The organism is Chengkuizengella axinellae, assembly GCF_030730905.1.
Lineage (GTDB): Bacteria > Bacillota > Bacilli > Paenibacillales > KCTC-33759 > Chengkuizengella > Chengkuizengella axinellae.
On record NZ_JAVAMP010000008.1, the window covers coordinates 115343 to 173013 of the forward strand.

A 57671-nucleotide genomic window follows, 5' to 3' on the forward strand; every position below is an offset into this window, starting at 1 on the left:
GATGTTATGATTAATGGAATTGCTGTAATAAGAGGAAGTAGCATAGATTCTTTTCTAATATGCTGCTTCTTCTGTTTTATTATTTCTCTTTCATTAAGAACGTTAGCATCAACCTGATAATTCACCAAACTCTCATCTAACTCTTCCTTTGATGGTTTTTTTCTTCTAATTATAAATTTATAAACGGGTTTAAACCAGCCATTAGAAACAAAAACAACAGCGCTCAAAGATAAACAAAATATTCCAACCATAAATGTTGTATTAATCAGGGTTTGGTATACACTTTTGTCATAAAAAAGAAAACTATATACGCCACATATCAGAAATACGATTGTAGGTGTGAGAATTCTCAGTTTGATTTGTAAGTTCATAACACACCTCCTAGTTGAAATTCATATATGAATTGGAACAGGTGTTTCTTTCAACTAATACAAATGACAAGCTACGAAATGACCTTTCTCTACTTCTTTCAACTGAGGTATCATCGATTCACATTCTTTTTTAGCATGAGCGCATCGTGTTCTAAAATGACAACCACTCGGAGGGTTCATCGGACTTGGTACATCTCCTTGTAAAACAATTCTCTCCCTAGAATGCTCCACTTTAGGGTCAGGGATCGGAATAGCAGATAATAAAGCCTGAGTGTATGGATGTAGTGGATTATCATATAACTCTACACTCTCTGATACTTCAACAAGTTTTCCTAAGTACATCACACCGATGCGATCAGAAATATGCTTTACCATAGATAAATCATGAGCAATAAACAAATAAGTAAGGTTCTCTTCTTCTTGTAAATCTTGAAATAGATTTACAACCTGAGCTTGTATTGATACGTCAAGCGCTGAAATCGGTTCATCAGCAATGATAAACTTCGGTTTCACAGCAAGGGCTCGAGCAATACCAATACGTTGTCGTTGTCCCCCAGAAAACTCATGTGGATATCGATTAGCATGATTTTTCTTTAGTCCAACTTTATTTAATAATTCTAGAACTCTATCATATTTTCCTGATTTATCACCTTTATACATGCCAAGAGCATCCATACCTTCAGAAATAATCTCTGTTACCGTTAATCTAGGATTTAATGAAGCATATGGGTCCTGGAAGATCATTTGCATATCACTATGCAGTGCATACTTCTGTTTCTTATTCATCTTAATAATATTTTCACCATTAAAATAAATCTCTCCTTCAGTAGCATTATACAACTGCAAAATGGTTCTTCCTGTTGTAGACTTGCCACATCCAGACTCTCCTACTAAACCAAAAGTTTCTCCTTCTGATATAGAAAATGAGACATCATTTACAGCTTTTAACGTTCGCCCACCAGAAACTTTAAATTCCTTCGATAAATTTCTTATATCCAGTAGTGTTTTTGCACCCATTATACATGTCCCCCTGACTGTACCGGTCTTTCTACCGTTGGAGCGGCAGGATCCTCTAACCAACAACTCACTTTATGACTGGAAGATAATGTTGTTTCTTCTGGAAACTCCTCAATACACGCCTTCATGGCAAATTCGCATCTTTCCGCAAAAGGACATCCTTTTGGGGGATCAATCAATTGAGGTGGTGTTCCTGGAATAGATGCCAATCTCCCATGCTCCTTAGAATCGAGTCTAGGTACAGATTCCAACAATCCCCAAGTATACGGATGACGGGATTCATAAAATATTTCATTCAACGTTCCCTGCTCAACAATTTTTCCTGCATACATAATAACGACACGCTGCGCTATATTCGCCACCACACCTAAGTCATGCGTAATTAAAATAATTGAGGTATGAAGTTTATCTTGCAAACCTTTCATAAGTTCAATAATTTGAGCCTGAATCGTTACATCTAATGCCGTTGTAGGTTCATCTGCAATAAGCAGCTTTGGATTACATGCTAATGCAATCGCAATCATAACTCTCTGTCTCATACCACCACTAAATTGATGAGGGTAACTGTATATTAATTTATCTGGATTCGGAATTCCAACTAAGCCTAACATTTCAATTGCTCTTTGCTTAGCCTCTGACTTGCTCATGCCTTGGTGTTTAATCAAACTTTCAGTAATTTGTGTACCTATTTTCATAGTAGGGTTTAAAGACGTCATCGGATCTTGAAAAATCATAGATACCTCTGCTCCACGAATTTTCTGAAATTCTTTTTCCGAAATGGAAGTTAAATCTTTATTGTCAAAATTAATAGAGCCCTGCTTATAGCGTCCTGGTGGCATTGGGTTTAATCCAATAATAGCCTGAGAAGTAACACTTTTTCCAGATCCAGATTCGCCTACAAGTGCGACTACTTCCCCTTTATTCACTTCAAAGTTTATACCCCGAATAGCTTCTACTTCACCTTGGAAAGTATCAAAAGAAAAATACAAATCTTTAATTTCCAACAATTTACTCATTATTAAAAAAACCTCCTTTAGCTCTTTTCCATATTCATTTCATTATTTACGTAATTTTGGATCAACCGCATCACGCAATCCGTCTCCAAATATACTGAACGAAGTTACAATTAAAGTAAGGATAGTAGCAGGTATTAATAAAAGAAATGGATAAGTAGTTACAAAGTTTCTAGAGTCACTAATTAAAGATCCTAAAGAAGCATAAGGTACTGGCACGCCCAGTCCAATAAAACTTAAAAAAGCTTCAGTAAAGATGGCAAACGGGATTGTAAAAGAAATATTTACTAACACTGGGCCTACCATGTTAGGTATTAAATGCATACTCATCATTTTTGCTGGCTTTGTTCCAAGAGATCGAGCTGCTAATATAAATTCCCGATTTTTCAAACTAAATACTTGTCCTCGGACTAACCTTGCCATACCTACCCAACCAGTAAGTGCAATTGCAATAATAATAGCAGTTATACCTGGTTCTAAAACTAAAATTAGTAATACAACAATAATAATATTTGGAATACTTACAATAATTTCAATAAAACGCATCATAAGAAAATCAGCTCTGCCTCCGAAATATCCAGCGATGACACCATATACAATTCCAAAAACTACATCAAGCGACGCAGCTATAACACCAATTAACAGTGAGACTCTAGCACCTTCCCACGTTCTAGTCCACATATCTCTACCAAACTCATCTGTTCCAAACCAATTATTATCCGTAAGCGTCGGTGTATGTTTTAAATTTGACTCTCCCTCTGAATTTGTATAAATCTGAGTCATAGCATCATGCTCATTCATCAATGGTGCAAATAATGACATTAGAACAATAAAAATCAAAATAAAAATAGAAATCATTGCAGGTTTATGCTGCTTTAAACGACGCCATACGTCCTGAGAAAAAGAAACGCTTTTATAATCTTTTTCTCCTTCAAACAAAACATTTTTATCTATTTTTTCAAACCTATCTTTTGATATCGTTGGATTCGTATTCATGCGTTAGTCACTTCCTCCCAATACACGTATTCTTGGATCTATCAATGAATATAAGATATCAACTAAAAATAAAGCTACGATATACAACATGGAGTAAAACAACGTTAATCCCATCGTTACAGAATAATCTCTATCTCTTACAGAATCCACTAATTCATTTCCAATTCCTGGAATACCAAAAATCGTTTCTATAACTAGGGAACCCGTTAATGCAAATAAAATAAATACTGGCAAAGAGGTTGCAATCGGGATTAAAGCATTTCTTAAACAATGTCGAAATAAGACTACCCTTTTGGATAACCCTTTCGATTTAGCTGTTTTTATATAATCTTGCCCTAATACCTCCAACATCTCTGAACGCATCATTCTTGTGTAATAAGCGAATCCACCAAATGCTAATGAAAGAGTTGGTAAGATCGTATGCTTAAATTCGCCCCACAAAGCTACAGGTAGAGGGGGTTTGTCTAACAATCCGAACAATGCATGATTACCACCAAATATGTATTGCAATAAAACAGCAACAACAAAGTTTGGAATAGCAAAACCAATAACGGCAAATCCAACAGACATATAGTCTAACATTTTACCCCTTCTTAAAGCAGCTGCCATACCTAACAATACACCAAATGGTATACTAATTGCTGCTGCTTGTAATCCTAGCGTAGCAGAAGGTCCTATTCTTTCAAAAATAATCGTTGTGACTTCCCTTCCTTTTGTAATATAAGAGGTACCAAAGTCACCCTGTATAGCATTTGTTAAATATTGAAAATATTGCTCTGGTATTGACTTATCCAAACCATACTTTTCCAACATTACTTCTCTTACAGATTCCGGAAGTTTATCTTCATTAAAAGGGCTGCCTGGCATTAATTTCATTAAGAAAAAAGTAAGTGTGATAACAACCCAAATCGTCACTAACATAAATATAAAACGATGTAATAAATATTTACCCATCATCTACAGCTCCAATTCTACATTGAAATAGGGTTTCCTTCATTTTGTTATTAAAATTCAAGGTATATGCTTTCACATATACCTTGAATTGAGTATGAAATAATTTTACTTATTAGATCTCATTATTATTTACCATCAATATATGTCCATTTGAAGGAATATGGAGGTCCAGAAGCATGAATTCCAAGATCTTTCACATATTCTTGTTGTAAAGTATAATATCCGTCAAATACAGTTGGAATAAACGCATAGTCGGATAATACGATTCTTTCCATTTCACCATAAATATCAAATCTTTCTTTTCCATCCACTGCTTTAGATTTTTCTTTTAATGCATCGTACTTAGTATTGGAATAACCATTTCTAACCGAATAAAAACCGGTAGTCGTGAAAAGATCTAGATATGTTGTTGGTTCATTGTAATCCGCAAACCAACCAGTGTAAATAATATGATATTCAAATGTTTTTTGTTGTTCTCTTCTTACCTTAGAATCTTGAATCTCAAGAGTGATAGGTATTCCTACTTGTCTTAATTGTTCTTGAATAATTTGCATTTCATTAGCAGTATCACCAGAATATGTACCAACAGATATTTCAGGTACATCAGCACCGATTTCTGCTACAGCTTTTGCAACTAATTCTTTTGCTCTTTCAGGGTCATAACGAAGTAAGTCAGCATTTCCAGAAAATTCTGTACGGAAATCTGCATCTGGAGAAGAACCAACTAATCCAGTAGGAAGAATTCCTGATGCAGGTACTTTCACCCCACCTGTTACTGCTGTTACTACATTTCGATCAATCCCTAAAGACATAGCTTCACGGAAGTCTTTATTATTCAAGAATTTACCTTCAATAGTGTCTTTGTTAACTAAATTCATTAAAAACCAACTAGTTTGTGTTTTAGCATACTGAGTAGCCTCTGGTCTATCTTTATAAAGATCAATGAAGTCAGGTCCAACATTCATAACCAAATCAAATTCTTTATTATCAAATCTTTGCTCTCGAGTACTCACACCAGTCAGTTCAAGAACAACTTTATCTAACTTTACAGCATCTCTATCCCAATATTCTTCATTTGGTGATAGAACAATCTTATCATCATGTGACCAATCTGAAATTACAAAAGGACCATTATATAACAATTTATCTAATTCACTAGCATATCCGTCATCTCCACCAACTGAGTTATAAAATTCTTCATTAATTGGATAGAAAGTAGGGAATGCCATTAGTTCTAAAAATTGTGGTACAATGTCAGTAACTTGAACCTCAAAAGTACTGTCATCTACAGCTTTAAATCCTAAATTATCCAAAGCTGGGCGAATTAGCGCTTCTAATTCTTCTGCTGTAGCTTCTTCAGGCAATTCAACTTCCCCTAATTCTGCATAACCTTCAAGTGCAATCAATTCAAAAATCCAAGAGTACTCCCCTGCATTTCTAGGATCAAGAGCAGTCTTCCATCCAAATTCAAAATCATGCGCAGTAACAGGGTCTCCATTAGACCATTTAGCATTATCTCTAATCTTAAACGTATAAGTGTTTCCGTTTAATTCATAACTTTCTGCAATACCAGGTACGATTGTCTCATCTATCAGCTTTTGCATTAATCCATCAAAGATATTATTCATAATCAACTGATCTTGAGTATAAGAACCATGTACAGGACTTAATGAGGTTGGTTCAGATGTACCCGTAACAAATACTTGTTCACTTCCCTCTGATTCACCACTAGATTCACTAGTTGTTCCTTCTGTAGTAGTTCCTGTATCACTATCTGAAGTGGCAGGTGTTGCTTCGTCTCCCCCACTACAAGCTGCAAGTCCTACAATCACAGCCATAAACAAAGCTAAAATCATCATCACTCTTTTGTTGTTACTCTTCATCAAATTTCTCCTCCTTAATATTTTTACCCTTTCAATTTTGTTTCACTTTACTATCACATTCACATCTACCATTTACAATATTGTTTGATCATGAAATATCCTTTATCAAATCATTAGGATGAACAAAGCAAGGAGGACTTATCTAGGAGTTAAAATTGTTCGTTATCGATCTATCATATAATTTAGAAATTTTACACTGGATGGAAGCGCTTTCTGATTAGATTCAATGTTATCAAATGTGATTAAACTTCCAACTAAATTTCTTTGTTCTATGGATCGATAAACATTAGTGGGTATGTAATAATATAGAAGTGAACAAAACTGAATTGATTTTTTCTCTGTGGCTACAGAGAATTGGGACAAGGGAAAATGCCCGGTAAAACTCCCCCTCAAAATGTCCAAAGGTCTAACCTTTAAATATCTAATGGTCTAACCATTTGATATTTACAATCATATAATATTCTGAAAATTGAGTCAAGATGAAAATGTTTTCATTTTGTAGATTTTGTGTATTTTTTTATCCATTCGTTTTTTTTCGTAAGAAAAATGTATATAATTCTGTTTTTAATAGAAATAACTGGATGGAATATACAATAAGAGGCTTTTTAAAAGGTGATTAATGAGGAGTTGAATTTCAGGTTGTTGCTGAAGACCCAGCCTTGCGGGAACTATAAGGATAATCAGAGAATGCTCCTAAACCGTACTCAAGGATTTTATCGAGGTTTCAATCCTAATACTTAATGTTTAAGCTTAAAGAGATTTGATAAATGAAATTTGAGTGTTTATATTTGAAAACTAAATTTTAATTTAATTGTCGAATACACTCTATATATCATCAATTAGGGATGCATGTGATTTCTTTTTTAATTTTTTGATTTTCTTTTCCGAAGGTAATCTCTATATGATGATCTAAACGTTTCTCAACTTCTACATTTTTAAGTTCTATATTGTCGTTTGCTCTAGCAAAATCACTTTTAAGTTTTTGGAGCAATTGTTTATCATATTTAATGTTGTTCTTTCTTTCAATAGCATCAGCTACAGTCATTTTCATACCAGCTACTTCACAAACCGTTTTAGCATTTGATTCTACAATAGCAGACATAATAAATTTTCTATTATCCATTAAATCTCTTACAGACTGCAATTTAGATCTTACTTTTTCTTCATATTGCTTGTTGTTAGAATATCCTTTCACCACGCCTTTAGTTCCTTTTACAAAAGAAACAAAATTACTATCATTTAATGACTTTATAATTCTATCATTTAATGACTTTAATTCTCTTAAAGCACGGTTGATTGATATTGTTCTCATATGAAGCCCCCAATTATTATACATTAATTAATTTAGCAGTATTAAAATATCGAATTATTATTCTAGCATCCATAAAATGATAAATCAACCCTACGAATAAACGATTTTATTACTTATACCATTTCCTTATCAGATTGATATTCGCTTAATTCTTCTGAAATACCGATTATACCACAATATACCAGAAACTGATCGCTTTTTATATATCCTCGTTAAAATTTGCATGTCTATGTCAAATTAATGCTACAAATCACAAGAATGTAGAGGTAATACAAGAATGTAAGTCATAAATAGCGAATATGAATTTAATGAGAACGATTACATGATTTAAAAACAAAGGAGGAAATGAAATGAAGATATACATGCATAAATCATTATCTCGTAAAAGATTATTCATTATCTTATTGAGCATAGTCACAATACTAAGCCTACTAATCCCTACTTTAGGAAATCCAAGTGTGGTAAATGGAGAGGTCCTAGTTTATCAAGATCCAACTGCAGCTATTCCTGATAGAGTATCAGACCTAGTATCACGAATGAGTTTGAATGAAAAAATTGGCCAAATGACACAGGTTGATCGTAGATACTTAAATAGTGATCAAGATATTGCAACCTATTATTTAGGCTCGTTATTAAGTGGTGGCGGGTCTGCACCTACTCCCAATACGCCAGAAGCTTGGGCAGATATGTATGATCAATATCAATCCATTGCTTTATCTAGCAATCTAGGTATTCCTTTGATTTATGGCATTGATGCTGTACATGGACATAATAATGTATATGGAGCAACAATTTTCCCGCATAACATTGGTTTAGGAGCAACTAGAAATCCCGCTTTATTAAAACAAATAGGTGAAGCTACTGCAAAAGAAGTGGCAGGAACTGGGATAGACTGGACGTTTGCACCAGCTCTCAGTGTAGCTAGAAATGAACGTTGGGGAAGAACCTACGAAAGTTTTGGAGAAGATCCTGAAATTGCAAGTTCATATGCAACAATAATCGAAGGATTGCAAGGTACAAATTTAAACGATCCAGCAACCATTTTAGCAACAGCAAAACATTGGGTGGGAGATGGCGGTACCACTGGAGGAGATGATCAAGGAGACACACAAATTTCTGAACAAGAATTAAGGGACATTCACATAGCTCCGTATCTCAATGCGATTAATAGTGGGGTTGGATCAATAATGATATCTTATAGTAGCTGGAATGGAGAAAAGCTACATGGACATGATTATTTAATTAATGATGTTTTAAAGGGTGAATTAGGGTTTGATGGTTTTATCGTATCTGATTGGGCCGCAATAGATCAATTGCCCGGTGATTACGCTAGTGATGTAAGGGATTCTATTAATGCAGGAATAGATATGATCATGGTACCAGATAATTATGTGAATTTTATAAACACACTTAGAACAGAAGTCAATGAGGGGCGAATTGCTATGACTCGAATTGATGATGCAGTGGAAAGAATCTTAACGAAGAAGTTTGAGCTGGGATTATTCGAAAGCCCTTACACCGATCGAACATACACAGCAACAGTTGGATCACAAGCACATAGAGACATTGCAAGAGATGCAGTAAGACAATCCCTAGTCCTTCTTAAAAATGAAGGAAACATCCTACCCCTTTCTAAAAATTTAAATAAAGTTTTTGTAGCAGGAAAAAATGCCGATAATATAGGATATCAATCAGGTGGCTGGTCTATTAGCTGGCAAGGAAGTGGAGGAGATATCACACCAGGTACTACTATATTAGAAGGAATTCAAAATGCAGTCTCTCCATCTACAACAGTCACATACAATGAAAGAGGGATAGGCATAAAGTCGGATTATGATGTTGCTATCGTTGTTATAGGTGAGAAACCTTATGCTGAAGGAAATGGAGATAAACCAGGTAATTTTGGATTAGAGAGAACAGACCTAGCTGTATTAGACAAAATGAAAAGAGCTGGTGTTCCTATCGTCGTTATCTTAGTATCAGGGAGACCTCTTATTGTTACAGATCAACTAGCTGATTGGAATGCTTTTGTAGAAGCTTGGCTTCCTGGAACTGAAGGTGGCGGAGTTGCTGATGTGTTATTTGGTGATTACAATTTCACTGGCACCTTACCAATGAGCTGGCCACGAACCGGAGATCAAATTCCAATCAATATTGGTGATTCACAATATGATCCATTATTCCCATATGGTTACGGTTTAACTTTTCCTTAGAATTTTTTAGTGGGGGCATTGCCCCCTTATTCATTTACAAACATACTCGCTTAATCAATCCTTCAATTGCTTCATATATAGTAATGCTTCAAATGATTCTTTACACTGTACGATTCAAAAATTCACAAACCTTGTTTTGACTTTCTTTAAGATGAACTGTTCATTTTTTTTTGAACTTTCATTACCTTTTCAGTCATTTTCAATGGTTTATCTCTTCGATCATCAATTCTAATGTTCGTAGCCACTCTATGTGCACCTTTATTGAAGGGTACTTCATGAATCACCTTTATAACTTCAAACAAATCATCCAACTCTCCTTCAATCAGAGTGCTCATAGGAGTAAGTTGAACTTTTACTTTATCTTTAAATTGATCTAGTGTTTTATGGATTTCAGCTACAAAATCACTCACACTAGAACTATTTGTACCTATTGGAATTATGGTTATATCTACAATCGCCATTTTGCAATACTCCTTTCAAATTTCACAAATTTTTTTTAAAAAATCACTTTTATATTACTTCTTTCTAATTCTAAATACTTTACCTGAATTTACTTTAAGCAATTCCCCAGTTTCTATTTTTATTAAGGATTGAGTAGATCCTCCTCCGGTATATATGTAATCTTTTTCCAGTACCTTTAAATCTACTAAAAACAAAGCATTAAATCCAAAGGAAGGAACGCCACCCACAGGAAAACCAGTCCTTCTAAACACTTCTTCTTCAGATGCCAATTTTGGTCTATGATCTAAATTCAAGACCTTATAAACCCTCGAAGTACTTGCACGATCTTCTCCTTTCACAATAGCAACAATTAATCTGTCAGTATCATCTACCATACAAACGTTTTTTACAAATTCATCAACTTTCTCATTTACTGCTGCGGCAGCGTCTGAAACCGAATGACAATTTTTTTTAACCAAAAGGTGATCTGCATTAATTTTATTTTCTTTTAAATAATCGCTGATTTTTATATCATACTGATTCATATATGATACCCACCTCTTTTATTTATTAATTCCTTTAATTAAATTATAAATGTTTAAAACAAAAAAAACACCTATATTCAAATAAGTGATTTATATTATAAACCTATTAATAGTTTTAAGAATAGATACCTCCGACATGATCAATAACTAAAAATGATATCCGTTCATTTTTATTTCTCCCCAACCTAATAAACAACATTTATATATTTATAACAGAGTCGAAGGTACCTTCAGAACACAATGTTAGTTCGTTATAATGAACTAACATTTATATTAATATCTTACTTTATTTTATTATATTTATCAATATAAATTTATTGATTATTTCTGGAACCATAGCAATATCATCTATTTGAGTATCTATTATATAGTAAAAAAACAATACGCTCTGTTCCAAATGGATTAGATCATATTGTTTTTCTAATGACATTCCAGAATTTCTTACGCTATTGTTCCACACTTAAACCCCTTGCAAATACAGGAATCATTGTATCAATAAGTTCTTCTTGAGGTGTAAACGGAATTCCAGGAAATCTTTGTCTTGTCATAAAAGTCCCGATTGTAGATGTTAAAAAAGCAAAAGTTATTGTATCTGAATTAACATCTATCATTTTTCCTTTTTCCTTCATTTTTTCGAAATATAGTACGAATAAATATTTTAACTCCAATAAGCTTTTTTCAGTTATCACAGATTTAATATCTTTTTCTTTAAAAATAATCATTATGATATGGGCATTGTCCAACATTTGATTATAAAATATATGTGCTATATTTTTCAGGTCAGTTTCTAAATCATAGGTTGCTTCTTTTTCAAGATAAGCTCGAATAAGTGGCGCTGCAGAGCTAAAAGTACTCATGATTTCTTCATATATCTTTTCTTTAGTTTCGAAGATTCTGAAAACTGTCATTTCTGTTACTCCAGCTTCCAGAGCAATTTTTTTCAATGTTGCACCCTTATAGCCATTTTCGGAAAAAAGTTTTAGACTAGCTTGTAATATTTTTTCCTTAGTTGTTGTCTGTCTACTATTTTTTTCAGCCATCATTTAACTTCCTTTCATGCTTCAGACTCATCAAATTCTCTCTTTAATTTATCAATTGTTATTCATAATATTATCACATATGTTAAAATCTCACCATATTTACATCCAATTCTCCGACTATCATGTCATTTATTTAGAAATAAGTTCACATGCAAAGTAGGTTATTATCTATAAGGGCATAAACAAAGATTTCTTCTTTAGCTTTTACTGATTCAAATCATAACGCAAATAATTAAAATACTCCGTAGGCAAAACATGAATGATTTCTCCAAATTGATTTTTATACACTTCAAATTCTTGATAAGTTTCAGTAAGTAGGTCTCCTTCTATTGAAGAATCTACTAAAACCTTTTCTAAGGTTACATAGTAGTTGTCACCTTTTTGGATTTGCTGAAGCTCTCCTTCACTCTGAGAAGAAACTGGTGTTTCACTTACTCTTTCTACAATATACGCACTTTCATTTTCCCATAAAATGTTTGCAGTGTTATGATGATCTCTAGGAATTATGATAAGCAAAACAAGTATAACATTTATAATTGCAACAGTCATAATTACGATAGTTGATTGAAAAGATTTCATTTTCATTATGATTCCCCTTTCCAGCAATTAACCTTGTACTCTTATCCTATGCATGTCTCATTAAGAAAAAAACCTCCAAAAGAGATATTCATCTTTAATGGAGGTTGTTCATTATTTCATTTATTTATTTTGTAAATACTTGTTATTTCAAAGCATTTAACTGTTCAGCAGCTCCATCTAATGTTGTTTTTACATCCTCTCCATTCACAACAATTTTCTGAAATACTTCTAAATAAATAGGTTCAGCATCAGCCCAGTAAGGTTCATTTCCTCTTGGTTCAGCGGAGTTCAACGCTTCTTTAATTGCTTCAAAATATGGTTCTTGATAACCTTGTACTAATCCATAAGCATCAGATCTTACTGATGGCCAAGCTAATTCGCTTACTAACAATTCTTGAACATCTTTTGACATTAGAAATTCAGCAAATTGGATCGCTGATTCAACTTTTGTAGAACCTTTGGGAATACCAATAACTTCTCCACCTAATACATGAGATTCTTTCACAGGTCCACTCCAACCACTATATGCTTTAATCTCATCTTTTCCTTGATTATGAAATTCTGGAATATAAAAAGGCCAGTTCGTTCCAAGATATACGCTATCCTTTAATAAATATTCATTCATTGTATCCCATGCTGCTGTCGAACTTTGTTCATTTAAATACGGATATAATTCCTGTAGGAATTCAAATGCTTGAACACTTCCCTCATCATTTAATGTATACGGGTCTCCACCTGCTTGTTTAATAAAATCAAACATGTGTAGGATGTTATCCGCTTGTAGATTTGCTTTTATTGCAACTCTACCTTGACCTGTTAAATCCTTAGTTGCTTTTGCAACGTTTAAAAGTTCTTCCCAAGTTGTAGGTACTTCCAGTCCAAGTTCGTTAAATTTATTTTCATTATAAAAAGCGATTTCCACATTAGGACGATATGGTAAAAATAATCTCTTTCCATCAAACTCCGTCGCTTCCATCATACCCTCGATCACTGCTTCTGGAATTTTCTCGTTATAAGTAGATAAATCCTCAACAAGATCTCTTGTTACTAGTCCAGACAAATTATTAATATCTTGAGCAAACATATCAATTGTTATCTGACCTGATTCTACCTGAGCAGTTAAACTATTAATTAAATCACCCGCTTTTAATTCAACTGCTTCCACTTTAATTCCTGTTTCAGCTTCAAATGCAGGTAAAATTTCATTATTAAACAAATCCCATTCTGTTTCAGCCATACCAAATGCAACACGCAATGTTTCTGAGTCTGTTGATGGTTCAGGTTCAGTTGCTGGATCTTCAGAAGCATTAGGTTGATCATTCTCAGTTGGATTTTCCTGCACATTATCATCTGCTGGTGTACATCCTACAATTAAGGCTCCAAAAACAAATATTACGGCTAAAATAGATAAAAGAAATTTATTGAATTTCATATTATGAATCCCCCTATTTATATTTTATTTAAAAGCAAGTTTCACTTTACCCCGGATTAACAGTTCGTAAATGCTACTTCTTTGATGCAACGTTAACGATCTGTAAATCCCCAATAAGATCTACTAAGCTTTCATTGAATAAAAAACATATTCACCGAATGCAAGTTTCACTTTACTTCACAGCACCGGACAACATTCCTGATTTCAAATATCTTTGCAGATAAAAAGTGATGACTATAATCGGAATCGTAAGTATCGTCGAGTATGCTGCTGCTGTGAAAAAACTACCTGTTGTGATGATTTCAAATGTTTTAATAGGCAAAGTACCTTCAATCGTTGTTAAGTACCTAGCGTACAAAAATTCATTCCAGGAATTTAACCATACAAACATAGCTCCGACCGCAATTCCAGGTGCTGCTATTGGAAATATAATTTTACGAAGAGTTGTAATTCTGCCCGCACCATCAATCATGGCAGATTTTTCTACATCCCTTGGAATGACTTGAAAAGTACCTACTAATATCCATGCTAAAAATGGTAAATTAGGTATTAGATGTGCCAAAATTAATCCAAAAGTAGAATCTGTTAATTGCCAAGAAACAAACCTAGTAGCAATTGGAAGAGCTATCCCTACATCAGGAAACATTCGAGTGAATAACAAACCTAAAATAATCATATATCCTATAGCTTTAGGCATTCTTGATATGACGTAAGCAGCAGGTGCAGCGATCATAATGGCTACAATAGTTGTCAAAGTTGCTACGCTAAAGCTTTTCCAAATCGGCAAATATAACTTCTGAATCGTTTCTTCACCAAAAAATATTTTTTTCGTAATACTCGCATCTCTTACTTTTTGTAGCTCTTCTCTGCTTAATTTATAAGTCTCCCCTTCTAAAAAAGAGAGCTTTCTTGTAACACCATTAATTGTATATTGTTCATCAGGTGTTATAACAACTTCCTCTGCTTCTTCACTTGTCACTTTTAATTCATCAACATTGATTTTATATACAATTTGTCCTGTTTCTGTTTTCTTATCCGTAAGAATAATGTTCTCCCAATGCTCAAGTGTAAAATTATGAACTAAGAACGTAGGGTGATCTGTATTGACTTCTCTAGGATCACTAATAGATACTTTTACTAAAATGTAAACAGGAAATATCATCATAAAAGCAACTATAAAAAGTAAAGGAAACGATATAAATTTGAAAAAACGATCTGAAGTTAGTTTATTCATGTATTAGACCTCGCTTCCTTTCTTTCTACAATAAAGAAATAAAGCAAAATAAAAATAATGATAATCAGTAACAATATAACTGCTGCTGCACCAGACAAACCATATTGATTTCTTTGAAAGGCTTCATAAGCAAAGGTAGATAATACAGGTACATTTTTTCCAGTCATAACAAGTGGCAATTCAAAAATTCTAAAGGAATCAATAGCTCTTAAAATAATAGCCATCGTAATGGATGGTTTAAGTAATGGAAGTGTGATATACCAAAACTTTTTCCAACTTGTCGCTCCATCGATGGAAGAGGCTTCATAAACATCATCCCCTATACTTTCTAATCCAGCCAAAAGAAGAAGAATCGTTAATGGCAACACCTTCCACATGTCCGCGAAAATGATTACGGCTAATGATTCAATCCCCCCACCTAACCAATAGGGTTGTGTAGATAAAATACCTAGTCGGTATAACAATTCATTAAAATATCCTGTTTGCCCAAATACAAATAATAATGTTACACCAGATACTAGAGTTGGAACTCCCATAGGGATCAGCATAATGGTTCTAAAAAAACTACGTCCAAAAAATTTTCTTTTTAAAATTAATGCTATGACTAAAGCGATTACAATTTGAACAGTAAGTCCAATTAGAGTAATAAAGATCGTGTTAAATAATGCACTGTTAAAATCAATATGTGAGAAAAGAGATTCATAATTTTTCAACGATAATTGATGGCTCTTATCATCAATAAAGCTTATTTGTACCGTTTGCAATACAGGTATAAATGTAAAATATATTAAATAAGCAAAAAGCGGTAGAACCATGAATGTCTCTAGCCAGTATTTTTTTACAAATCTCATACTTTAGCTCTCTCCTCCTTCGAAGATTTGCCATCTATTTAAATGATTAATAATTACAGCATCCCTCCTTCTATTTATCTCTTATCCAGTGTTAAATATTCAGTTAAATGCTTCTAAATAATTGTTTCATGCTTCATTTTTGAAAAGCTTTTCAAGATTACGATTTCATTTTAACCGATTACAAAAAACTCGTCAATATCAAAAGTTAGTAAAAAGTAATGTATTTATAATTAATTAAAAAAAAACCTTTAAAAACCATAGTTCAGAGCAAATGATTTTCAAAAAACAAATACCTGTATCACTAGTTTAAGATAAACATAAATATAAAAACCTTTTCAAATATTTATAAAAGTATGTATATAAACTACATTGAAAAGAAGATCGTCGTTCAAACTAAATGATGTGGTTCTCAAACTTTCCCCACAAAAGAGATAATAACTACAAAAATATTTGCCCGTTACTGAAAGATCTGTGTCAGCCACATGGGAGTGATGTCCGATTTAACAGTCTTTTACTTTCGCGGGAAGTTTAAGGTTTAGTTTAGTTTTTATTAAATACAGTATGCCTTATTTTTAATTCATGATCTAAATATAAGCTTTCAGGAGCTTGTTTTTGCTCAATATATTGAAATAATAAAGAAGCTGATTTTTTTCCAATTTCATATATAGGTTGGGAAACGGTAGTTAGTCCTGGTGAAACCATACGAGAAAAATCAATATTGTCAAAACCAATCATTGAAATATGTTTAGGTATTTGAATCTCTCTTTTTTGTAAGAATGACATCGCACCTAAAGCCATTAAATCTGAAGCCGCAAACACCGCAGTAATCTCAGGCATTTGAGCATATAACTTACCCATCGCTTCATAACCACTATCAAAATCCAAATTTCCAAAGGTAACGGATTGAGCAGAAATAGGAAGGTTTGCTTCTTTAAGTGCTTCATAAAAACCATCATACCTAGGTTTACCAGCTATAGGGTCACTTAACGAACCACTGATCATCCCAATAGAAGTGTGACCGTTTCTAATTAAAAAATTAGTTGCATCATAACTAGCTTGCCAATCATTTATTTTAACAAAAGGTAAATTGTGATCTTCACTTCTTGTTGCTGCTAGTACAGCAGGCTTTTTTAATTCCTGAAAAGACTGATATACATAATCACTAATCGTAGCACTTGTGAAAATAACCCCGTCTATTTTTTTCTTTTTAAAATAAAGCATATATTCACGAAAACGTTCATCATCCTGCTCTGTATTACAAATAATCACATTATTTTTTTTCTTTCTTGCAACATCCTCAATCCCTCGCAGTAAAGAGGAAAAAAAGGGATTGGAAATATCAGGAATGATCGCAGCTATAGTCATAGTACGATTATCACGCAATCCTGACGCAAAAGGATTAGGTTCATAACCCAATTCCTTTATCGCTTGCAGTACTCTTTCTCGTTTTTCTACTCTAACTGCATTAGGATTATTCACCACCCTAGAAACAGTAGATATAGAGACATTTGCTCGATTAGCAACGTCATGTATTGTAGCTGTCAATGGTTGAACCTCCTATCCTAAATTTAAATGAACAAGGACAAAAATTCCTTTTTATAAAAATAAATCTTGTTTTCAGTGGAGTTTTTATATCTCCCGCTGAAAGTTAGATGACCTTATCAGGTGAAATTATGGCTGTTATTTCCCCTTGAAAGTCTTAAAGCATGAGAACTTGAAAAATCAAGTTTTAAAAATTTTCGAATAATTATCCTTTACAAGTATACGAAAAAAGTGTAATAATTAAAATGTTTCTAATTCATTTTAACTTTTTTTGAAAAGCTTTTCAAATTATTCATCATACACTTTCTAAAATAACTGGAGGAAACACATGAAAAAAACTTGGTGGAAGGAATCTGTAGTTTATCAAGTTTATTGGAGAAGTTTTTTTGACTCTGACGGTGACGGCTACGGTGACTTAAAGGGTCTCATACAAAAATTAGATTATATTCAGCATTTAGGTGTAGATGTGATCTGGCTAAATCCAGTTTATGATTCACCTGATGTTGATAATGGTTATGATATTAGCAATTATTTAGGGATTACTCCTCGAGCTGGTTCTATGGATATATGGGAGGAATTACTGTCAGAGGTTCATACTCGAGGTATGAAATTAATTATGGACTTGGTAGTTAATCATACTTCATCTTCTCATCCATGGTTTATAGAATCTCGTTCTTCCATAAATAATGAAAAACGAGATTGGTACATTTGGAAAGATGCTGTAGATGGAAAAGAACCGAATAATTGGAGGTCCTATTTCACCCCATCCGTATGGGAGTTAGATACTAGCACAAATCAATATTATATGCATTCTTTTGCTATCGAACAGCCTGATTTAAATTGGCAAAATCCTAATGTGCGTAATGCGATTTATGACATGATGAAATATTGGTTAGATAAAGGAATTGATGGCTTTAGAATGGATGTCATCAATCTACTTGTTAAACCTAAGGATTTTTCTAATGTTGAAAATCCTGAAAAGATTCATTATCTAGGAAACAACCCAGGTATTCATGAATACTTGCAGGAAATGCATGAAAAGGTTTTAAAGCATTATGATATTATGACTGTTGGAGAAATACCATTTGTCACCCCAGAAATGGGAAGAGAGTACGTAGCAGAAGAAAATAAAGAACTAGATACTTTATTTCATTTTCAAATTGCTGATGATATGCCGACGTGGGATTTGGTGAAATATAAAAAAATTCAAAAGGATTGGTATGAAGCATTAGTTAAATCAGGTTGGAACTCACAATTTTTGAATAACCATGACCACACTAGACAGGTAACACGTTACGGAAATGATGAACAATACCGTGAACAATCAGCAAAATTGCTAGCAACCATGCTTCATACACTACCTGGAATGCCTTACATCTTCCAAGGAGAAGAAATAGGTATGACCGGCGTTCATTACGATTCAATTGAAGAATATAATGATATAGCGATGATTAATAAATACGAAGAAGAAGTAAACAAGGGAAGGAATCCTAAAGAGGTGATCCAGTCTTTGAAACTTCTTAGCAGGGACAACTCTAGAACTCCGGTTCAATGGGACGATACAGAAAACGCTGGATTTACACAAGGAACTCCTTGGATAAAAGTAAATCCAAACTATACAAAAATTAATGTAAAAACTGCTTTAAAAGATCCTAATTCCATTTATTATTATTATCAAAAACTAATTGACTTACGTAAAAACAATGAAGTGATGGTTTATGGACAATACCACGATCTTCTACCAGAAGACACAAACCTCTATGTTTACACTAGAGTGTTAGACAATGAAAAATGGCTTGTCATTTTAAATCATTCAGATGAAAATAGGGTCTTACATTTCCCAGAACGATATAAAAACAATCGTTTTAAGCAAATCATAGGTAATTATGAAGATGCTGAATCACATTCAACTAAGGAAATAATGAACTTAAGACCCCACGAAGCTTTAATTTATCAAATGATATGATTGTATACATCGAGGCACTTCGACATTATATGCTATAAAAAACATTTCCATATGTCGATTATTCATTCTTATTATCTACTAGTGCGCTCGCCCGGGAAATAATAAAAGGCCAGCCATTAATGGTTGGTCTTTTTATAACTACCTCTAATGATAAGTTCGGCTACATCTTTGAGGCTCTGCTAGAAGTGATTGTTCAATTAAACTTTAAGTCATTTTTATCACGTTGAAATTATCGTCAATTAATAACCAGTTTTGAGGAAAAGCTAATCCAAGCTTCCAATAACTCATCCCTCTTAATTGTAATTCTTTTAATAAGTTGAATTTTGCTTGAATAGACCTTGCATCTTCGAACCAAACCTTGTGATCTTGCCCTTCGTCATCCTTATAATCAATAAATGGAGCTTGCTCGGTGTAATCATATTGAATAGGCACATTTCTTTCTCTAGCTAAACTTATTGCTGCTTGAGGACTTAATGCTTTTGCATAATCCCCCCCTGGTTCAAAAGGAAGAGTCCAATCATATCCATACAAATTTTGACCCATTAATATTTTATTTGAAGGAATTTCACTTATGGCGTACTCAAGAACTTTACGGACTTCAGTTATTGGTGATACAGGCATAGGTGGACCACCACTATATCCCCATTCATAACTCATGATGACAACAAAATCAACAATTTCACCATGCGCTTTATAATCATGAGCGGTGTACCAGGCACCTGTTTGTTCGGCACTTGTTTTCGGTGCTAATGCTGTGGAAATTAAAAACCCTTCTTGATGTATTCGGTCTGCAGCCTTCCTTAAAAATTGATTGTATGCTTCACGATCCTCCGGTCTTAAAAACTCAAAATCGAAATGAATATCCTTAAAATTTTGCTCTTTCGCTACTGAAATTATATTGTTAAGTAGGTTATCCTGTACGTCCTCATTATTTAAAATAATTTCACCTAACTCCGCACTAAACTGACCTTCTTCCAGATTTGATATCACCATCATTAAAGTAGCACCATCTTCAGCTGCAATAGATGCTAAATCATCTAATTGCGGAGGTGTTAAAGACCCATCTCTGTTAGCATGGTAGCTAAACGGGGCTAAGTATGTTAAATAAGGAGCAGATTCACGTGCTGCATTTTGCAATACTTCTGAAAATGCATCTCCACTAGGTTCAATATATGCATTAAATACACCCATGCTCTTAGGTTTCTGTGGAATGTATAATCGAAAACCAACTGGCAGTTCTCTTTCAATTGGCCATTCATTTGTTTGAGCTAAAGTATTTTGATTCATTCCAAACTTTTGTGCAATAGAAGACATGCTATCACCAGATTGAACCCAGTAATAACTTCCTTGGATAGGAATAACTAAAGACTGACCAATAACTAATGGGTCAGTTTCAGATACTTGATTTGCTGAAGCAATTTGATTTGGAGAAATACTGTATGTATTCGCTATGGAATTTAAAGAATCACCGCTTTCTACAACATGAATTTGCATCTTCCCTCTCCTTTCTATACGCAAATATTTGATTTTTACGTTTCATACTATGTATATGTGTCATAAAAAAGTTTAACTCAACATTTTTACATTAATTTACTAACATTAAAATTGTCACCTAACAATAACCAGTTTTGAGGGAATGATAACCCTAGCTTCCAATAACCCATCCCTGCTAAATTCAATTCTTTGATCAAATTAAATTTTGCTTGAATTGATCTTGCATCTTCAAACCATACTTCATGTTCATTCCCTAAATCATCAATATATTTAAAAAATGGTGCCTGTGCAACATCGTCAAATTGTATCGCTTCGTTTCTCTCTCTAGCCAAGTTAATTGCACCTTGAGGACTTAAAGCCTTAGCGAATTCGCCACCTGGTTCGTAAGGAAGAGTCCAATCATATCCATATAAGTTTTGTCCCATTATTATTTTATGAGCAGGTATCTCGCTTAGAGCATACTCAAGTACTTTTCTAACTTCATTTATAGGTGATACTGGCATAGGTGGACCAGCCCAGTTGCCCCAGTCATAAGTCATAATGAAAACATAATCAACTATTTCACCATGTGCTTTATAATCATGAGCGACATTCCAAAGCCCTGTTTGTTCTGCGCTTGTTTTGGGAGCTAGGGTAGTGGAAACTAGGAATCCTTCTTCATGCAAAACTTTTGTTGCATTTCTTAAAAATTGATTATAAGCTTCTCGATCCTCTGCCCTTATCAGTTCAAAATTAAAAACAATATGAGAAAAACCCAACTGTTTAGCAGTTAATACAATATTATTAATAAATGTATCTTGGAGTTCTTTATTATAAAAAATGTTTGATGCGATCTCTGGGCTAAATTGCGCACCTGATAAATTGGAAATGACCATCATTAATAATGCACCGTCTTCAGCAGCAATAGAACCTAAATCATCTAATGATGGAGGTGTTAAAGAACCACCTTCATTTACTTGGAAGCTATATGGAGCAATGTAAGTCAAGTATGGTGCTGCTTCTCTTGCTGCATTTTTTAAAACCTCTGAAACTCCATCTCTTGGTTCAATATATGCTTTAAAGGTCCCCATTCTTTTTGGTTGAGGTGGTATATATAAACGAAATCCGACAGGTAAAGGCCGTTCAATTGGCCACTGATTTATTTGAGACAACGCATTAAAGTTTAATCCAAATTTTTGAGCTATCGAATACAAATTATCTCTAGGCTTAACCCAGTAATAACTTCCTTGAATTGGAATAACCAAAGTCTGACCTACTACTAGGGTTTGATCTGCTTCAATTTGATTAGCTGCTGTAATTACATCTGGAGTTATTGTATACATGTTTGCAATAGAATATAGTGAATCGCCACTTTGAACAACATGAATTTGCATTTTTATTCTCCTTTCTATTTTTTATTGATTTGAAGATTTGAGATCTTCTTCACTTGATAAGCATCTTTTAATAAATCTTCTTTGATAATATTTAATTTAAGCAATCCATTAATTTTTGAAGTATCCGCCTTTGACATTAGTCTCCACAAACTGTCGTCAGGTAATGATTTATATAATTTATCATCGTCATACAATCTTCTTTCTTGAGGTACAACTTTCACTAGATAGCTTTCAAAATCCATCTCAGTTTCATCGATTTTATCCATAAAAGAGATAATATCATCTCGTAATAAAGATAACTCTTCTGATATTTGTTTTTGTTGATTTTTCAACTCAACATATTTTTTTATTTTTTCAATCACCATTTACCCCACCTTTAAAATCATTTATATTATGTATATGTGTTCATAAGGTGAAAAAGAATGATGATTAATCTTTTTAATAGTTTCATAGATTTATCTCATACAAGTACCTAAATAAGTCCCACCCATTAGTAAACTGTACTAGTTTACCTTTAAGTTTTAAATCAAGTTAAAAATAATTCAACTAGGAGAAGAATCAGCTTATGCATAACAACAAAGCTTTTCCGATACCGCTTTGGTTTATTTTAATGATCGGAATCATTGCGATATCTTTTTCATCGATTTTTATTCGATGGTCTGAGGCACCTGTTTCTATCATTGCTATGTACCGTTTATATATTACAAACCTTCTAATGCTGCCCTTCATAATGAAATATTGGCACGAATTGAAGAAGCTATCCAGTAAGGATTGGTTCTTTTTATCTTTATCTGGTCTTTTTTTAGGACTTCACTTTTTGTTTTGGATGGGATCCTTGCGATTCACATCTGTTGCAAATTCAACGGCAATTGTAGCACTAGAACCAATATTTGTGCTCATTGGTTCCTTTTTATTCTTTAAACAACGAACAAATTTTTTGGCTATTACTGGGATAATCATTGCTGTTCTTGGCGCAATTTTAATAGGTTGGGGAGACTTTGGTCTTTCAACCAAAGCAGTGCTTGGAGATATGTTAGCCTTGTTAGGAGCAATTACAGTAGCTATCCATATTCTAATAGGGAAACGTTTGTTAAGGAAAATGTCTAATTATGTGTACAGTTTTTTTGTATTTCTTACATCAGCTATGCTGTTAAATTTATATAATATAGTTCAAGGATATTCCTTCATTAAATACTCCTCCATGGAATGGGGAATTTTTATATTAATGGCTATTATTCCGACAGTGTTTGGGCATTTACTTTTCAACTGGTTATTAAAATATATGAATGCAACCACAGTTTCAATGTCTATATTAGGGGAACCATTAGGTGCAGCAATACTTGCTTATTTTCTTTTAAATGAACATATTTCATTTCATCAAGCTATTGCTGGATTTATCTTGTTGCTTGGAGTTTGGATATTTATTAAATTTAATCAGAAGCAATTGGACACCAAAACTCACTCTTGACTTGTTCAAATATGCAAAAATCCTGCCATTGTCTATTGAACAATACAGGATTTTGTTTTCACTTATTATTTTTTTACCATTGTAACATGAGGTATATTGGCATCTAAAAACTCACCAGACACGGTATGATAACCTTGTTTTTCATAAAATGGTTCTGCTTGTGTTTGTGCATTCAATTTAAATTGTTTTAACCCTATATCATGTCCAATCATCTCTAAATTATCCATGATCATTTTACCTAATCCATATTTACGGTGAGATTTCAATACACAAATGCGTTCAAGCTTGCCGTAACCATCTACTTCACGAATACGTCCAGTAGCAACTGGCTTCTTCTCATCATAAATAACAATGTGTTTAGCTTCGTTTTCAAATTCATCTATTTCAATTTCTTCAGGTACTTTTTGCTCAACTACAAAAACATCCATTCGTACTTTGTATGCATCTTTAAGCTCTTGTTCGGTACTAACTACTTTTACTTCCATCCTATCCCGTCTTCCTTTCAAGTAAAATATATATTCAATGATTATATCAATTTGTAAAGAGATTGACAAAGACGTTATAAATGATAACTAAAATTTGGAAGCAAAATCATTAGATTCGGCTGAACTTGATAGCTTTGAAGTTAACCTTCAACTAATGATCAGACGATTGAATAGCAATTACGTCTTTTACTAAGGTTACAAATTCCAATTCCTTTTCACCCCTGGCATTTTCTTCAGCTAGCTTTAAGACATCTAATAGTGAACTTTCTCTAGCCCAGTAACTGTCTCTTAAGATCTCTGCGAATTCTGCAACAGCTGCGAGAAATTTCAATTCGCGATATAGTTCACCCTCAATGGAAAGCATTTTTGATACTTCAATGATATCCTCCACTTCTGTGTCCCAAAATCTCAATTTAATAATCCCTATATCATCCAACTGGTTTTCTTTTACTTTAATTTCATATAATGCAGTCACAGAATGTCCTGCACCAATTTCTCCTCCATCAACACTATCATCTCGAAAATCTTCATCTCTAACATCCCGATTTTCATATCCAATCAATCGATACCGATCTACTTTTTCAGGATCAAATTCAACTTGTATCTTTACATCCTTAGCAATAGTCTGCAATGTGCCAGTTAATTCTTCTGTGAAAATACGTCTTGCTTCAGAGAATGAATCGATATATGAATAATTTCCATCTCCTTGATCTGCTAACTGTTCCATTAACACATCATTATAATTACCCATGCCAAACCCAAAAGTACTTAAAGTAATATCATTTCTAGCATATCTTTCTATCTCTTCTAAAATTCCTTCTGGACCTGTTTCTCCTACATTTGCTACACCATCTGAACATAGAATTACTCGATTTACTGCACCTGATTGAAAATGATCACTAGCTATTTCATATCCTAATACCAACCCTTCCTCAGCATTAGTTGAACCAGATGACTGTAATTGATCTATAGCCTCCAATATATAATTTTTATTTTTTATAGATGTAGGTTCGAGGATCGTTCTTGCATGTGAACCATATACAACAATACCTACCTGATCATTATCGTTTAATTGTTCAACAAGTAACTGTAAGCTTCTCTTTACAAGATCTAATCGATTTTCTTGTTCCATTGAACCAGAAACATCAATAACAAAAACAAGATTAGCAGGTTTACGATTCTCATCTGCAATTTCTTTCCCTTTAATGGCTACCCTCATTAAGTGATATCCCTCACCAAAAGGCGATTCACCTCCATCGACATGAATTCCAAATGGATTTCGTTTAGGTGCTTCTGAATCTGACTTGAAATAATTCACAAACTCCTCTACTCTCACAGCTTCAGGAGGAGGTAAAACTCCTCTTTGAATGTAATTTCTAGTTACAGTATAAGATCCTGTATCTACATCAATAGCGAATGTAGATAAAGGATCATCTTCAGTAGATATGAATGGATTGGTACCATATCCTTTGAAGTTCATATCCTCAATTTCTAATTGACTTGATGGAGATATGACTATATTTTCATTATTGTATAAACTATTACTTTCTTTTGATTCAATCACGAACGAAGTTTCCGACGAGCTAGGTGCCTCCATTATTGGCTCTGAAGATGACCCTTCTGCATCTTCACTTCCTGCTTGATCAGAAGCGGCAGTCTCTGTAGTCTCCCCTTCTTTTTTCATGTTTTTTTCAGACTGACTTGAACACCCAATGGCAGCAAAAATCAAAAACAAACTAAATACGATGAATCCTATTTTTCTCATATAAAATCCCCCTTTAAACCATAGACGGTCTGAAGGAGGAAAATGTTGTAACTTTTTATTTTTTTATTAAATTTCTTTCCCTTTATAGTCCTGCGCACGAAATCCTTGTCCAGTTGCATCTTCTTTATCCAATAACACAGGAATCAGCATACCTGGAAGAACACTATCTAAATCATTTTCAGCGTCTGGACCGCCTAAATCTGTTTTAATCCACCCAGGATCGATGTAACTCACTTTTATATCTGAATCTTTAAGTTCAAAGGAAAGATCTTTCGTATATTTGTCTACTGCTGCCTTTGAAACACTATATGCCACTAAATGAGGCTGATCTTGAATACCCGAGCTGACATTTACGATACGACCATATCCTTTTTCTTTCATGGCAGGAGCAAATGCATTGCATAAGAATGTTAAGCTGTAAACATTTACCTGCATAATCTCATGCCAATCTTCCATTGTATACTCGAAAATAGGTTTATATATATTACTCAGACCAGCATTATTATATAAAATATCAACATGACCTATTGCTTCGACTTGCTGAACAATTTGATTTACGCCTTCAAGAGTAGATAATTCGCCTTCTACTGAATAAACCTTTACTCCCTTAGATACAAGTAATTTTTTCGTATGTAACGTATTTTCATTTTTTCTTCCGTGGAGAATGACATCGCATCCTCTATCTGCTAATCCCTCTGCAACCTTTGCACCAATACCACGGCTTGAACCCGTCACTAATGCCAACTGACCATCTAATCTTTTCAATGTTCATCCCTCCAATTTTCAAAACTCATTGTATCATAAAGCTTATCTCCTTTTCTATTATATAGTTTATGTAATCGTTGAAGAAACTGTAAAAAAACACAATCACTTCAACTCTCTATTACTTCTAATTCTTTGTGTGATGACTTTCAATGAACGGCGAGTCTATGTTGCTGCTGATTCTTCCCTTTTTGTTTGTTTCTGAGATCTATCGGGCATGGTCCAAATCTTAAAGTAGTAACCCATAAACAAGTAGAAATGATGATTTGCCCAGGATCTTCATCCCCAACAACGAGACCTTCTCCTACGGCAGTAACTGTAATTTCGGTATTACCGTTTATACAAACCAAATCATTTATTTTAAACTTGCTCGTAATTGGATCCTCAATACATGAGCACTCCCCTTTTACACTTTTTCTTATAGGTTTTACCAGATCTGCTGGCGGTTTAGATGTCGTAGGTATGCAAACTGGAGTAATAACACCATTATCGTTTGTCGTTCCAGTTACAATAAAATTTTCGACAGATGTGATTACTACAAACAGTCCATCTAAATCAGTAACAATGAAAACCTCTTCACTTATTATCTTTTAAAGCACCTGACGCTACCATATCCACATAGGTCGATCATAATATACCACTTCCATGTGATACACAGTCGTTATTTTAAAGAGGCAGAATGTTTAACTTCTGTAAAATGCCAAGGAAAGAACTGGATCAGGATAATCCCCACAGTTAACAAATACATTGCAATAGTACCGTTAGGATAAGCGTGAGATTGAAATACAATTGTTGCAATTCCTATTAATATTACACCTATTCGATTATAACCCTTCAAATAAAGAGCAATCGTTGCAGAAATTCCTGCAATGAGCCAAGATAGTACCGCAATTTTTACAATCAATCCCCCTCCTGGAACCTGAATTTGAAATAAAGTAATAAAGAGATCATTTAAGACTTCGTTTTGATCCAAGTCTGGGTTTGAATTCATAAAATGAAATAGTATTCCAGTCGAAATTCCTGCCACTGAGTCTAAGGCTGTATAAAACACTATGAAGAACCATAATCCAATTTTACTGATAATAGAAGCAACATTTTTGATATTTTCTAATAAAAAGAAGACAGATAATGCAAGTAATCCAAACAAAGGGAGCTGTAATAAATGTAATATCAACCACCAATTAGCTTTCTCATGAGAGGACACCATCTCATTAAAATCCACATGATGAGGGTGCCAAATTTCCAAAGTACCTAAAAACAAAGGACCGCCTATCATAATGATTAACTTCCAATATCTTTTTAGTATCATTTTGAATCTCATTCCTCTCTTTTATCTCCATTACATCCAATCATATCATGATAAAAATCCATATTATGTAATCTGGATTACATAATAATAAATTCATTCCTCCTATAATTGAATTAATTAACTAAAGGAGGTTTTTTTTATGTCTGAAGAAACAAAAAAATTCAATTTAAAAGCAGGTATTATAGCAAGTTTAGTTGGTGGACTTATCATGTCTATCATGTTAGGAATGATGGGATCTTTCCCTGGGATCGCATCTATGGTAGGAAGTGACTCTGCCATTGTAGGTTTTATAGTTCATTTAGTCATTAGTGCAATTTTTGGTATTGGTTTTGCATACTTTATTGGGTTTATAAAACAACCAATAGTGGCAGGATTGATCTTTGGGGTTATTATTTGGGTTATAGGACCATTAATTATTATGCCTCTATTAATGGGAGATGCAGGAGCTTGTGGTAGTGTTTGTGGAAGCGTTTGCGGTAGTACAACCGAACCATGTGGAAATGCTTGTGGAGGAGGTTCCTCTTCTGGAATGTGGTTGAGCTTGGTGAGTCATGTGATTTACGGAGTAGTTACTGGGGTTGCTTATAAACTGCTGCAGCCAAAATAATAATGATAATTTTACATTTAGTAGAAATATTATATATCTAAAGTAAAGTTAAATTATCTTATGTATTCATTGAAGTGACTATGTGATTATAGTCACTTCAATGATCATTTCTTACGTATTATTTTGAGGCAGTATTGTGTTTAACTCTTGTACAACTGGCATCTGTGAACTTGATGATGAGCTTGTTATGATCCAAAAAACACTATTACAAGTAGATGCAATAAATGAATCATTAATTACTACAACACCTTCTCCCACGTTTGTAACGATACCAGTTATCAGACCCGACATATTCACTAATTCATTTACATTGAATTTATTTGTAGCTGCATTTTCAATACAAGCACAATTTCCTTTTGCATTTTGTTTGTTAGGTTTTAATGTAATTGGTCTTGGTGTTTGTGTAGTAAAAAATAAAATTTGATTTATAGGAAAGCAAATAAAATTATCACCGTTCATTCCGGTTAGATTGAAGTCTTGTACAGAGACATTATCTACAGGTAATGCTACTCCTCCAATAAGGTCAATAGTCGTAACTACTAATATCGATTCACCCTCAAACTGTTTTAAAGCACATTGCATTGGACATACACAACAATCACAAAGGTTTTCCTGGAAAACTCCCATAGGGATCACTCCTTTCAATTTATTTTTCAATTTCAATAATCTAATATGTTTCTAAAACGAAAATGGTATGGATAATTGCACTCAGATTTGTAAATTCTACGTATGACTTTGTCTAAATTGTTTTTAAATTTTCAATTCCTTCTATTTGTGGAACATTTTTTATTTGAGTTTTGTACGTCTGCTTCTGAAACAGCTGCAGGATTCCCAAATTCTATAGTCTGAACCCCAAACTCCTTAGAACTATTTTGAAATATATTCGCTATATATCTTATGATGTATGTTAGTTTTTGGAGTGGACGTTTGTACTCTGGAGTGCAATTTCCGCTTCTATCACAAATTAACTTTCAAAGTTATAGATCTGCAACTCAATCATCTGTTCGGTACATTTTCCACAAAAAACACTCCATTACAAGTAGAAATAATGAACTGCTGCGACACTTCATTTTCTACGATAACAATACCTTCACCAACTTGGGTTATAGTTCCTGAAATAAGATCATTAAACCCACTACCTATATTGACATTATCATTTATTTTTTTTGTTAATTTGTTTGTAAGTGAATCTTCAATACATGCACAATCTCCCTTTACATTTTTCCTAATCGATTTTAAAGTTACTAGCTTTGACTCTTCTGGCAAAAAACTTAAAATTTGACTGATAGGAACACAAATTGGGATGCCCGAATCAGGATCACTACCTATTACGTTAAAATCTTTTACTGAAGATATCATTACTCTTACCTGTGTGAATAAAGTCCGTATCACCACATTCTCTCGAATAAATTGTTGTAAAACACATTGCATTGGACATACACAACAATCACATATATTTTCTTGAAAAACTCCCATCAAACTCCCTCCTTCTTATTCAAATTTTCTTAAATTAATTCTAGTCTAGTTAATAAACTATCGACTCTTAATTGTTATAGCCTTTTAACTGTTGAATTCACTTGTGAATTCATAACCGACTGTACCAACTGAATACCAGTACACGTCGATACAATATTTTGACTCCCATCATCATTACTAACTAATACAACAACTCCTTCTCCTACAGCCGTGACTGTAAAAGAACTGGCACCAATTCCTATATCTACCGTATCATTTACTTTAAGTTTATTAGTCACTGCCTCTTCTAAACAAACGCAATCTCCTTTATTATTTTTTTTGTTAGGAATTAAATTGATAGGTTTAGGATTCATAGGAATAAAACCAAGCATTTTACTAATCGGTACACAAATCGGTGTAGGCGGTTCATTACTTTGGTTTGTGCCAATGATGTTAAATTTCTCGACAGCGTCTATTTTTACGATAAGCGTACCATTAATAAAAGTAAGTATTGTGTTTACCGTTACTTCTTCTCCAATGAATTGTTTTAATACATGTTGCATAGGACAGAAACAACAATTACAAATATTTTCTTCAAAGCTTCCCATTTAGATTTCTCCTCTCTTTATGACTTAGATAACTTTATTTTGAAACCACATTTGAAACCGTTCCTATATTATCTACAAAGATAACTCCATTACAGGTCGATACAATGTTTTGACCCGCTTCATTATTTAATATTACAACTCCTTCTCCTACAGCCCTTACAACACCTTGTAAACGACCCACATTAACTGTTTCATTGATTTTAAACTTGCTGGTAATTGAATCTTCCAAACATGTACAAGTACCTTTGATATTTCTTTGAATTGGTTTTAGATTGATTTGTTTTGATTGAACAGGATTGAAATAAAGAATTTTACTAACTGGGATAATAATTTCTTCCCCGTTTGCCGAAGTACCCATGACAATAAAATCCTCTACAGTGAAAATGTTTACAACTAATGGAGAGATATTCCCAAAAAGAGTAAATATATTTACTTCTTCTTGTATAAATTCTTTTAAAGCACACTGCATCGGACAAAAACAACAATCACATATACTTTCCTGAAAAAATCTCATAAAGCTTCCCTCCTTTGAAATCATTTAAAAAGTCATTTATTGTTATCATATGTTTTATGTAGGTGATGGACTGGACGTTTGTACTCAATACGTAAAATCAGTTTATGACCTAGTTTTAATGCAATTTATCAAAAAACACTTTACAAAGAAAAGAAATTATTGTATATTGATTTAGAAATTACTTACTAAATTTAAGGAGGAATGTTTTATGACAATCAAATTACGAGTTTATACGTTAATTGCATTGAATAATACACAACCCTCCATTAATGATACGTTGATCAATTAGTTCAATAACCTTCAATTGATTACTGTACCGTGGGTTGTGTATGTAACCCACGGTTTTTTAATAGTTAGATATGTATATTTGCTTATCTACTACAAAGACCGTTTATACGGTCTTTTTTATTTCCCAAAAAATAACAGTATATATTAATTGGAGGATTTTACATTGAATTTAAACAAATTAGGTTGGAACGATCATTTTGAACATACATTTTTACCATATAAAGAAAATCAATTTATAGTTGGACGAGTAGCCTTGGAACACAAACGTTTGTACCGAGTGTATACGGAAAATGGAGAATGTTTAGCAGAAGTATCAGGTAAATTTAGATTTGAAGCTATTTCACGAGAAGATTATCCTGCTGTAGGGGATTGGGTTGTCCTTCAACAAATGGAAGGAGAAAACAAAGCGATTATCCATGCTGTTTTACCACGCAAAAGTAAATTTTCTAGAAAAGTAGCTGGATCTACAATAGAAGAACAAATCATTGCAGCCAATGTAGATACTGTCTTTATCGTTATTTCTTTAAATGATGATTTTAATATGAGAAGAATTGAACGATATTTAATCATGGTTTGGGAAAGTGGAGCAAGTTCTGTCATTATATTAAGCAAAGCAGATTTGTGTGAAGATGTTGATGAGAAAGTATCTCAAGTTGAAACAGTTGCTATAAGTGTACCGATTTGCGTGATTAGTTCAGTAGAAAAAACAGGAATTGAACAGCTCGCTCCTTATATGAATGCAGGTGATACCATTACACTTACTGGATCATCTGGTGTTGGAAAATCGACTTTGGTCAATTTGTTAATGGAGAAAGAAGTACAAGAAATTCAAGAAATACGACATGATGATAAAGGGAAACACACAACAACGTATCGAGAGTTGTTTTTATTGCCAAATGATGTGATCATGGTGGATACACCTGGTATGAGAGAATTTCAGCTTTGGGAAGCAGACGATAGCTTAGATCATACTTTCTCAGATATTGATCAGTTAGCTAATGAGTGTTATTTTAAGGACTGTTCTCACAACAACGAACCAAAGTGCGCAGTTAAAAGCGCAATCGAGAATGGAACGCTAGAAGAAAATAGATATGAAAGTTATTTAAAACTGAAGAAAGAACTTGCCTTTTTAGAAAGAAAAAATGATAAAAAAGCACAAAAGCTTGAAAGAGACAAATGGAAAAAAATAGCTGGAGATCGTACAAGAATGCATCGTCCATAAATTAGTATAATCTTGATAACATCGATACTGATTTAAATAGTGGATCACAAGGAAAAGCATAGAAAGAGTTTTTTAACAAAATTATGTTGAAAGGAGCTCTACAATAGAACTCCTTTCTCATTAAATTATTTAATTCTCACTTTAATATCTCCTTTGATGACTGATGGAAAATCAGTCAACGTAAACGTTAGCGGATTAGTATATTCCATTTTGGGAATGTCAACGAATAATTCGTCATTAAGTTCACCATTTCTAGAATATCCTATGTAATCGATGCTATACTCTACTCCACTTGCATCTATAAAATGATTCTGTAAATTTGCGTGAATTGATTTAGATAATGCTAATGATTCATCTCTAGTAACATTAAACTCCAATCTTAACAATTCTCCAAATCTTTATTTATGATAAGTGATATATTTTCATTTGAGGTGGTTCCTAAATCATTTTGGGATAAATCCACATTAAATTGCAGTTCATTTTTATTCATCGCACGAATTGTAGATAATTCGATGTACATTTCTTCAGGATGATCAAAGTAATTACTTTCTAAATAAACAAGTTGTTCTGTATCATTCAGCTGTTTACCAATAAAACCACTAGATACAGTCTCCCAGACATTTCCTTCATGGTCAGAGATTCTTAAATCTTCAAATCCAAAAATCTCTTTTGAATTATTTTCATCAATACTGATCAATAATTCAGAGCGTATTGGATAAATCGTTAAATCATGAAATGATAGTGATTGTCCTTCTATTTGCACAGTTTTATTGATTGAATAAAATCTACTTTTATTTTGAAACTTTTTTTTATCTACTTTAAATGGAATTGACCAGGTGCTCTCTAATTCTTTTGTATCTGAAAAGGTATTTCCAGCCTCTAATTTTAACTTCAAGATCATATCTTCGGGCTTATTTTCATCAAAAAAGTAAAAATCAATTCGATCATATATGATATTGGATTGTTCTTCATTATTCACGGGAGAATTATATGTGCTGCCAGCACCATAGATTTCACCATTTATTTTTAGTAATTCTACTGATTTAGAATACACCCTTTTAAAATCCCTTACACCCTCCATCGAATACAAAACGATCATTTTAGCTTCATCTACAATCACTGATTCTACTGTAATTTTAATCCCTTCATGTTCGTCTGATTGTTCAATGATTTGAATAAAATCATGTTCAACTGCATTCATTAGTCCCTGATCTGTATTGATTAGGTTCATTAATTCACTGCTACTAAAGTCATTCTTCATAAACATTGGAGACTTCCATAATATGATAGTTATCATTGTTATTATAATTAGCAGCCCGATCATTACTATTAATGTTTTATTATGCAAAGTCCCACTTCTTCTTTCTTTATCCATACTCTCCCACCTTTTTCTATCTATACATTATACTTCATAGAAATGAATTAGTAGCGTACTTTAATTCGAACATCCCCATTTATTGTTGAAGGGAACCCAGTAAAAGTAAAGGTCAAAGGATAAGTATACTGTTGTTTTGGTATCTCTATTATGTACTCTTCTCCTGACGATTCTTTTATGTTACCACTGTTCAAATCCACTTTAAATTCCAAATTGTTTTTATCAAGCGCTCTTATGGAAGAGAATTCAAAATATAATGCATCCGTTTTTTCAAAATAACTGCTTTCTAAATAAAAAAGGATCTCTGGATCACTTCCTGATGAGGTAAGGTCGTGTGGTCCACCCCCCCCATCTATTTCCATTGTCATCTACAATATATAAATCATCAAAACCAAAGATTTGTTTTGTATTATTATTTTCAAAGGACACTAGAAGCTCAGACCGTGTGGGATAAATCGTTAGATATTAATTCATCATATTTAAATTCTCCATCAGTTTTTACAAATACAGAAGGTTTCCATAAATATAAAATGATGGGCACTACGAAAAGAACGATGATAAATGTAAATACCCATTTTATTTTATTCTTTTCTTTGAACTTTTTTAACTCTCCAAGTTCAACTTCTCATCCATCTTATTTCCATTATTCATGTTTATCCACCTCTTCCCGATAGACAATAATATCAAATTTGTTTATGCGTAGAAATATATTACAAAAAAAGACTATCCAACGAATGGATAACCTTTTTAAACTTATTTTATTTGTATGCGAGTATTTTCTATAAGTCTCTGTGGGTAATCCCAGAGTGAAAAAGTAAGTGGTCCAGTATATTCGTCTTTCGGTAAATGTAGGGTGATCTCAAATATATCATTTTCAAGACTACTCATTGAAGTTTGTCTAAATGAATATGTATTATTTATATCGTGATATTTATTATAAAAACCCCCTATATGGTGGTTTTTATAGAATGCATCATGTTTTATATGAAAACCTAATTGTAATTCATTTTCTTTTTCATTTACAAATTTCAGTGAAATATTTTCATCTGGAGCGCTGAGAATCTTTTGTTGCTGCAAATCCACTTGCACCTCTAATTTATCTTTGTCTAGTGCTCGTATGGAATGAAATTCGATATATAATTCTTCATATTCATCAAAATAATTACTTTCAAAATAAATGACCTCCGCATACTCACCTAAACCTGATGACCCTTTTGTACCCCACTTATTCCCATTTTGATCTACAACATATAATTCGTCGAATCCGAATATTTCTTTTGAGTTATTATCATCATATTTCACTTTTAATTCTGAACGTGTTGGATATATCGAAATATCTTCAAATGTAATTAACTGACCTTCAATATCAAAAGTTTGATTAATAGTATATATTTGTTTCGCATCTTGATATAACGTTTTATCTACTTGAAATGGGACAGACCATGTATAAGGGAGTTTTTCTTCTACATCCTCATCAATGACAGTGAATCCTACATTTAGTACAAATTCATCTTCAGGTCTGTCTTCACTAAAAAGAAATGTAATATAATTGCTTCCTACAGATTCAATTTCGTTGAAACCACTTCTAGAAATACCAGTACGATACTGCTCACCATCAGACTTCAATAAATCTATTCCGCTTAACTTCATACGATTCATATTTTCTAAACTAGATATACTATAAAACACAATCATCATAGATTCATCCATAACTACTGAGTCTACTGTAAAAGTGATACCTTGATGTTGGTCAGATTGATCAACATATTGAATAAAATCATGTTCTAATGCAGCTAATAAACCTTTATCGTATTGAACTAATTCACTAATTCCAGATTTATATTCTTCATATTTTACATCTGTTGAAATCTTCCAAATAAACAGGATAACAACAATTAAAATCAACATAATAACGAACCCTAATTTAAACAGCAATCGTTTTTTACTTTTACCTTTACTCACTTGTATATCTTTTAGTCTTTCATCTTTTTCTAGTACTTCATTCTGTATAGTATCCTCGTATTCCATACTCCCACCTCTTTTACATTAATATTATACAATGAATTTACCAAATAGTTGCGACGGAACAAGTATAAACCAATTGAACATGCAAAAAAAGATCATCCAAAATTGTAGATAATCTAAGTTTAACAAAGATAATCTTGAACTTGTTACCAGTGGGAATTTTTATACCTCCCACTGATAGTTTGATGACCTTTTCGGGTTTTTATTTGATTTTTATAACAACATCTTTATAGATTGTTGTTGGATAATCTACGATTCTTAACTTTATAGGATTCATATATTCTTGTTGAGGAATATGAATTTCCTTCGTCTTTGCACCCTTCCTGTAAGTGTACCCTTGAATTTGATACTCATTTTGCATTCCGTCTGTAAAGTCTGAATCAATTTCTAGTAAATCTCTTTGATGCTCATCTCGCATTAAAAAAACCAAGGATAAGTATTTCTTTATTTTGCTATTATAAAAATCAGACTCATACTCACCTATCATAAACAAAGAAATATGATCATCAGGAGCACTGATTAATGCTCTTTTATCAAGATCAATCACTAAATCTACTTTGTCCTTATTTACAGCTCTGACTGAAGAAAAAGCTACATACATTTCTTCCGGATCTTCAAAATAACTACTTTCCAAGTAAACGATAGCTTCTGATTCTTTAAAAAGATATGGACTATTATCTGACTCAATTGGAAACCATTCATTATCTTTGTTGTCAGAAATACGTAAATCATTGAATCCTGAGATTTTTTTTGTATTATTTTTATCAAAAGTCAGCTTTAATTCTGTACGTGTTGGATAAATGAAAATGGAATCAAACGTGATACGTTGTCCCTCAATTTCTACAGTTTCATGAATTGCTATTAATTTTTTATCATATTCAAACAAATTCTTATCCACGCTAAATTCTATACTTATCGTATCAGAAAAACCATATACATTTTTATTCCATCCTGTTGTATCTAAATCAACTTTGAATATAAAATCATCTGGAATATTATCTTTTAAATAAAATTCAACCTTTCCACTCACTGAATTGTCAATACCTGTATTAAAATCAAGAACGCTCCCATTTCCATATGCATATTTTTGATTATCAAGTGTATTCAATTGTGTATGAGCATAAACTCTATTGTAATGTTTAATATTTTCCACTGTATAAAATAAAACCATCTTTTCTTCATCAACTATCACTTGGTCAATAGTCACTGTTACATCATCATACTTACCTGATTCCCCTACAGATTGAACAAAACCGTGATCAATTGCAGATTTAAGACCTTTGTCATTATAAATGAACTCCACCACCTTTGAAAAACCAGGAATGTTATTCAGATACATTGCAAATGACGGTGACACTCTTATTGAACCTACTAATATAAATAAAAGCATGCTAGCTGTGATGATGGATATCATAAATCGTCTCTTAATTTTGCTCTTATTATTCGCTTTAGAAATCCCTCTTTTTATATACAAATCAATATCTTCAGGTATTGGCAGGTCTTTGTATTGTTCTTTTAAACCATTAAATAACTTTTCTTCTTGATCAGGCATCAAATGAACCCCCTTCCCTTTTCATTTGTTTCCTCAATAATTTCAAAGATTTATTTAACCAGGTTTTCACTGTTCCTTCTGGACTTTCAACCACCGCTGCTATTTGAGGGATTGTTAAATCGTGCACGTATTTTAGTTTGATGACTTCTTGATATTTTGGATCTAATAAATTCACCATTTTTTCCAAATCTACTTTTGTGAGGATTTCAGTCTCATTTTGTTCAAAAGATATTTCTATTTCTTTTACTTCAGCTCGTTTTTTTCTTTTTAATTCATCGTTACAATAATTGAGCAATATACGAATGAGCCAAGTAGAAAAATATTGTGGACTCTTTAACTTTTTAATTTTGATAAAAGCTCGACATGTCACTTCCTGAACAGCTTCAAGCGCATCTTGTTCATTTTTAAAATAAGAGAATGCTATTTTATATAATTGAAATTTATGTATTGAAATTAATTCATAAAAGGCATCATGATCTTTTTTTTGAGCCTTCCTCACAAGTTGTTCTATCTTCAACATTCTCCCTCCCTCACTGTTTTTGTATTCATTAGACGAATAAGTACAATAAAAGGTTTTAGTTTTTTTAAAAATATAAGTTATTAGAAAATTGTAACATGTGAACAACATGTGAACTATTTAAATATTCAACTATTAATATTTGCTGATAAGTAAAAAGGCACCTATCATATAGGTACCTTTTAAAATTCATTCATTTTTTATTTATTTTATTTTAATGAGAAAATCCTCATTAATCGTCGTAGGAAAATCTTTAATCTTAAATGTGATAGGGTTCTCATATTCTTGTTTTAATATCTCGATTGAATAAAAATCAGTAATATCTCGATTCAATAAATGAAACTCAGAAAGCCTTTCTGAATATCTATCAAAATTTTCATCCATCATGATAGTATAATCACTAATTGATTTATGATAGGGCCCGCTAGTTCCAAAAGCCCGAATTGTAAACTCTTCTCCATCTCCATCAGAAAAACGCCAATCAAACAAATCTGAAAATCTCATATTATTCATATTTTCAACCTTAAAGTACAGCGAATGATACTTCGTTATTTCTTCAGATGAATTCTCTAAAGTACTTTCACTGACTTCAATCAATGAGATTTGTTGAACAGGACCATCTAATACTGTTTTATTAGTAAGATCTATTGTCAAATCTAAGTCCTCTTTTTCAAGGGCTCTAATTGATGAGAATTCAATAAAAAGTTCTTCAGGATTTTCAAAATAACTACTTTCTAGATAAAGAACTCCGTTTGTTTCATCAAGATCATAATAACTATTTTTATCCGTTTGAATCCATTTATTTCCTTCACCATCTAAGATCTGCAAATCATTAAAGCCAAATATTTTCTTTGAATTATTAGGATCAAATCTCACATTTATTACGGAACCTGTAGGATAAATTTCTAATTCATCAAAAGTAATCATTTGATTCTCTATTTCTACGGTCTTGTGTATTTGAATCATCTCTTTTTCTTTTTCAAACTTCCCATCTACTAAATAAATCGGTAAAGAATAAGTTGACACTTCATTATACCATTCTGGTCCAGATGTATATTGATAAACTTGAGCTTGTAAATTAAATTCTTTCGGTAGTTCCCCCTCTAATTTGTAATCAATGCGACCATTTAATGTAGTTTGGCCCTTTTCACTTTGAGGTATTATAGCATAAATTCTACTAGCATCGATTTTTTCTCCATCTATAGATAGTAACTCCGTTTCCCTTACTGTCACTTGATCAGAACGATCAATATTATTTATTGTAAAAAATATAATTAAATTCGATTCATCCTTCATAACTTGATCAACAGTAAAACTCATACCATCCTTCTCATCCTTTGTGTCTACAGACTGAATATAACCATGATCTACTGCCGATTGAAGGCCTTTATCGTAATTAATAATTTCAATAACTTTGGATAACCCTGGTATATTATTCATATACATTGCAAACGTTGGTGATACTCTAATAGAACCCACAAATATTAAAATTAATATACTTGCTGTTAGTGCTGACATTGTAAATACTAGTTTTGTCTTTCTTTTTTTATTTCGTTTTTGAATCCCAGCATTTATAGCAAAATCTATATGACTTGGAATGGGTATCTCTTCATAACGATCTTTCATCTTACTTAGCAATTTCTCTTCTTGCTCGTACATGTGATATACCTCCTTCGCTTTCTAATTGTTTTCTAATTAGTTTCAAAGATTTATACAACCACGTTTTTACAGTTCCTTCTGGATATTGCACAACCTCTGAAATCTGAGAGATAGTAAGATCATTTACATACTTTAACTTAATAATTTGTTGATATTTTGGATCTAGAGAATCAATCAAATCGTCAAACTCTAATTCAGCCAGTAAATGTTCATCCATTGTTGCAGCTTTATCACGTTCAATCATTTTCATTTCTTGTTTGTTTCTCCTATTCATTTCGTCAGTACAATAATTCAACATAATTCGAATCAACCATGTAGAAAAATATTGAGGTTCCTGCACTTTTTTAATTTTAAAATAAGCACGGTAAGTCACTTCTTGTAATGCATCTAAAGCGTCCTGCTCATTTTTAAAATAAGAATATGCCACTTTGTACAGCTGATTTTTATGTATGGAAATCAATTCATAGAAGGCTTCATCGTTTTGTTTTTGTGCCTGTTTCACAAGCTGATCCAGTTCCAAACTTATCACTCCTCTCTTTTTATGTTTCTATTTATTAGACTCGTTTCTAGAGGGAAAAAGTTTTAAGATTTGAGAATAATTTAAAATCATTAACGAATGTATTTACAATAACATACAATATTAGCTATAAAAATGAAACCGATATATTGCACACATAAGTAAAAAGAGGCTCCCAATGGAAGCCCCCGCTTATCTAATATTATTAAATTACTTTACTTCAACCTTAAATTCTTTATGGTCATGAATTTCCTCACCTTTTTCAACATGAATGGTTACGTTGTAAGTACCGGTTGAAGTGAAGATATAATCTGATTTGTACATGCCTTGCATTTCTTCTGATGCATCAACGTACTCATGATTTTCATTATTTTCAAACCAAACCTCAAATTGTACTTTAGCATCGATTAATAATTGATCACCTTGTTGCAAATGTGCTGTTAAGTCTGTTTCATCATTTGCAACCACATTTTCAATCCCCATTAAATGTATACCTAATTCTCCAGCAATAGCCTCACTCATAGATTCATCCATGTTCTCATGATCCATTTCATTTGAATCCATATCCTCATCCATCATTTGATCCACGTTTCCTACGATAAACTGTTTCTTAGGCATATTATGCATATTTCGTGCAGTCACATGTGCCGTTACACTGTACACGCCATCTTCATTAAATGTTTCTTCTACAGAATAAACACCTTCTCCTTGATGTGATCCATACGCAAATGTAGACTCTTCTCTACTTTCATTTTTAAATTCAAATTTCACTTCACTTGCATCTTCAATTTTTTCTGAATCTAGAGTTACAATAGCTTCAATTGTTACAGGCTCTCCTTTTTGAATGTCTATCGGACTAATTTGAATGCTCACATCAAATAATTTAGGTGGTGGCAATTCAGATGATGTTTCCTCTTGAGTAGCTGTACATCCTGCTGCCAAAGCAATGATCATGATAAAAACCAACGATTTTATCATGAAGTGATTTTTTCTCATTTGTATGTATTCCTTCCTTTTCCATTAAAATCATTTTTAATATTTAGAAACTGATAAAACCATTGTTCACAAAAACGATCTTCTTTAAAACTTTGCAGTTTTGATTTAGATCACTTTTTACAGTCTACAATTCTACTATAAATATAACAAAATACAATCAATCCTTATTATGAAATTTCAATGAACAAAAAACAAAACAGTGAACGATTTGACACATTCGTTCACTGTTTTAATCATTATTAATTAAATCAATACCTTAATTCCTTCTGTGCATTTTTCATTAAAGTTAATAATAAAATGATGGCTATGATATTTGCAATAAGTAGAGGAATAATTAATAAAAAGGCCAATGGAAGAATGATCAATGCTCCCGTTACTAAAGCGGCTCCTACTACAGATACAATGAAATAAATTTTCCATCTATTCATTGCTAAATCTGCTAATTGATACTGTGCATTGAATCTTGCCCAAACCTCAATCCCTTTACATAGATGAAACACAAGCAATAAATTCAGTATTGTGAAACCGACAAAGATGAAATATCCTAAAAATCCAATATTTAATGTAATAACATCAAAAATAGATAATACAATTAACGGAATGGACAACTTCTGTGCAGATATAAAGTGAGAATTTTGCTGTAACAATAGTGATAGTCCTGAAAAAATAAGAATATACCCTACAATATCAGGCAATATATCAAAATCATTGATTCTAAAATCAAACCAAAAAAGGATTCCCCAAAATATTCGATTAAATGCCATAATTCCACTCCCTTATAAAATCTTAAATTAACATACATTTAATTAGAACAAAACTAATCATTCATATACTAAACATTTCATAAAATGAAAAAGAATGGATCCACTCTAGAACCCATCCTAATCAAAAGAACTCTTCAATTTATAACAAACGCTCCGAAAATATAAAATTTCTCAATAAACTCCTCTAATATGAGGGAATACTTCATTCTGGTAAAAATCGTTCAGTTTTTTCATTTCTTCCTTTGTAAATGAAGGAACATGAATGGCCTGTAAATTATCCTCTACTTGTTTTACATTTTTAAATCCTGGAATAACACAGCTTACTTCTTCATGATCAAGAATCCAACGCAATGCCGCTCTTGTCATATTCCCTCTGCCTTCAGCAATCCAAGTCAATTGATTTGCTAGTTCAGATCCTTTGGATAACCCTAAACCAGCAAAAGTTTCTCCTACATTAAATAGTTCACCATTTTCGTTAAAGCGACGATGGTCATCATCTTCAAAAGTGCTCTTAGCAGTGAATTTCCCTGTTAATAATCCACTAGCTAAAGGTAATCTAACTAAAATACCAGTACCATTCTCTTTAGCTTTTGCAAAAAGCTCTTCTGCTGGCTTTTGTCTAAATATGTTAAAAATCACTTGCAACGCAGCTACATTGGGATTCTCTAAACATAATAAACCTTCTTCTACCGTTTCTACACTAACTCCATAATGACGGATTTTTCCTTCTTCTTTCAATTTGTTTAATACTTCAAATACGCTGCCATCTTTTATAATTTCTATTGGAGGGCAATGAATTTGATAAAGGTCAATTGCTTCTCTATTTAATTTCTTTAAACTCGTTTCACAATAATTTCGAACAGTTTCCATAGAATATGTATTCGGATCATGAATGTCTCCAAAACGACAAAACTTCGTCGCAATATGTACGGAATTTTCTTTTCCTTTTGTAGCTTTTGCTAACAATTCCTCACTATGCCCTCCGCCATAAACATCCGCAGTATCAAAAAAATTAACACCTTCATCCATCGCTTTATGTAACGCTTTTAATGATTCCTCATCGTTCGTACTGCCCCAAGAACCACCGATAGCCCAAGTTCCAAAACTAACTTCACTTACTTTTAAATCCCGATTGCCTAGCTGTCTATAATTCATTTCATCTTCCTCCAGTCGTTAAACAAACCCATATATTATCTTAACAATATTTTTACCTCTATTCAATCTGAAACCATTCATGAGTAAAATAAAATCATGATTAATGAAACTTTAAGACTTATACTGAATTCAAACAGGTTATCAAATATTTATCTAAATTATAAAATTGGGCTCCTATCCAATCATTTCAACCATTTATTTAATATACTACAAGTGTGAATACGTTATTTAGGGCATTACGAACTAATAGTATTTTATCTGAACAAAAAAATAACTACACAAGAGCCTTTTCTTTAAAAAATCAGTCAAATGTCCAAACCAAATACAAAATTCAGAATATGATGTTATGGAAATATCATTTTACCTTAAATTTTTGAAAGGAGTTAAACAAATGAGTGAAAAAGATTGCACAAAGGTAACACCGATTTTATGTGATTGTACATCCACATGTGACCCAGTGGAACCAAATACTTTTTTATTGGATCAAGTATTATGTAAATTAAGTTGTCAAATTGATATTGAAGCTGATATTGAATTAGACCAAGAAGCTCTAGACATTAAAGACATTAATAAGGATGTTTGTATCACACAATGTGAATTTATTGAAGTAACTACGCCAACTAATGACTGCTCTTTATCAGGAAAAATGTTTTTAGGAGGACATGTGCGTAAAAACATTCGTTATTCTACTGCTAGTTGTGTAGATGAGCATGGAATTTGTGGAGAAATTCGTCATTGTACTGTGAATGTACCGTTTAAGTGTGCGATTCCGATTACTGATGTGTTTCCAGATTGCAGTTTTACCGAAGTTGCTACTCAAAGCTTCCATGGTAGAAAACTAACTCAATTCGATCAAGCAATTTGGCAGCCACAAAATGTACCTGTAGAATGTGAATTGAACAGTGTAACAATCAACGAAAGAGATTTATATCAAAATCGTGTACCCATTTCTTATGGACCTAAAGATGAAGCAGTATTTAGAACTGTAAGAGAAAAAATGGTTGTTAATATTGAAGCTACTTTATTCCAAAAAAGAGAGTGCACAATACCTAAAACAACAACTACAACAACAGCCCAAGCCAATGTTACAAGAAGATAAAATCAATATTAAAACCGCCTTTAATTGTAGTTAAAGGTGGTTTTCTTTTTAGTGAGACCCATTTATATCTGCTGTAATTTTCAGTTAAAATAACCATTTCTCTATTTCTAATTGAATATACTACAATATATCAATAAGGAAGGGGATTAAGGCAATGAGTGATTCTGGTGTAAAAGTAACACCCATTTTAACTGATTGCACTTCGCAAACGAAACCAGCGGAACCGAACACTTTTAAAGTGGATGTCGTATTAGGAACCTTAAATTGTCAAATTGATATAGAAGCAGAGATACAATTAGATCAAAAGGCTTTAGACATTAAGGATATTGATAAAGAGGTTTGTGTTACCCAGTGCGAATTCATTGAAATCACTAATCCATCAAATGATTGTCTACTAACAGGAAAGTTGTTTTTGAAAGGATATGTTCGTAAGAACATCCGTTATTCTGCCATTGACAGTATATCAAATGATGGAGTATGTGGAGAAATCCGTCATTGTACAGTAAATGTCCCATTTACCTGTGCTATACCAGTTGAAAATATATACCCCACCTTTGAAAGTAATGATCGTATTATCCAAAGTTTCCACGGACGTAAACTCACCCAATTTGATCAAAGTTTATGGCAACCTCAAAACACTCCAGTAGAAGCTGAAATCAATAGTGTTACAATTAATGAACGTGATTTCTATAACAATAGAACTCCATTATATAAAGGCCCTAAAGATGAAGCAACATTTACTACACTAAGGGAAAAAATGGTTGTCTCTTTGAATATTACTCTTTTTCAAAAACGTATTGTACCTTTGATTCCTAGTATAAATGGACCAATTAGATAGATTATACAGTAAGATAAGCCCGAATTTTCAAAACTTCAGCTAATACCCCAATCAAGTAAATGTACTTTAGAATATAATATCCCAACCCTAAAAGAAAGGAGAATAAATTGTGTTCGATAAATATGATGATTGCGTAAGAGTCACGCCATTATTTACTGATAGTACTTCCTCTTGCGATGCTGTAGATCCCGATACTTTTTTAGTAAATGTACTCTTAGGAACAATAAATGTCCAAATAGACCTTGAAGCAGATATTGAACTAGATAGAGATGCATTGGATATTAAAGACATTGATAAAGATCTTTGTATCACTCAATGTGAGTTTATCGAAGTTACAAGTCCATCTACAAACTGCATTTTATCAGGAAAGTTATTTCTAGGTGGTCACATACGTAAAAATATACGTTATTCTGCAATAGATTGTGAAACTGAAGAAGCCGTTTGTGGTAAAATTAGGCATTGCACTGTTAACGTTCCATTCAATTGTGCAATCCCTGTTGAAAATATTTTTCCAGAATTGTTTCATAACGAGCAAGCAACACAAAGTTTTCATGGCCGTAAGTTAACTCAATTTGATCAAGCAATATGGCAACCTCAAAATGTACCTGTAGAAACTGAAATTGTTCAGATGACTATAAATGAGAGAGATTTATACAAAGATCGAACTCCACTATTATATGGTCCAAAAGATGAAGGCACTTTTAGAACATTGAGGGAGAAAATGATTGTTAGCTTAACTATAAATCTAACTCAGAAACAAGAAAAAGTGATCTCAAAATCTGTAGCAGTTATGACTTCTAGTTCTACTACACAAGATCCCACACCAGTACCAGAACCAACACCTGAACCGACTCCTGAACCAACTCCTGAACCAACTCCTGAACCAGGACCAGATCCAGTATTTGAACCAGAACCAGATCAACCTGAAGAACCTGTTGAAGAATGTCCTGATGATGAGAAACCAAAGGATACAAGTGTTAGTAGGCAGGACGATCCTGATGGTGAAAAAGCACAAATTAAAGCTACAGTTCCTAATGAGGTACAACCAAATCTGGACATTAAAGTATATATAGAAGAACAAGAAAAAGCGCTTAAAGATAAAGAAAATGAAATTTTATCACTAGACAATGAAATTTCTCAATTAAAAAGCCTTTATCACAACATGAATGAAGAAATCACTCAACAAGCAGTTGCTCAATCTAAAGAACAAGAAACCACACTTAAAAATAAAGATAATGAAATCTCTGCATTAAATAGCGAACTGTCTCAATTAAAAGAACTTATTCATAATATGAACGAAGAAATCACATTAAAAGCTGAAGAGAACTCAAAAGAACAAGAAGAAACACTTAGTAATAAAAATGAAGAAATTGATGAACTAAACAGTGAACTTTCTCATTTAAAGCATCTTGTTCAAGATATGAGCAAACAAATGGGAAATACTACAAATAAACAATCAGAAATTGAAGTTGAATCACTAAATAATAAAGATACAGAAATAAATGAACTAAACAGTGAACTTTCTCATTTAAAAGAACTTGTTCAAAATATGAATAAAAACAATGAAACAGATACAAAGTTAAAGCAGCATGAAGAAACGTTTGAAAAGAAAAATAAAGAACTTGAAATATTAAACAATGAGGTTGCTCAATTAAAGTCTGAGATTCATAATGTAAATCAGGTGAAAGAGAAAAAAGAGAAAAATCAAAAACTCGAAGTGAATCCAAATCACATTTCAGAATTAAATGCAGAAATAGAAGAATTAAAAGCAATAGTTAAAAACGTAAAACAAGAAGTTAAAGTCACAAAAAATGAATCTGCTGGATTCTTTTCTTGGTTAAAAAAATTGTTTTCAAAAAAGGTCAAAACAGAATACTAAAGTACCATATCGCCCAAAGTTATAAAGTCTTCTAAGAAGTGGCACTTAATGCAGCTTACAAGACATGACGATTTTAGACTAGTGAGTCTTACGTAATGTAATGAGAACGTGACAAATAAAAATCAGCAGGAAGTATTACTTCGCTGCTGATTTTTATATTAAAGTTCAACTACTTCTCCACTGGCTAAAACATGACACGTGATTGAGTTTTCTTCAAGTTTAAGAGCAAATTCATCTGCGTTCTGCTCTATGACAGGAAACGTATTATAATGAATAGGAATAACCTGCTTAGTCTGAAGCCATTCAGCAGCAATCAAAGCATCATCAGGTCCCATCGTGAAATTGTCACCTATTGGCAAAGCAGATAAATCGATCTCATTCAATTCACCTATCATTTTCATATCACCAAATAATCCTGTGTCTCCAGCGTGATAAAATGTACGATCATTTATAGTCAATAATATTCCCGCAGGCATCCCAGTATAAATGGTTTGGTCATCATGTTCTATTGATGAACCATGAAATGCTTGAGTTAATTTCACCTTAAAACCCTCGAATTGAAATGATCCACCTATATGCATTGGATGTACTTTAACACCTTGTGATTGACAATACATTGCTAATTCATACGTTGCAATAATTGGGCATTCATTTACAGAAGCAATTTGCAAACAATCACCAAAGTGATCTCCGTGTCCATGGCTTAAAATAATAGCATCCACTTTGAAGTCTTCTGGAGAAGCTGACGTTTGTGGATTTCCATTTAAAAATGGATCTATGAGAATGCTTTTTCCATTCCCCTCTACAAGAAAACATGAATGACCATAATATGTAACCTTCATTACCTCACCCTCTCAATGATTATTAATATATTCCATCACCCGAAAGTACTATGATATGCAGCATGTATTCGTTCTAGGCCTTCTACTAAAAGTGCTCTAGGACATCCAATATTCATTCTGGTAAAACCATCTCCAGTTTCTCCAAAAATGAAACCATCGCTTAATGCCACTTTTGCTTCTTTTAACATAAACTCTCTAAGTTCTTGACCATTCATACCTAACTTCCTGCAATCCAACCAAACAAGATATGTTCCTTCAGATTGCACAACTTTGATTAGAGGCATATTTTTTTCTACAAAAGCCTTAACAAATTGATGATTTTCATAAATATAATCCAAACATTGATCCAGCCATTCTCCTCCATATTTATACGATGCTTCTGAAGCTGTTAATCCGAAGTTGTTCATCATAGTTAATGAGTATTTATTTATTTCCTTACGAAATTTCAATCTTATTTCTGGATTGGAAATGATCGCACTTGAAGCTTGCAAACCTGCAATATTAAATGTTTTACTTGGAGCTATGCATGTGATTGTTTGCTGAGCTAACTCATCACTTATTGAAGCCATCGGGATATGTTTATTTTGTTTAAATACCAGATCAGCATGAATTTCGTCAGCTACAATAATGATATTGTGCTTCAAACAAATTTCACCTAGTCGCGTTAATTCATCTCTAGACCAAACTCTTCCAACTGGATTATGAGGACTGCACAATAACAACATCTTCACTGAGGAATCAAGCTGCTTCTCCAATTTCTCTAAATCCATTTCATAAGTATAATCTTCTAGCACCAATGCATTATCTACTATCACTCTCCCACTTCTATTAATCACATCAAAAAAAGGATAATAAACAGGGGACTGCAACACAATTTTATCTCCAGGGTTTGTTAAACAAGCGATTAAGAAGCCAATTGTTGGCATGACACCTGGTGAATAGGTTAGCCACTCTTTTTTGACTTCCCAGTTATGTCTTTGCTCCAACCAATTTACAATTGCCTCATCGTGAGAATTGGATGTAGATGAATATCCAAAAACACCATGCTCAGCTCTGTTTATCAAAGCATTTACTACAGGTTCAGGGGAGCGAAAGTCCATATCTGCAACCCACATTGGGAGCACTTCATCACTATCAAAAAACTTTTTTCTAGCATCCCATTTATAGGAATATGTATTCGTTCTACTTATGGACTCATCAAAATATTTGTTCATTTAGACACCTCTTAAGAATCAATTTCATTCAAATATTTACTCATTTTGTTTTTCATAATACTCAGCTAAAGCTACTACCATACTCCCCATTCTCTCTAGTTCAGGGGTAACAACTCTATGAATACCTTCCTCTCTTATTGCCGCTTCAGTTACTTTTCCAACTGACAAAGCCAATACATTCTCATTAAAAGCTTGAATTAATTCTGTTAATTTCTTTTTCTTGTCTGCATATTCTGCCATAAATCGAATCTGTGGACCACTAGTAAATGCGACAACATCGACATCACCATTTAAAACTTCAGAAACAATCTGTTCCATCTTTTCATCAGTTGGAGGAATATGTCGATAAGGTAGAATCTCGTAATAATTAGCACCCGTTTTTTTAAGCCATTCAATCATTTTTGGAGCAGGCGCACCATAAAGCTGCAGAGCAATGTGTTTACCTTCTAAATCATAGGGTTTAAACATTCTGGTTAACCCTTCAGTTGTTCCATCATCATCTTTAATCGTGGGTGTTATTCCTAATTTTTTCAGTACATTCACTGTTTTATAACCTCTAGCAGCAATTTTCGCTTTTTTTAATACGTCTATGAACTCAGCTTCATTGCCTGTTTCAACTGCTAAAGTATGTAGCTTGCTAGTGCCAATCCCCGTTGTTAATATGATCCAATCTAACTTCTCATGTAGCAACCGATTTAAAGACGCTATCACTTTAGAATCCTCTAAAAATACAGTACCTTGAGTTGGTCTGATGAAAGGAATCCCTCCAAAATTTTTGATCAACTTACTAATTTCCTCCGCTTTTCTACCACCCGCTATTGCAATTCTTTTTCCCTCAAGTTTGTTCAATTCTCTCTCATCTCCTATGTATCATTACTTATACTTATTATACCATTACTCTTAAATAACAGTAATCTTAAATCTAAAGAAGAGGTGAAGCAAGCCGTGCGAACGATTCTGCAATTTTCTGCAATCTAGAACGGTTTTTGAATTGTTCTAATCCAATGAACGTTGAATCAAGTAGATCATTTTCAAAATCCTCCACTAATTTTTTCACGCTATTTTGTTGATATAAAAATACATTGACCTCAAAGTTCAAATGGAAGCTTCTCATGTCCATATTTGTAGTACCAATAGTTGCATAATCTTGATCTATTATGATGAACTTGCTGTGCATAAAACCATGGTTATATTGATAAATTTTCATACCTGCTTCTATAAGATCTAAAAAGTAAGACCTTGAAGCATAATAAACAAATCGATTATCCGGATTTGAAGGGAAAATAAATTTAACATCAATACCATTTAAACAAGCCACTTTTAAAGCACTTAGAATATCCTCGTCAGGTATAAAATACGGGGATGCAAACCATATTGATTTTTTTGCAGAAATAATCATTGAAAAAAATAAATTTTTCATGACCACCCATTTTTGATCTGGACCGCTGTTAATGACTTGTACTGCACCTAAATTCTGATGTTTTGATTTATAATCTTGAATAAAATACTCCTCAGTGTTAAACTTTTCATTCGCTGCAAACAACCAATCTTTTATAAAAAAATATTGGAGTGCATTTACTGCCTCACCCTTTAGCATTAAATGTGTATCTCTCCAAAAACCAACCTTTTTATCCTTCCCTAAGTATTCATCACCAATATTAATGCCACCAGTAAACCCTATTTTACCATCCACAACAATGATTTTTTTATGATTTCGATAATTGATATGATTGTTCAAAAATCGAATTTTCAAGGGTAAAAAAGGTTTGATACTCACTCCAACTGACCTTAAATCAGACAAGTATTGTTTAGATAGCTTCCAACTACCCAAAGTATCATATATACAACGTATTTTTACTCCTTCCCTTGCTTTTTTGATTAATATGTTTTTGATCTTTCGCCCTATTACATCATCTCTTATGATGTAATACTCCAGGTGTATATGATGCTCTGCTTTTTGAAGCGATTTGATAATTTCATCAAAAGTAACCTCTCCATTTGTTAAAACTTTTACTTCTGTATGAAAGGATAGTGGACTGTCACCCAAGTTAAAAGCTAAGTTGGAAAATACTCTTTGTCTTTCATGTGTTAGTTCTTTCTTTGATTTCATTAATGTTTTTAGTTCAATATTACTCCCGTTATTGTTTTGAATATAGAAGTTTTTATCACCAATCTTCCTCTTATGATAACTTCGTCCAAATAAGGCATACGAAAAGAAACCTAAGACAGGGAATAAAATCAGTACAATTAACCAGTTTATAGTTTTAGATGGAGATCGATTTTCAAAAATGATGAGCATTGCAATTATAAAAGCAACCAAAGAAAAAAATACATTTATACAAATTAAAAGCTTATGATCTAAAAAAAAAATTGTAAAAAAATAAACTGTATATACAAACAACACCAATAAAATGATCAGTATCCATTTCTTCATTAATTCACCTATTTTTAATCTTTATTATATTTACTGTTATTACATTTAAGTTTTACAGTAGAACAAAACAATATTCCTTATTCCTTAAATAGATATTGAAACATAAATTTTGTTTCTTTATAAACTAAATTGGAATGAATCCAACCTATATGCACATACTAACTTAAGTTTAAATCTTTTGCTTGCTATTTAAAAAGGAGGTATGAAAATGGTTGAAAAAGGTCAACATCAACAGCATATCCAACATGCAGTTGAAGGTGCCGACGATGCCATTACAAGATTACAAAAGTCACAACAGGCAGTCTTAAAAGCAAAAGCAACTGCAAGTCCACAAGATATTAAAAAATCTGAAGATCAATTGGATAGTGCGATGACTAATCTACAGAAGGTACAAACAAATTTAGATTTTCAAGCTAACAAATCCCAAGAACAACAAGTACAATATATACAGCAACAACTTATTCAAGCAGAAGAAGATGCTCTAGATACCCAACAAATCGAAGCTTCTCCTTTGCAAAATAAAAAAAGGTAACTAATATATTTCAAACTTATAATGTGAAGATTCAAACTGAAAATAAAGACACCCTTCATTATCATAGAAGAGTGTCTTTCATTTATAAACCACTTATTTTATCACGATCTTAAATGTAAATAATCATTAAAATTCAACTTGCACGTTTTGATCTTTATAATCATCAATATTGATTTCATTACCATCTTGATCAAAATATTGTCCAGTCTCTCGATCAAATTTAACTTTTACAAATTCTATATCCTCTACATTTTTTTCTCGTTCGATTTCATTTCCTTCCATATCGTATATTTTACCTGTTTCTTCATCCACCTCAAGCATTGTATATTCAAGATTTTCTAATGATTTCACTTCTGAAAATCCATGATTCTGTTCAATAACAATCTCATTTCCATCCTCATCGTAGACTTTACCTGTTTCTTCATCTACTGTTACTTCCTTTAACGTATATTCGTAATCTTCAGTTAAACCTGTGCTTCCAATCTTTACAATCTCACCTTCGAAATTAGATTCAGTGAATTTAATTTCATTCCCATCCTCATCATAAGCTTTGCCTGTTTCTTCATCTATTGTTACAGTGTTTAATGTATATTCAAAATCTTCTAAAGACCCTACTTCTGTAAATTCTCCTCGTTCAATTTCATTTCCATCTTGATCATAAACTTTACCTGTTTCCTCATCTACAGTGAATTCAATATACTCAGCCTCTGAAACTTCTTGTAATGAATATTTAGAAGCATCGAAATCAACTACATTTCCGTCTTTGTCCAAAATTTTACCTGTTTCTTCGTCATAAGTAAATTCAATTTCTTGTGCAACACCTGCAACACCGTTAGTTTCCTTGTAATTTAAAAGTTTTATACTGCTTTCATTTGCATTGGCAGCCCCAACTACACCTCCTAATAATAATGCTGAAAATGCTACAGATGCGATCATTTTTTTTGCTTTCATGTTTCTCTCTCCTTTGTTTTTGTTTGTTTTTGTCTTACACGTATAATGTACACAACTAATGTGAAATCGAAGTGTCCTTGTTATGTTGCCTCTGTGAATTCTTTTTCTTTTATAATAAAATAAAAACTCACACCCTTCTCCGTGTTTTGAACTCCAAATTGAGCATGATGAAGCTCCAAAATATTTTTAACTATAGAAAGTCCAAGACCTGTTCCCCCCGTTTCTTTATTCCTTGAACCTTCAATACGATAAAATCGATCCCATATCTTATTAATCTCGTCTTCTGGCAACGTTACACCTTGATTTTCAATGGAAAATAAAACGTGTCCTTTTTCCTTTTTCAAATGAACATGAATTTGCAATCCTTCAGGTGTATATCGAATAGCATTGCTATAAAAATTAGAAATCACTTGCTCCATCTTTTTTCGATCTGCATAAACGACACAATCCAGTTCTATGTTATTTATCATCTCTAGTTTTTTGTCACCAATGTTTAATTGCAGCTTATTCTGAATCTCATTTACTAAATCACTCATAGAAAACTTTTCAATATTCAAATGATAAAATCCAGATTCCAAGCGTGACAGCTCCAACATATCTGAGATTAATCCGTTCATTTTATTGGATTCTTGAATAATAATATCCGTATAATAATCAGACTTATCTATCGAGACGCCATCTTTAATTCCCTCTGCATAACTTTGAATGATACTAAGCGGTGTTTTCAATTCATGAGAAATTCCCGATACAAATTCTTTTCTCATTTTTTCTAATTTTCGTTCTCTCTCAATATCTTCCTGCAATTTTTGATTTGCCATTTGCAAATTTGTAATCGTTTCATGCAATTTTGAAGAAAGTTTATTTATGCTTCTGGATAAACTTCCAATTTCATCGTCTGATTTTATTTTAAGCTCCTCAGTAAAATTAAGGTTTGACATTTTAGTTGCTACCTTATTGATTTTAATTAAGGGTTTAGAAATGATTCTTGAATAATACATAGACATCATAAAGATAAGGATTAAAAAAACAAATGCAGCATAAATATAATAATCCTTCATTACATCCACCGCTTCATTTACAGGCTGTAAAGAATGCATAGTGAATATATATTTTGTAGCCGAATTATTTTCAAAAATAGGTTGAACTGAAATAAGATTATCCGTTCCAGAATTGGAGTCATAATATGACATCGAAACAGTTTCATCTGTAGAAAAAGTTAATGGAGTATAATTTTTTCTATATTCTTGAAATGCTCTCATATATAAATCCCATTTAAGCTTTGTCTCTTCCCCTATATTTATATCGATTTTATTGATGGTTCCTCTTATGATCCCGTATTTCTCATTATTATTCAATTTATAAGAGCTTAGTTTTTTATTCGTTGTCCTTATATATACAGGAGTAACTTTACCATCTTCCCTTGTACCGATTACCTCCATATAATTTCCTTCAAAAATACCAATCGTATTTAAATTCTTAATATCAATTTCTCCATTTAAAAAAAATTCTGTAAGAGAAACTGTAAATAATTTCCCATCAGTAGATAACAAAGATAATTGAAGACCATTTTCAAAAATAACAGGTGGATCCGGAACCTCTACCATCGTAAAACCCATACTACCTGAATTTGATTGCTGATCTACATTTAAAACAGATATAAATGCATTGTTTTTTTCGTAATATTCATTTGCAATTTGATCAAGAAGAGTGGGATCTTTTAAATAATTTTCTGAGAACAGCTCGACCTCTTTTGCTATTTCACTTTTCTTCTTTTTCATATAAAAGGTATCGAAAAATAAAGTTTGACTAACAACAATCAATCCTACAATAATAGAAAAGAATAAGGTGGTTACAATGAAAAGTTTAAAAACAATACTATTACGCTTCATTCTCCACCTCAAACTTGTAACCTGTTCTGATTACTGTTTTTATAAATTTTGCTTTTTGTCCTAGTTTGCTTCTTATTTTTTTGATATGAGTGTCTACTGTTCGTAAATCACCAAAAAAATCATACCCCCACACTTGATTTAATAACTTTTCTCTTGTGAGTACTATCCCTTTGTTTTCAATTAAATAAACCAGTAATTCATATTCTTTATGAGTTAAAGTCAATTCTCTATTCTCAACTTTGACTTGACGTGATTTTTTGTTGATTTCGATGTCATTTAATTTTATCTTTTCGTTGTTATTGCCAATCGTACCTTCAGCTCTCTTAATTAACGTCTTCGCTCTTGCAACTAATACTTTAGGACTAAAGGGTTTTGTCACATATTCATCCGCGCCCAAATCAAAACCCATTAATTTATCTTCCTCTTCTGTTCGTGCTGTCAACATAATAATAGGGACGTCTGATTCATTTCTAATACGCTTGCACACAGCCCATCCATCTAGTTCAGGTAACATCACATCCAGTATCAATAAATCGACATGGTTCACTTCAAATAATTCAAGTGCTTGCTTTCCGTCACCCGCTTCTAATACAGTAAATCCTTCAGAGGAAAAATAATCTACTCCAATTTCACGCAAACGTTCTTCATCTTCTACAAATAAAATTGTTCTATCCATTCATCCATACCTCTTTTTAATATTGATCATTATTTTATTAATGCTTGTATAAAATTATTCTATTATTATAACTAAATCATGTGTAATCCATGTGAACACGCATCCAATTCCATCCTTCACATCTATTTCATCACGAGTTCACTTCGATTTCACATGAGTTTGATACATTATTAGTGTGTTATACATGATGTCAAACACCCTCATATCACCCTTTTGGATCAAATGTGCGTGATCTTTAAGGGTATTTTTTTGGTTAAAATATGAAATCAATTCAATATTTTGTCACATATATAGCTTTATATGTGATTTTTTTCACATTATTAAATTAGTTTGTAATCTACAATAAAACTATAAAGAAAACCTGCAAGGTAAACACCTCAAGAAAAAATACAATAAAATCAAGTTTACATTTGCGGGAAATATACCTCAATATTTAATCATTTTTTATGATCAAACTCTAGAAGGAGTTGAGTAAAATGTTTGTAAAATTTTTAAGAGAAAATATTTATGCTTCTTTCGTACTTTTACTGTTGAGATTATACTTAGGTTGGGAATGGATGACAGCTGGTTGGGGCAAAATCACAGAAGATTTTGATGCTGCCAATTTCTTAAAAGGAGCTGTTGGTAAAGCAAGTGGTGATCACCCTGCTGTCCAGACCTGGTGGGCAAATTTCTTAGAAGGTTTTGCTATTCCAAATGTAGGGATGTTCAACTTTTTAGTCGCTTGGGGTGAATTTTTAGTAGGTATAGCATTACTACTAGGTATATTTACTACCTTCGCAGCACTAATGGGAATCATAATGAACTTTGCTTTCTTATTATCTGGTACTACCAGCACGAATCCTCAAATGGTTATATTAACCATTTTCATTCTTGTTGCAGGTGCCAATGCTGGAAAAATAGGGTTAGATTATTATGTTTTACCTTATGTAAAAAATCTATTTTTTAAAAAGAGAAACCGTACTGTAAATACTTAAAATATATATAAAAAGAAACTCTATACTTCCAAAACAAATAGAAAACTTGTACCTCTCCACTCCTTAATCCTATGTTGCTGACATAGGATTTTTTATTTGATTGTTTAACTGATTTTCGTTTTTTGCAATCTAAGTGAATTACTTACAACGGATACTGAGCTAAGCGCCATTGCTGTTCCAGCCATCCAAGGCTCTAACAATCCAATGATAGCAAAAGGAATGGCAATTAAATTATATATTAATGCAAAGCTTAAGTTTTGTTTTATATTTTTCATTGTTTTTCTACTAACCTGTATCGCCTTTGGAAGATCCATTAAATCGTTCTTCATTAAGTTTACATCTGCCGCTGCATTCGTAAGATCTGTACCAGTTCCCATTGCAATTCCTACATTTGCAACTGCTAAAGCAGGAGCATCATTCATACCATCTCCAACAAATATAATATTCCCTCCTTTTTGCTGCCATTGTTGAACCAAATTCCCTTTTTCCTTAGGCAAAACATTAGAATAAACCTTTGTTATACCAACTTCTTTTGCAATTGCCTTAGATGTATATTCATGATCACCTGTAACCATCACCACTTCAAAACGATATTTTTTTAATAAATGAATAGCTTCTATTGCATTTGGTTTTATCGTGTCCGAAACACCAATGATACCAGCAAATTTATTTTCAATAGCTACAAATAATATACTTTTCCCTTGCTCCTGCAGTCGAGCTACTCGTTCATTGTTAATCTTAATAGTAATACCTTGATTTTCAAGTAATCGTTGAGTACCCATTATTACTTCAGAACCTTCTACTATCCCACTTATTCCATACCCAGGATAAACCTTTATTGAATGTGATTCAGGAATGATTAATCTTTTAAGTTTTGCAGCTCTTACCACAGCCTTAGCTATTGGATGTTCAGAGAAAACCTCAACTGACGCAGCCATTCTGAGTAAATACAGTTCAGAAACATTTGTACTTACGACATTCGTAACAGATGGTTTACCTACGGTAATGGTTCCTGTCTTATCTAGGAAAATAACGTTCCCA

Annotated in this window: 57 protein-coding genes (2 of these 57 running past the window's edge); 11 read left to right on the top strand and 46 right to left on the bottom strand. The window is 32.7% G+C overall.

Annotation, left to right across the window (positions count from 1 at the left end; all coding sequences use genetic code 11):
• The 7 genes from Q5Y73_RS15625 to Q5Y73_RS15655 form a co-directional block, all read right to left on the bottom strand.
• On the bottom strand, positions 1–371 hold the 5' portion of the coding sequence (locus Q5Y73_RS15625) for a DUF3899 domain-containing protein (RefSeq protein ID WP_305992845.1). It extends 22 nt beyond the left edge of the window; 371 of the gene's 393 nt are visible here — the first part of the coding sequence; the start codon lies at positions 369–371; its stop codon lies off the left edge, out of view.
• Between the two features lie 54 nt (positions 372–425).
• Positions 426–1388 (bottom strand): ABC transporter ATP-binding protein, encoded by a 963-nt coding sequence (locus tag Q5Y73_RS15630; protein ID WP_305992846.1) that lies wholly within the window; start codon positions 1386–1388, stop codon positions 426–428.
• Positions 1388–2404 carry an ABC transporter ATP-binding protein gene (locus Q5Y73_RS15635; RefSeq protein ID WP_305992847.1) on the bottom strand — a complete coding sequence of 339 codons (1017 nt, stop codon included), beginning with the start codon at positions 2402–2404 and terminating at the stop codon, positions 1388–1390. Before Q5Y73_RS15635 ends, Q5Y73_RS15630 begins: the two co-directional genes overlap by 1 nt.
• A 42-nt stretch (positions 2405–2446) precedes the next feature.
• The gene (locus Q5Y73_RS15640; RefSeq protein ID WP_305992848.1) at positions 2447–3397 is read right to left on the bottom strand and encodes an ABC transporter permease; all 951 of its coding nucleotides are present in this window, start codon (positions 3395–3397) and stop codon (positions 2447–2449) included.
• Positions 3398–3400: 3 nt separating this feature from the next.
• Positions 3401–4351, bottom strand: a complete 951-nt coding sequence (locus Q5Y73_RS15645) for an ABC transporter permease (protein ID WP_305992849.1) — start codon at positions 4349–4351, stop codon at positions 3401–3403.
• Positions 4352–4476: 125 nt separating this feature from the next.
• On the bottom strand, positions 4477–6234 hold the full coding sequence (locus tag Q5Y73_RS15650) for a peptide ABC transporter substrate-binding protein (protein WP_305992850.1): 1758 nt from the start codon (positions 6232–6234) through the stop codon (positions 4477–4479).
• A gap of 835 nt (positions 6235–7069) precedes the next feature.
• The gene (locus tag Q5Y73_RS15655) at positions 7070–7546 is read right to left on the bottom strand and encodes a hypothetical protein (protein WP_305992851.1); all 477 of its coding nucleotides are present in this window, start codon (positions 7544–7546) and stop codon (positions 7070–7072) included.
• A 350-nt stretch (positions 7547–7896) separates the two neighbouring features.
• Here Q5Y73_RS15655 and Q5Y73_RS15660 point away from each other — a divergent pair, with 350 nt between their 5' ends.
• Positions 7897–9759 (top strand): glycoside hydrolase family 3 protein, encoded by a 1863-nt coding sequence (locus tag Q5Y73_RS15660; protein WP_305992852.1) that lies wholly within the window; start codon positions 7897–7899, stop codon positions 9757–9759.
• Positions 9760–9905: 146 nt separating this feature from the next.
• Here the strand turns inward: Q5Y73_RS15660 and Q5Y73_RS15665 are convergent, their stop codons facing one another.
• The 8 genes from Q5Y73_RS15665 to Q5Y73_RS15700 form a co-directional block, all read right to left on the bottom strand.
• Positions 9906–10220 (bottom strand): MTH1187 family thiamine-binding protein, encoded by a 315-nt coding sequence (locus Q5Y73_RS15665; RefSeq protein WP_305992853.1) that lies wholly within the window; start codon positions 10218–10220, stop codon positions 9906–9908.
• Between the two features lie 54 nt (positions 10221–10274).
• Positions 10275–10745: an aminoacyl-tRNA deacylase gene (locus Q5Y73_RS15670; RefSeq protein WP_305992854.1), complete on the bottom strand. Its 471-nt coding sequence runs from the start codon at positions 10743–10745 to the stop codon at positions 10275–10277.
• 446 nt (positions 10746–11191) lie between these two features.
• The gene (locus Q5Y73_RS15675; protein WP_305992855.1) at positions 11192–11785 is read right to left on the bottom strand and encodes a TetR/AcrR family transcriptional regulator; all 594 of its coding nucleotides are present in this window, start codon (positions 11783–11785) and stop codon (positions 11192–11194) included.
• A 204-nt stretch (positions 11786–11989) separates the two neighbouring features.
• A complete protein-coding gene (locus tag Q5Y73_RS15680) occupies positions 11990–12370 on the bottom strand; it encodes a hypothetical protein (protein WP_305992856.1) in 381 nt (126 codons plus the stop codon).
• Between the two features lie 136 nt (positions 12371–12506).
• Positions 12507–13796, bottom strand: a complete 1290-nt coding sequence (locus Q5Y73_RS15685) for a sugar ABC transporter substrate-binding protein (protein WP_305992857.1) — start codon at positions 13794–13796, stop codon at positions 12507–12509.
• Between the two features lie 172 nt (positions 13797–13968).
• Positions 13969–15030, bottom strand: coding sequence for a carbohydrate ABC transporter permease (locus Q5Y73_RS15690; RefSeq protein ID WP_305992858.1), 1062 nt, complete (start codon positions 15028–15030; stop codon positions 13969–13971).
• Positions 15027–15881, bottom strand: a complete 855-nt coding sequence (locus Q5Y73_RS15695) for a carbohydrate ABC transporter permease (protein WP_305992859.1) — start codon at positions 15879–15881, stop codon at positions 15027–15029. The genes Q5Y73_RS15690 and Q5Y73_RS15695 overlap by 4 nt, the downstream gene beginning before the upstream one ends.
• Before the next feature lie 540 nt (positions 15882–16421).
• Positions 16422–17426 (bottom strand): LacI family DNA-binding transcriptional regulator, encoded by a 1005-nt coding sequence (locus tag Q5Y73_RS15700; protein ID WP_305992860.1) that lies wholly within the window; start codon positions 17424–17426, stop codon positions 16422–16424.
• 325 nt (positions 17427–17751) lie between these two features.
• Between Q5Y73_RS15700 and Q5Y73_RS15705 the strand changes: the two genes are divergently transcribed.
• Positions 17752–19389: a glycoside hydrolase family 13 protein gene (locus tag Q5Y73_RS15705; RefSeq protein WP_305992861.1), complete on the top strand. Its 1638-nt coding sequence runs from the start codon at positions 17752–17754 to the stop codon at positions 19387–19389.
• A 204-nt stretch (positions 19390–19593) separates the two neighbouring features.
• On the opposite strand, the gene Q5Y73_RS15710 is transcribed toward Q5Y73_RS15705, so the two are convergent.
• The 3 genes from Q5Y73_RS15710 to Q5Y73_RS15720 all read right to left on the bottom strand — a co-directional run bounded on the left by Q5Y73_RS15710 (position 19594) and on the right by Q5Y73_RS15720 (position 22618).
• Entirely contained in the window at positions 19594–20883 is a 1290-nt protein-coding gene (locus Q5Y73_RS15710) for a glycoside hydrolase family 18 protein (protein WP_305992862.1), read from the bottom strand.
• 86 nt (positions 20884–20969) lie between these two features.
• Complete coding sequence (locus Q5Y73_RS15715; RefSeq protein WP_305992863.1) at positions 20970–22256, bottom strand: glycoside hydrolase family 18 protein; 1287 nt, start codon at positions 22254–22256, stop codon at positions 20970–20972.
• 14 nt (positions 22257–22270) lie between these two features.
• A complete protein-coding gene (locus Q5Y73_RS15720) occupies positions 22271–22618 on the bottom strand; it encodes a hypothetical protein (RefSeq protein WP_305992864.1) in 348 nt (115 codons plus the stop codon).
• Between the two features lie 203 nt (positions 22619–22821).
• Between Q5Y73_RS15720 and Q5Y73_RS15725 the strand changes: the two genes are divergently transcribed.
• Positions 22822–23724 (top strand): DMT family transporter, encoded by a 903-nt coding sequence (locus Q5Y73_RS15725; RefSeq protein ID WP_305992865.1) that lies wholly within the window; start codon positions 22822–22824, stop codon positions 23722–23724.
• A gap of 65 nt (positions 23725–23789) precedes the next feature.
• On the opposite strand, the gene Q5Y73_RS15730 is transcribed toward Q5Y73_RS15725, so the two are convergent.
• From Q5Y73_RS15730 to Q5Y73_RS15740, 3 genes are all read right to left on the bottom strand, one after another.
• Positions 23790–24209, bottom strand: a complete 420-nt coding sequence (locus Q5Y73_RS15730) for a GNAT family N-acetyltransferase (RefSeq protein ID WP_305992866.1) — start codon at positions 24207–24209, stop codon at positions 23790–23792.
• 151 nt (positions 24210–24360) lie between these two features.
• Positions 24361–25974 carry a vWA domain-containing protein gene (locus Q5Y73_RS15735; protein ID WP_305992867.1) on the bottom strand — a complete coding sequence of 538 codons (1614 nt, stop codon included), beginning with the start codon at positions 25972–25974 and terminating at the stop codon, positions 24361–24363.
• Between the two features lie 66 nt (positions 25975–26040).
• Positions 26041–26739: an SDR family NAD(P)-dependent oxidoreductase gene (locus tag Q5Y73_RS15740; protein WP_305992868.1), complete on the bottom strand. Its 699-nt coding sequence runs from the start codon at positions 26737–26739 to the stop codon at positions 26041–26043.
• A gap of 255 nt (positions 26740–26994) precedes the next feature.
• On the opposite strand from Q5Y73_RS15740, the gene Q5Y73_RS15745 reads away from it, so the two are divergent.
• Positions 26995–27330 (top strand): hypothetical protein, encoded by a 336-nt coding sequence (locus tag Q5Y73_RS15745; RefSeq protein WP_305992869.1) that lies wholly within the window; start codon positions 26995–26997, stop codon positions 27328–27330.
• A 67-nt stretch (positions 27331–27397) separates the two neighbouring features.
• Here Q5Y73_RS15745 and Q5Y73_RS15750 read toward each other — a convergent pair whose 3' ends face one another.
• Positions 27398–28057, bottom strand: coding sequence for a hypothetical protein (locus Q5Y73_RS15750; RefSeq protein ID WP_305992870.1), 660 nt, complete (start codon positions 28055–28057; stop codon positions 27398–27400).
• A gap of 127 nt (positions 28058–28184) precedes the next feature.
• Between Q5Y73_RS15750 and Q5Y73_RS15755 the strand changes: the two genes are divergently transcribed.
• Positions 28185–28652, top strand: a complete 468-nt coding sequence (locus Q5Y73_RS15755) for a hypothetical protein (protein WP_305992871.1) — start codon at positions 28185–28187, stop codon at positions 28650–28652.
• A gap of 111 nt (positions 28653–28763) precedes the next feature.
• Here the strand turns inward: Q5Y73_RS15755 and Q5Y73_RS15760 are convergent, their stop codons facing one another.
• From Q5Y73_RS15760 to Q5Y73_RS15775, 4 genes are all read right to left on the bottom strand, one after another.
• Positions 28764–29279, bottom strand: a complete 516-nt coding sequence (locus tag Q5Y73_RS15760; protein WP_305992872.1) for a hypothetical protein — start codon at positions 29277–29279, stop codon at positions 28764–28766.
• A 369-nt stretch (positions 29280–29648) separates the two neighbouring features.
• Positions 29649–30128 (bottom strand): hypothetical protein, encoded by a 480-nt coding sequence (locus Q5Y73_RS15765; RefSeq protein ID WP_305992873.1) that lies wholly within the window; start codon positions 30126–30128, stop codon positions 29649–29651.
• Between the two features lie 74 nt (positions 30129–30202).
• Positions 30203–30715, bottom strand: coding sequence for a hypothetical protein (locus Q5Y73_RS15770; RefSeq protein ID WP_305992874.1), 513 nt, complete (start codon positions 30713–30715; stop codon positions 30203–30205).
• Positions 30716–30749: 34 nt separating this feature from the next.
• Complete coding sequence (locus Q5Y73_RS15775) at positions 30750–31229, bottom strand: hypothetical protein (RefSeq protein WP_305992875.1); 480 nt, start codon at positions 31227–31229, stop codon at positions 30750–30752.
• Between the two features lie 451 nt (positions 31230–31680).
• Here Q5Y73_RS15775 and rsgA point away from each other — a divergent pair, with 451 nt between their 5' ends.
• A complete protein-coding gene (rsgA, locus tag Q5Y73_RS15780; RefSeq protein ID WP_305992876.1) occupies positions 31681–32739 on the top strand; it encodes a ribosome small subunit-dependent GTPase A in 1059 nt (352 codons plus the stop codon).
• A gap of 125 nt (positions 32740–32864) precedes the next feature.
• On the opposite strand, the gene Q5Y73_RS15785 is transcribed toward rsgA, so the two are convergent.
• The 12 genes from Q5Y73_RS15785 to Q5Y73_RS15835 all read right to left on the bottom strand — a co-directional run bounded on the left by Q5Y73_RS15785 (position 32865) and on the right by Q5Y73_RS15835 (position 43299).
• Positions 32865–33116, bottom strand: a complete 252-nt coding sequence (locus tag Q5Y73_RS15785) for a hypothetical protein (protein ID WP_305992877.1) — start codon at positions 33114–33116, stop codon at positions 32865–32867.
• A 2-nt stretch (positions 33117–33118) separates the two neighbouring features.
• Entirely contained in the window at positions 33119–34114 is a 996-nt protein-coding gene (locus Q5Y73_RS15790; protein WP_305992878.1) for a DUF4179 domain-containing protein, read from the bottom strand.
• 47 nt (positions 34115–34161) lie between these two features.
• Positions 34162–34476 (bottom strand): hypothetical protein, encoded by a 315-nt coding sequence (locus Q5Y73_RS15795; RefSeq protein ID WP_305992879.1) that lies wholly within the window; start codon positions 34474–34476, stop codon positions 34162–34164.
• Positions 34424–34543 carry a hypothetical protein gene (locus Q5Y73_RS24895; RefSeq protein ID WP_371320222.1) on the bottom strand — a complete coding sequence of 40 codons (120 nt, stop codon included), beginning with the start codon at positions 34541–34543 and terminating at the stop codon, positions 34424–34426. Before Q5Y73_RS24895 ends, Q5Y73_RS15795 begins: the two co-directional genes overlap by 53 nt.
• 324 nt (positions 34544–34867) lie before the next feature.
• Positions 34868–36142, bottom strand: a complete 1275-nt coding sequence (locus tag Q5Y73_RS15800; RefSeq protein ID WP_305992880.1) for a DUF4179 domain-containing protein — start codon at positions 36140–36142, stop codon at positions 34868–34870.
• A gap of 199 nt (positions 36143–36341) precedes the next feature.
• Positions 36342–37691 (bottom strand): DUF4179 domain-containing protein, encoded by a 1350-nt coding sequence (locus tag Q5Y73_RS15805; protein ID WP_305992881.1) that lies wholly within the window; start codon positions 37689–37691, stop codon positions 36342–36344.
• Positions 37684–38208 carry a sigma-70 family RNA polymerase sigma factor gene (locus Q5Y73_RS15810; protein ID WP_305992882.1) on the bottom strand — a complete coding sequence of 175 codons (525 nt, stop codon included), beginning with the start codon at positions 38206–38208 and terminating at the stop codon, positions 37684–37686. Before Q5Y73_RS15810 ends, Q5Y73_RS15805 begins: the two co-directional genes overlap by 8 nt.
• Before the next feature lie 204 nt (positions 38209–38412).
• Positions 38413–39867 carry a DUF4179 domain-containing protein gene (locus tag Q5Y73_RS15815; RefSeq protein ID WP_305992883.1) on the bottom strand — a complete coding sequence of 485 codons (1455 nt, stop codon included), beginning with the start codon at positions 39865–39867 and terminating at the stop codon, positions 38413–38415.
• Complete coding sequence (locus Q5Y73_RS15820; protein WP_305992884.1) at positions 39836–40387, bottom strand: sigma-70 family RNA polymerase sigma factor; 552 nt, start codon at positions 40385–40387, stop codon at positions 39836–39838. The genes Q5Y73_RS15815 and Q5Y73_RS15820 overlap by 32 nt, the downstream gene beginning before the upstream one ends.
• Positions 40388–40594: 207 nt before the next feature.
• Positions 40595–41380, bottom strand: coding sequence for a FixH family protein (locus Q5Y73_RS15825; protein ID WP_305992885.1), 786 nt, complete (start codon positions 41378–41380; stop codon positions 40595–40597).
• A 248-nt stretch (positions 41381–41628) separates the two neighbouring features.
• Positions 41629–42144 (bottom strand): hypothetical protein, encoded by a 516-nt coding sequence (locus Q5Y73_RS15830; RefSeq protein WP_305992886.1) that lies wholly within the window; start codon positions 42142–42144, stop codon positions 41629–41631.
• 171 nt (positions 42145–42315) lie between these two features.
• Positions 42316–43299 (bottom strand): aldo/keto reductase, encoded by a 984-nt coding sequence (locus Q5Y73_RS15835; protein WP_305992887.1) that lies wholly within the window; start codon positions 43297–43299, stop codon positions 42316–42318.
• Between the two features lie 391 nt (positions 43300–43690).
• Between Q5Y73_RS15835 and Q5Y73_RS15840 the strand changes: the two genes are divergently transcribed.
• The 3 genes from Q5Y73_RS15840 to Q5Y73_RS15850 all read left to right on the top strand — a co-directional run bounded on the left by Q5Y73_RS15840 (position 43691) and on the right by Q5Y73_RS15850 (position 47115).
• Entirely contained in the window at positions 43691–44398 is a 708-nt protein-coding gene (locus Q5Y73_RS15840; protein ID WP_305992888.1) for a CsxC family protein, read from the top strand.
• 154 nt (positions 44399–44552) lie between these two features.
• Positions 44553–45236 carry a CsxC family protein gene (locus Q5Y73_RS15845; RefSeq protein ID WP_305992889.1) on the top strand — a complete coding sequence of 228 codons (684 nt, stop codon included), beginning with the start codon at positions 44553–44555 and terminating at the stop codon, positions 45234–45236.
• Positions 45237–45345: 109 nt separating this feature from the next.
• Positions 45346–47115 carry a CsxC family protein gene (locus tag Q5Y73_RS15850; RefSeq protein WP_305992890.1) on the top strand — a complete coding sequence of 590 codons (1770 nt, stop codon included), beginning with the start codon at positions 45346–45348 and terminating at the stop codon, positions 47113–47115.
• 158 nt (positions 47116–47273) lie between these two features.
• Here Q5Y73_RS15850 and Q5Y73_RS15855 read toward each other — a convergent pair whose 3' ends face one another.
• From Q5Y73_RS15855 to cls, 4 genes are all read right to left on the bottom strand, one after another.
• Positions 47274–47957, bottom strand: coding sequence for a metal-dependent hydrolase (locus Q5Y73_RS15855; protein WP_305992891.1), 684 nt, complete (start codon positions 47955–47957; stop codon positions 47274–47276).
• A gap of 35 nt (positions 47958–47992) precedes the next feature.
• Positions 47993–49171 (bottom strand): MalY/PatB family protein, encoded by a 1179-nt coding sequence (locus Q5Y73_RS15860; RefSeq protein WP_305992892.1) that lies wholly within the window; start codon positions 49169–49171, stop codon positions 47993–47995.
• A gap of 36 nt (positions 49172–49207) precedes the next feature.
• Positions 49208–50020, bottom strand: coding sequence for a uroporphyrinogen-III synthase (locus Q5Y73_RS15865; RefSeq protein WP_305992893.1), 813 nt, complete (start codon positions 50018–50020; stop codon positions 49208–49210).
• A gap of 73 nt (positions 50021–50093) precedes the next feature.
• Positions 50094–51605 carry a cardiolipin synthase gene (cls, locus tag Q5Y73_RS15870; protein WP_305992894.1) on the bottom strand — a complete coding sequence of 504 codons (1512 nt, stop codon included), beginning with the start codon at positions 51603–51605 and terminating at the stop codon, positions 50094–50096.
• Positions 51606–51813: 208 nt separating this feature from the next.
• On the opposite strand from cls, the gene Q5Y73_RS15875 reads away from it, so the two are divergent.
• On the top strand, positions 51814–52137 hold the full coding sequence (locus Q5Y73_RS15875; protein ID WP_305992895.1) for a hypothetical protein: 324 nt from the start codon (positions 51814–51816) through the stop codon (positions 52135–52137).
• A 126-nt stretch (positions 52138–52263) separates the two neighbouring features.
• On the opposite strand, the gene Q5Y73_RS15880 is transcribed toward Q5Y73_RS15875, so the two are convergent.
• The 3 genes from Q5Y73_RS15880 to Q5Y73_RS15890 all read right to left on the bottom strand — a co-directional run bounded on the left by Q5Y73_RS15880 (position 52264) and on the right by Q5Y73_RS15890 (position 55653).
• Positions 52264–53088, bottom strand: a complete 825-nt coding sequence (locus Q5Y73_RS15880) for a hypothetical protein (RefSeq protein WP_305992896.1) — start codon at positions 53086–53088, stop codon at positions 52264–52266.
• A gap of 80 nt (positions 53089–53168) precedes the next feature.
• Complete coding sequence (locus Q5Y73_RS15885; RefSeq protein ID WP_305992897.1) at positions 53169–54977, bottom strand: sensor histidine kinase; 1809 nt, start codon at positions 54975–54977, stop codon at positions 53169–53171.
• Positions 54967–55653, bottom strand: a complete 687-nt coding sequence (locus tag Q5Y73_RS15890; RefSeq protein ID WP_305992898.1) for a response regulator transcription factor — start codon at positions 55651–55653, stop codon at positions 54967–54969. The genes Q5Y73_RS15885 and Q5Y73_RS15890 overlap by 11 nt, the downstream gene beginning before the upstream one ends.
• Positions 55654–56129: 476 nt before the next feature.
• Here Q5Y73_RS15890 and Q5Y73_RS15895 point away from each other — a divergent pair, with 476 nt between their 5' ends.
• Positions 56130–56630 (top strand): DoxX family protein, encoded by a 501-nt coding sequence (locus Q5Y73_RS15895; protein WP_305992899.1) that lies wholly within the window; start codon positions 56130–56132, stop codon positions 56628–56630.
• A 104-nt stretch (positions 56631–56734) separates the two neighbouring features.
• On the opposite strand, the gene Q5Y73_RS15900 is transcribed toward Q5Y73_RS15895, so the two are convergent.
• Positions 56735–57671, bottom strand: partial view of a heavy metal translocating P-type ATPase gene (locus Q5Y73_RS15900; RefSeq protein ID WP_305992900.1) — the final stretch only. The gene runs 1295 nt beyond the window's last position; only the last 937 of its 2232 coding nucleotides appear in the window; its start codon lies beyond the right edge, outside the window; it ends in the stop codon at positions 56735–56737.

What these genes read in the sequence shown, in the direction of transcription:
- Q5Y73_RS15630 (WP_305992846.1), bottom strand. Translation starts at nt 1,388, where the DNA reads ATGGGTGCAAAAACACTACTGGATATAAGAAATTTATCGAAGGAATTT.
- Q5Y73_RS15635 (WP_305992847.1), bottom strand. Translation starts at nt 2,404, where the DNA reads ATGAGTAAATTGTTGGAAATTAAAGATTTGTATTTTTCTTTTGATACT.
- Q5Y73_RS15640 (WP_305992848.1), bottom strand. Translation starts at nt 3,397, where the DNA reads ATGAATACGAATCCAACGATATCAAAAGATAGGTTTGAAAAAATAGAT.
- Q5Y73_RS15645 (WP_305992849.1), bottom strand. Translation starts at nt 4,351, where the DNA reads ATGGGTAAATATTTATTACATCGTTTTATATTTATGTTAGTGACGATT.
- Q5Y73_RS15650 (WP_305992850.1), bottom strand. Translation starts at nt 6,234, where the DNA reads ATGAAGAGTAACAACAAAAGAGTGATGATGATTTTAGCTTTGTTTATG.
- Q5Y73_RS15655 (WP_305992851.1), bottom strand. Translation starts at nt 7,546, where the DNA reads ATGAGAACAATATCAATCAACCGTGCTTTAAGAGAATTAAAGTCATTA.
- Q5Y73_RS15660 (WP_305992852.1), top strand. Translation starts at nt 7,897, where the DNA reads ATGAAGATATACATGCATAAATCATTATCTCGTAAAAGATTATTCATT.
- Q5Y73_RS15665 (WP_305992853.1), bottom strand. Translation starts at nt 10,220, where the DNA reads ATGGCGATTGTAGATATAACCATAATTCCAATAGGTACAAATAGTTCT.
- Q5Y73_RS15670 (WP_305992854.1), bottom strand. Translation starts at nt 10,745, where the DNA reads ATGAATCAGTATGATATAAAAATCAGCGATTATTTAAAAGAAAATAAA.
- Q5Y73_RS15675 (WP_305992855.1), bottom strand. Translation starts at nt 11,785, where the DNA reads ATGGCTGAAAAAAATAGTAGACAGACAACAACTAAGGAAAAAATATTA.
- Q5Y73_RS15680 (WP_305992856.1), bottom strand. Translation starts at nt 12,370, where the DNA reads ATGAAAATGAAATCTTTTCAATCAACTATCGTAATTATGACTGTTGCA.
- Q5Y73_RS15685 (WP_305992857.1), bottom strand. Translation starts at nt 13,796, where the DNA reads ATGAAATTCAATAAATTTCTTTTATCTATTTTAGCCGTAATATTTGTT.
- Q5Y73_RS15690 (WP_305992858.1), bottom strand. Translation starts at nt 15,030, where the DNA reads ATGAATAAACTAACTTCAGATCGTTTTTTCAAATTTATATCGTTTCCT.
- Q5Y73_RS15695 (WP_305992859.1), bottom strand. Translation starts at nt 15,881, where the DNA reads ATGAGATTTGTAAAAAAATACTGGCTAGAGACATTCATGGTTCTACCG.
- Q5Y73_RS15705 (WP_305992861.1), top strand. Translation starts at nt 17,752, where the DNA reads ATGAAAAAAACTTGGTGGAAGGAATCTGTAGTTTATCAAGTTTATTGG.
- Q5Y73_RS15710 (WP_305992862.1), bottom strand. Translation starts at nt 20,883, where the DNA reads ATGCAAATTCATGTTGTAGAAAGCGGTGATTCTTTAAATTCCATAGCG.
- Q5Y73_RS15715 (WP_305992863.1), bottom strand. Translation starts at nt 22,256, where the DNA reads ATGCAAATTCATGTTGTTCAAAGTGGCGATTCACTATATTCTATTGCA.
- Q5Y73_RS15725 (WP_305992865.1), top strand. Translation starts at nt 22,822, where the DNA reads ATGCATAACAACAAAGCTTTTCCGATACCGCTTTGGTTTATTTTAATG.
- Q5Y73_RS15730 (WP_305992866.1), bottom strand. Translation starts at nt 24,209, where the DNA reads ATGGAAGTAAAAGTAGTTAGTACCGAACAAGAGCTTAAAGATGCATAC.
- Q5Y73_RS15735 (WP_305992867.1), bottom strand. Translation starts at nt 25,974, where the DNA reads ATGAGAAAAATAGGATTCATCGTATTTAGTTTGTTTTTGATTTTTGCT.
- Q5Y73_RS15745 (WP_305992869.1), top strand. Translation starts at nt 26,995, where the DNA reads ATGATGATTTGCCCAGGATCTTCATCCCCAACAACGAGACCTTCTCCT.
- Q5Y73_RS15750 (WP_305992870.1), bottom strand. Translation starts at nt 28,057, where the DNA reads ATGAGATTCAAAATGATACTAAAAAGATATTGGAAGTTAATCATTATG.
- Q5Y73_RS15755 (WP_305992871.1), top strand. Translation starts at nt 28,185, where the DNA reads ATGTCTGAAGAAACAAAAAAATTCAATTTAAAAGCAGGTATTATAGCA.
- Q5Y73_RS15760 (WP_305992872.1), bottom strand. Translation starts at nt 29,279, where the DNA reads ATGGGAGTTTTCCAGGAAAACCTTTGTGATTGTTGTGTATGTCCAATG.
- Q5Y73_RS15765 (WP_305992873.1), bottom strand. Translation starts at nt 30,128, where the DNA reads ATGGGAGTTTTTCAAGAAAATATATGTGATTGTTGTGTATGTCCAATG.
- Q5Y73_RS15770 (WP_305992874.1), bottom strand. Translation starts at nt 30,715, where the DNA reads ATGGGAAGCTTTGAAGAAAATATTTGTAATTGTTGTTTCTGTCCTATG.
- Q5Y73_RS15775 (WP_305992875.1), bottom strand. Translation starts at nt 31,229, where the DNA reads ATGAGATTTTTTCAGGAAAGTATATGTGATTGTTGTTTTTGTCCGATG.
- Q5Y73_RS15790 (WP_305992878.1), bottom strand. Translation starts at nt 34,114, where the DNA reads ATGGATAAAGAAAGAAGAAGTGGGACTTTGCATAATAAAACATTAATA.
- Q5Y73_RS15795 (WP_305992879.1), bottom strand. Translation starts at nt 34,476, where the DNA reads ATGGAAATAGATGGGGGGGGTGGACCACACGACCTTACCTCATCAGGA.
- Q5Y73_RS15800 (WP_305992880.1), bottom strand. Translation starts at nt 36,142, where the DNA reads ATGGAATACGAGGATACTATACAGAATGAAGTACTAGAAAAAGATGAA.
- Q5Y73_RS15805 (WP_305992881.1), bottom strand. Translation starts at nt 37,691, where the DNA reads ATGCCTGATCAAGAAGAAAAGTTATTTAATGGTTTAAAAGAACAATAC.
- Q5Y73_RS15815 (WP_305992883.1), bottom strand. Translation starts at nt 39,867, where the DNA reads ATGTACGAGCAAGAAGAGAAATTGCTAAGTAAGATGAAAGATCGTTAT.
- Q5Y73_RS15825 (WP_305992885.1), bottom strand. Translation starts at nt 41,380, where the DNA reads ATGAGAAAAAATCACTTCATGATAAAATCGTTGGTTTTTATCATGATC.
- Q5Y73_RS15830 (WP_305992886.1), bottom strand. Translation starts at nt 42,144, where the DNA reads ATGGCATTTAATCGAATATTTTGGGGAATCCTTTTTTGGTTTGATTTT.
- Q5Y73_RS15835 (WP_305992887.1), bottom strand. Translation starts at nt 43,299, where the DNA reads ATGAATTATAGACAGCTAGGCAATCGGGATTTAAAAGTAAGTGAAGTT.
- Q5Y73_RS15840 (WP_305992888.1), top strand. Translation starts at nt 43,691, where the DNA reads ATGAGTGAAAAAGATTGCACAAAGGTAACACCGATTTTATGTGATTGT.
- Q5Y73_RS15845 (WP_305992889.1), top strand. Translation starts at nt 44,553, where the DNA reads ATGAGTGATTCTGGTGTAAAAGTAACACCCATTTTAACTGATTGCACT.
- Q5Y73_RS15855 (WP_305992891.1), bottom strand. Translation starts at nt 47,957, where the DNA reads ATGAAGGTTACATATTATGGTCATTCATGTTTTCTTGTAGAGGGGAAT.
- Q5Y73_RS15860 (WP_305992892.1), bottom strand. Translation starts at nt 49,171, where the DNA reads ATGAACAAATATTTTGATGAGTCCATAAGTAGAACGAATACATATTCC.
- cls (WP_305992894.1), bottom strand. Translation starts at nt 51,605, where the DNA reads ATGAAGAAATGGATACTGATCATTTTATTGGTGTTGTTTGTATATACA.
- Q5Y73_RS15875 (WP_305992895.1), top strand. Translation starts at nt 51,814, where the DNA reads ATGGTTGAAAAAGGTCAACATCAACAGCATATCCAACATGCAGTTGAA.
- Q5Y73_RS15880 (WP_305992896.1), bottom strand. Translation starts at nt 53,088, where the DNA reads ATGAAAGCAAAAAAAATGATCGCATCTGTAGCATTTTCAGCATTATTA.
- Q5Y73_RS15885 (WP_305992897.1), bottom strand. Translation starts at nt 54,977, where the DNA reads ATGAAGCGTAATAGTATTGTTTTTAAACTTTTCATTGTAACCACCTTA.
- Q5Y73_RS15890 (WP_305992898.1), bottom strand. Translation starts at nt 55,653, where the DNA reads ATGGATAGAACAATTTTATTTGTAGAAGATGAAGAACGTTTGCGTGAA.
- Q5Y73_RS15895 (WP_305992899.1), top strand. Translation starts at nt 56,130, where the DNA reads ATGTTTGTAAAATTTTTAAGAGAAAATATTTATGCTTCTTTCGTACTT.